At 63.7% G+C, this 54822-nt stretch carries 60 protein-coding genes and 3 pseudogenes (1 of these 63 cut by a window edge); 24 read left to right on the plus strand and 39 right to left on the minus strand.

Translation table 11 applies throughout. The features are described 5' to 3' along the window. Nucleotides 1-5 precede the first annotated feature (5 nt). Complete coding sequence (locus FJ978_RS23670) at nucleotides 6-467, minus strand: RT0821/Lpp0805 family surface protein (protein WP_140574383.1); 462 nt, start codon at nucleotides 465-467, stop codon at nucleotides 6-8. A gap of 41 nt (nucleotides 468-508) precedes the next feature. On the opposite strand from FJ978_RS23670, the gene pdxH reads away from it, so the two are divergent. Next, a complete protein-coding gene (gene pdxH, locus FJ978_RS23675) occupies nucleotides 509-1126 on the plus strand; it encodes a pyridoxamine 5'-phosphate oxidase (RefSeq protein WP_140574385.1) in 618 nt (205 codons plus the stop codon). Between the two features lie 136 nt (nucleotides 1127-1262). On the opposite strand, the gene FJ978_RS23680 is transcribed toward pdxH, so the two are convergent. Beyond that, on the minus strand, nucleotides 1263-2012 hold the full coding sequence (locus tag FJ978_RS23680; RefSeq protein ID WP_140574387.1) for a crotonase/enoyl-CoA hydratase family protein: 750 nt from the start codon (nucleotides 2010-2012) through the stop codon (nucleotides 1263-1265). Nucleotides 2013-2040: 28 nt separating this feature from the next. Then, nucleotides 2041-3810 carry an acyl-CoA dehydrogenase gene (locus tag FJ978_RS23685; protein ID WP_140574389.1) on the minus strand — a complete coding sequence of 590 codons (1770 nt, stop codon included), beginning with the start codon at nucleotides 3808-3810 and terminating at the stop codon, nucleotides 2041-2043. Between the two features lie 213 nt (nucleotides 3811-4023). On the opposite strand from FJ978_RS23685, the gene FJ978_RS23690 reads away from it, so the two are divergent. Then, on the plus strand, nucleotides 4024-4260 hold the full coding sequence (locus FJ978_RS23690; protein ID WP_013896689.1) for a hypothetical protein: 237 nt from the start codon (nucleotides 4024-4026) through the stop codon (nucleotides 4258-4260). Nucleotides 4261-4408: 148 nt separating this feature from the next. Next, a complete protein-coding gene (locus FJ978_RS23695; protein ID WP_140574495.1) occupies nucleotides 4409-5518 on the plus strand; it encodes a glycoside hydrolase family 25 protein in 1110 nt (369 codons plus the stop codon). A 21-nt stretch (nucleotides 5519-5539) separates the two neighbouring features. Here FJ978_RS23695 and purD read toward each other — a convergent pair whose 3' ends face one another. Together purD and FJ978_RS23705 are read right to left on the minus strand one after the other, a co-directional pair. Beyond that, on the minus strand, nucleotides 5540-6817 hold the full coding sequence (purD, locus tag FJ978_RS23700; protein ID WP_013896691.1) for a phosphoribosylamine--glycine ligase: 1278 nt from the start codon (nucleotides 6815-6817) through the stop codon (nucleotides 5540-5542). 278 nt (nucleotides 6818-7095) lie between these two features. Continuing rightward, on the minus strand, nucleotides 7096-7917 hold the full coding sequence (locus tag FJ978_RS23705; protein ID WP_013896692.1) for a phytanoyl-CoA dioxygenase family protein: 822 nt from the start codon (nucleotides 7915-7917) through the stop codon (nucleotides 7096-7098). A gap of 90 nt (nucleotides 7918-8007) precedes the next feature. Here FJ978_RS23705 and FJ978_RS23710 point away from each other — a divergent pair, with 90 nt between their 5' ends. Continuing rightward, nucleotides 8008-8919: a LysR family transcriptional regulator gene (locus FJ978_RS23710; protein WP_013896693.1), complete on the plus strand. Its 912-nt coding sequence runs from the start codon at nucleotides 8008-8010 to the stop codon at nucleotides 8917-8919. Between the two features lie 68 nt (nucleotides 8920-8987). After that, the gene (gene ubiA / locus FJ978_RS23715) at nucleotides 8988-9971 is read left to right on the plus strand and encodes a 4-hydroxybenzoate octaprenyltransferase (RefSeq protein WP_041164373.1); all 984 of its coding nucleotides are present in this window, start codon (nucleotides 8988-8990) and stop codon (nucleotides 9969-9971) included. Nucleotides 9972-10176: 205 nt separating this feature from the next. Here the strand turns inward: ubiA and FJ978_RS23720 are convergent, their stop codons facing one another. The 3 genes from FJ978_RS23720 to FJ978_RS23730 all read right to left on the minus strand — a co-directional run bounded on the left by FJ978_RS23720 (nucleotide 10177) and on the right by FJ978_RS23730 (nucleotide 13342). Then, on the minus strand, nucleotides 10177-10743 hold the full coding sequence (locus tag FJ978_RS23720; protein ID WP_013896695.1) for a DUF6101 family protein: 567 nt from the start codon (nucleotides 10741-10743) through the stop codon (nucleotides 10177-10179). A gap of 184 nt (nucleotides 10744-10927) precedes the next feature. Next, the gene (locus FJ978_RS23725) at nucleotides 10928-12358 is read right to left on the minus strand and encodes an FAD-binding oxidoreductase (protein WP_013896696.1); all 1431 of its coding nucleotides are present in this window, start codon (nucleotides 12356-12358) and stop codon (nucleotides 10928-10930) included. A gap of 9 nt (nucleotides 12359-12367) precedes the next feature. Next, on the minus strand, nucleotides 12368-13342 hold the full coding sequence (locus FJ978_RS23730) for an L-threonylcarbamoyladenylate synthase (RefSeq protein ID WP_013896697.1): 975 nt from the start codon (nucleotides 13340-13342) through the stop codon (nucleotides 12368-12370). Between the two features lie 171 nt (nucleotides 13343-13513). On the opposite strand from FJ978_RS23730, the gene FJ978_RS23735 reads away from it, so the two are divergent. After that, on the plus strand, nucleotides 13514-13951 hold the full coding sequence (locus FJ978_RS23735) for a hypothetical protein (RefSeq protein WP_013896698.1): 438 nt from the start codon (nucleotides 13514-13516) through the stop codon (nucleotides 13949-13951). Between the two features lie 151 nt (nucleotides 13952-14102). Next, a complete protein-coding gene (locus FJ978_RS23740) occupies nucleotides 14103-14492 on the plus strand; it encodes a hypothetical protein (protein ID WP_013896699.1) in 390 nt (129 codons plus the stop codon). A gap of 75 nt (nucleotides 14493-14567) precedes the next feature. Here the strand turns inward: FJ978_RS23740 and FJ978_RS23745 are convergent, their stop codons facing one another. From FJ978_RS23745 to FJ978_RS33520, 4 genes and pseudogenes are all read right to left on the minus strand, one after another. Next, nucleotides 14568-14837: a hypothetical protein gene (locus FJ978_RS23745; protein WP_013896700.1), complete on the minus strand. Its 270-nt coding sequence runs from the start codon at nucleotides 14835-14837 to the stop codon at nucleotides 14568-14570. Between the two features lie 109 nt (nucleotides 14838-14946). After that, nucleotides 14947-17325: a glycine--tRNA ligase subunit beta gene (gene glyS / locus FJ978_RS23750; protein ID WP_140574391.1), complete on the minus strand. Its 2379-nt coding sequence runs from the start codon at nucleotides 17323-17325 to the stop codon at nucleotides 14947-14949. Nucleotides 17326-17394: 69 nt separating this feature from the next. Beyond that, a pseudogene (locus FJ978_RS33275) lies at nucleotides 17395-17499 on the minus strand (hypothetical protein); the annotation flags it as partial. Nucleotides 17500-17597: 98 nt separating this feature from the next. Continuing rightward, nucleotides 17598-17837: pseudogene (locus tag FJ978_RS33520) on the minus strand (DUF559 domain-containing protein); the annotation flags it as partial. 176 nt (nucleotides 17838-18013) lie between these two features. Between FJ978_RS33520 and FJ978_RS32870 the strand changes: the two are divergent. Then, the gene (locus tag FJ978_RS32870) at nucleotides 18014-18178 is read left to right on the plus strand and encodes a hypothetical protein (protein WP_013896702.1); all 165 of its coding nucleotides are present in this window, start codon (nucleotides 18014-18016) and stop codon (nucleotides 18176-18178) included. 26 nt (nucleotides 18179-18204) lie between these two features. On the opposite strand, the gene FJ978_RS23760 is transcribed toward FJ978_RS32870, so the two are convergent. Then, entirely contained in the window at nucleotides 18205-19137 is a 933-nt protein-coding gene (locus FJ978_RS23760; RefSeq protein WP_049802480.1) for a glycine--tRNA ligase subunit alpha, read from the minus strand. 208 nt (nucleotides 19138-19345) lie between these two features. Between FJ978_RS23760 and FJ978_RS23765 the strand changes: the two genes are divergently transcribed. Further along, nucleotides 19346-19807 (plus strand): GNAT family N-acetyltransferase, encoded by a 462-nt coding sequence (locus tag FJ978_RS23765; protein WP_013896704.1) that lies wholly within the window; start codon nucleotides 19346-19348, stop codon nucleotides 19805-19807. A 66-nt stretch (nucleotides 19808-19873) separates the two neighbouring features. Here the strand turns inward: FJ978_RS23765 and FJ978_RS23770 are convergent, their stop codons facing one another. The 5 genes from FJ978_RS23770 to FJ978_RS23790 form a co-directional block, all read right to left on the minus strand. Next, entirely contained in the window at nucleotides 19874-21649 is a 1776-nt protein-coding gene (locus FJ978_RS23770; protein WP_013896705.1) for a tetratricopeptide repeat protein, read from the minus strand. A 143-nt stretch (nucleotides 21650-21792) separates the two neighbouring features. After that, entirely contained in the window at nucleotides 21793-22242 is a 450-nt protein-coding gene (locus tag FJ978_RS23775) for a DUF1284 domain-containing protein (protein ID WP_013896706.1), read from the minus strand. A 15-nt stretch (nucleotides 22243-22257) separates the two neighbouring features. After that, nucleotides 22258-22848 carry a biotin transporter BioY gene (locus FJ978_RS23780; protein WP_013896707.1) on the minus strand — a complete coding sequence of 197 codons (591 nt, stop codon included), beginning with the start codon at nucleotides 22846-22848 and terminating at the stop codon, nucleotides 22258-22260. A gap of 162 nt (nucleotides 22849-23010) precedes the next feature. After that, entirely contained in the window at nucleotides 23011-23679 is a 669-nt protein-coding gene (locus FJ978_RS23785) for a GntR family transcriptional regulator (RefSeq protein ID WP_013896708.1), read from the minus strand. Nucleotides 23680-23786: 107 nt separating this feature from the next. Beyond that, nucleotides 23787-24803 carry a polyprenyl synthetase family protein gene (locus tag FJ978_RS23790; protein WP_013896709.1) on the minus strand — a complete coding sequence of 339 codons (1017 nt, stop codon included), beginning with the start codon at nucleotides 24801-24803 and terminating at the stop codon, nucleotides 23787-23789. Nucleotides 24804-25033: 230 nt separating this feature from the next. Between FJ978_RS23790 and FJ978_RS23795 the strand changes: the two genes are divergently transcribed. The 7 genes from FJ978_RS23795 to FJ978_RS23825 all read left to right on the plus strand — a co-directional run bounded on the left by FJ978_RS23795 (nucleotide 25034) and on the right by FJ978_RS23825 (nucleotide 29387). Next, a complete protein-coding gene (locus FJ978_RS23795; protein ID WP_013896710.1) occupies nucleotides 25034-25258 on the plus strand; it encodes a DUF2007 domain-containing protein in 225 nt (74 codons plus the stop codon). Further along, nucleotides 25258-26073, plus strand: coding sequence for a methyltransferase (locus tag FJ978_RS23800; protein ID WP_013896711.1), 816 nt, complete (start codon nucleotides 25258-25260; stop codon nucleotides 26071-26073). The genes FJ978_RS23795 and FJ978_RS23800 overlap by 1 nt, the downstream gene beginning before the upstream one ends. Nucleotides 26074-26152: 79 nt before the next feature. Next, nucleotides 26153-27016 (plus strand): S49 family peptidase, encoded by an 864-nt coding sequence (locus FJ978_RS23805; RefSeq protein WP_013896712.1) that lies wholly within the window; start codon nucleotides 26153-26155, stop codon nucleotides 27014-27016. A gap of 141 nt (nucleotides 27017-27157) precedes the next feature. Beyond that, nucleotides 27158-27343, plus strand: coding sequence for a membrane protein (locus FJ978_RS23810; protein WP_013896713.1), 186 nt, complete (start codon nucleotides 27158-27160; stop codon nucleotides 27341-27343). A gap of 26 nt (nucleotides 27344-27369) precedes the next feature. Beyond that, on the plus strand, nucleotides 27370-28269 hold the full coding sequence (locus FJ978_RS23815) for a 4-(cytidine 5'-diphospho)-2-C-methyl-D-erythritol kinase (protein ID WP_140574393.1): 900 nt from the start codon (nucleotides 27370-27372) through the stop codon (nucleotides 28267-28269). Further along, entirely contained in the window at nucleotides 28256-28810 is a 555-nt protein-coding gene (gene moaB, locus FJ978_RS23820; protein ID WP_140574395.1) for a molybdenum cofactor biosynthesis protein B, read from the plus strand. Before FJ978_RS23815 ends, moaB begins: the two co-directional genes overlap by 14 nt. Nucleotides 28811-28952: 142 nt before the next feature. Further along, nucleotides 28953-29387, plus strand: a complete 435-nt coding sequence (locus FJ978_RS23825; RefSeq protein ID WP_140574397.1) for an aldehyde-activating protein — start codon at nucleotides 28953-28955, stop codon at nucleotides 29385-29387. On the opposite strand, the pseudogene FJ978_RS33285 reads toward FJ978_RS23825, so the two are convergent. Both FJ978_RS33285 and FJ978_RS23835 read right to left on the minus strand, forming a co-directional pair. Beyond that, nucleotides 29377-29623: pseudogene (locus tag FJ978_RS33285) on the minus strand (hypothetical protein); the annotation flags it as partial. The gene FJ978_RS23825 and the pseudogene FJ978_RS33285 sit on opposite strands and share 11 nt — an antisense overlap. A 16-nt stretch (nucleotides 29624-29639) precedes the next feature. Then, nucleotides 29640-30161, minus strand: coding sequence for a glycosyltransferase (locus FJ978_RS23835; protein WP_140574497.1), 522 nt, complete (start codon nucleotides 30159-30161; stop codon nucleotides 29640-29642). A 150-nt stretch (nucleotides 30162-30311) separates the two neighbouring features. Between FJ978_RS23835 and FJ978_RS23840 the strand changes: the two genes are divergently transcribed. Both FJ978_RS23840 and FJ978_RS23845 read left to right on the plus strand, forming a co-directional pair. After that, on the plus strand, nucleotides 30312-31466 hold the full coding sequence (locus FJ978_RS23840) for a PA0069 family radical SAM protein (protein WP_140574499.1): 1155 nt from the start codon (nucleotides 30312-30314) through the stop codon (nucleotides 31464-31466). Nucleotides 31467-31596: 130 nt separating this feature from the next. Then, entirely contained in the window at nucleotides 31597-32292 is a 696-nt protein-coding gene (locus tag FJ978_RS23845; protein WP_140574399.1) for a ribonuclease HII, read from the plus strand. A 257-nt stretch (nucleotides 32293-32549) separates the two neighbouring features. Here the strand turns inward: FJ978_RS23845 and FJ978_RS23850 are convergent, their stop codons facing one another. The 7 genes from FJ978_RS23850 to FJ978_RS23880 all read right to left on the minus strand — a co-directional run bounded on the left by FJ978_RS23850 (nucleotide 32550) and on the right by FJ978_RS23880 (nucleotide 38136). Next, complete coding sequence (locus tag FJ978_RS23850) at nucleotides 32550-33041, minus strand: F0F1 ATP synthase subunit B (protein ID WP_140574401.1); 492 nt, start codon at nucleotides 33039-33041, stop codon at nucleotides 32550-32552. 10 nt (nucleotides 33042-33051) lie between these two features. After that, a complete protein-coding gene (locus FJ978_RS23855; protein WP_013896721.1) occupies nucleotides 33052-33651 on the minus strand; it encodes a F0F1 ATP synthase subunit B in 600 nt (199 codons plus the stop codon). A gap of 64 nt (nucleotides 33652-33715) precedes the next feature. Continuing rightward, on the minus strand, nucleotides 33716-33940 hold the full coding sequence (locus FJ978_RS23860; protein ID WP_013896722.1) for a F0F1 ATP synthase subunit C: 225 nt from the start codon (nucleotides 33938-33940) through the stop codon (nucleotides 33716-33718). Between the two features lie 87 nt (nucleotides 33941-34027). Beyond that, nucleotides 34028-34786, minus strand: a complete 759-nt coding sequence (locus FJ978_RS23865) for a F0F1 ATP synthase subunit A (RefSeq protein WP_013896723.1) — start codon at nucleotides 34784-34786, stop codon at nucleotides 34028-34030. Nucleotides 34787-34842: 56 nt separating this feature from the next. Beyond that, on the minus strand, nucleotides 34843-35250 hold the full coding sequence (locus FJ978_RS23870) for an AtpZ/AtpI family protein (RefSeq protein ID WP_140574403.1): 408 nt from the start codon (nucleotides 35248-35250) through the stop codon (nucleotides 34843-34845). Between the two features lie 256 nt (nucleotides 35251-35506). Continuing rightward, complete coding sequence (locus FJ978_RS23875; RefSeq protein WP_140574405.1) at nucleotides 35507-36691, minus strand: cell wall hydrolase; 1185 nt, start codon at nucleotides 36689-36691, stop codon at nucleotides 35507-35509. Between the two features lie 146 nt (nucleotides 36692-36837). Then, nucleotides 36838-38136, minus strand: coding sequence for an MFS transporter (locus FJ978_RS23880; protein WP_140574407.1), 1299 nt, complete (start codon nucleotides 38134-38136; stop codon nucleotides 36838-36840). A 118-nt stretch (nucleotides 38137-38254) separates the two neighbouring features. On the opposite strand from FJ978_RS23880, the gene FJ978_RS23885 reads away from it, so the two are divergent. Then, nucleotides 38255-39175 carry a LysR substrate-binding domain-containing protein gene (locus FJ978_RS23885; protein ID WP_140574409.1) on the plus strand — a complete coding sequence of 307 codons (921 nt, stop codon included), beginning with the start codon at nucleotides 38255-38257 and terminating at the stop codon, nucleotides 39173-39175. 80 nt (nucleotides 39176-39255) lie between these two features. Here the strand turns inward: FJ978_RS23885 and der are convergent, their stop codons facing one another. Both der and FJ978_RS23895 read right to left on the minus strand, forming a co-directional pair. Continuing rightward, nucleotides 39256-40686: a ribosome biogenesis GTPase Der gene (der, locus tag FJ978_RS23890; protein WP_013896728.1), complete on the minus strand. Its 1431-nt coding sequence runs from the start codon at nucleotides 40684-40686 to the stop codon at nucleotides 39256-39258. 63 nt (nucleotides 40687-40749) lie between these two features. Next, the gene (locus FJ978_RS23895; protein ID WP_013896729.1) at nucleotides 40750-41415 is read right to left on the minus strand and encodes a tetratricopeptide repeat protein; all 666 of its coding nucleotides are present in this window, start codon (nucleotides 41413-41415) and stop codon (nucleotides 40750-40752) included. 255 nt (nucleotides 41416-41670) lie between these two features. Here FJ978_RS23895 and FJ978_RS23900 point away from each other — a divergent pair, with 255 nt between their 5' ends. Next, the gene (locus FJ978_RS23900) at nucleotides 41671-42678 is read left to right on the plus strand and encodes a polysaccharide deacetylase (RefSeq protein ID WP_140574411.1); all 1008 of its coding nucleotides are present in this window, start codon (nucleotides 41671-41673) and stop codon (nucleotides 42676-42678) included. A 36-nt stretch (nucleotides 42679-42714) separates the two neighbouring features. On the opposite strand, the gene sbmA is transcribed toward FJ978_RS23900, so the two are convergent. The 3 genes from sbmA to FJ978_RS23915 form a co-directional block, all read right to left on the minus strand. After that, a complete protein-coding gene (sbmA, locus tag FJ978_RS23905) occupies nucleotides 42715-43974 on the minus strand; it encodes a peptide antibiotic transporter SbmA (RefSeq protein WP_140574413.1) in 1260 nt (419 codons plus the stop codon). 114 nt (nucleotides 43975-44088) lie between these two features. Beyond that, entirely contained in the window at nucleotides 44089-45249 is a 1161-nt protein-coding gene (locus tag FJ978_RS23910) for a YbfB/YjiJ family MFS transporter (protein WP_140574415.1), read from the minus strand. A 120-nt stretch (nucleotides 45250-45369) separates the two neighbouring features. Further along, nucleotides 45370-45594 carry a hypothetical protein gene (locus tag FJ978_RS23915; protein ID WP_140574417.1) on the minus strand — a complete coding sequence of 75 codons (225 nt, stop codon included), beginning with the start codon at nucleotides 45592-45594 and terminating at the stop codon, nucleotides 45370-45372. 96 nt (nucleotides 45595-45690) lie between these two features. On the opposite strand from FJ978_RS23915, the gene FJ978_RS23920 reads away from it, so the two are divergent. From FJ978_RS23920 to FJ978_RS23930, 3 genes are read left to right on the plus strand one after another with little or no spacing between them, the layout of a single operon-like run. Next, the gene (locus FJ978_RS23920; protein ID WP_140574419.1) at nucleotides 45691-46653 is read left to right on the plus strand and encodes a LysR substrate-binding domain-containing protein; all 963 of its coding nucleotides are present in this window, start codon (nucleotides 45691-45693) and stop codon (nucleotides 46651-46653) included. Between the two features lie 29 nt (nucleotides 46654-46682). Then, nucleotides 46683-47939 (plus strand): aminopeptidase, encoded by a 1257-nt coding sequence (locus FJ978_RS23925; RefSeq protein ID WP_140574451.1) that lies wholly within the window; start codon nucleotides 46683-46685, stop codon nucleotides 47937-47939. 16 nt (nucleotides 47940-47955) lie between these two features. Then, nucleotides 47956-48309, plus strand: a complete 354-nt coding sequence (locus FJ978_RS23930) for a DUF488 domain-containing protein (protein WP_013896736.1) — start codon at nucleotides 47956-47958, stop codon at nucleotides 48307-48309. Between the two features lie 248 nt (nucleotides 48310-48557). Here the strand turns inward: FJ978_RS23930 and FJ978_RS23935 are convergent, their stop codons facing one another. Beyond that, nucleotides 48558-48905, minus strand: a complete 348-nt coding sequence (locus tag FJ978_RS23935) for an ArsC family reductase (protein ID WP_041164377.1) — start codon at nucleotides 48903-48905, stop codon at nucleotides 48558-48560. Nucleotides 48906-49109: 204 nt separating this feature from the next. After that, entirely contained in the window at nucleotides 49110-49463 is a 354-nt protein-coding gene (locus FJ978_RS23945) for a nuclear transport factor 2 family protein (protein ID WP_140574453.1), read from the minus strand. 159 nt (nucleotides 49464-49622) lie between these two features. Here FJ978_RS23945 and FJ978_RS23950 point away from each other — a divergent pair, with 159 nt between their 5' ends. Further along, nucleotides 49623-50327, plus strand: a complete 705-nt coding sequence (locus FJ978_RS23950; RefSeq protein WP_023764561.1) for an SOS response-associated peptidase — start codon at nucleotides 49623-49625, stop codon at nucleotides 50325-50327. Nucleotides 50328-50794: 467 nt separating this feature from the next. Here FJ978_RS23950 and FJ978_RS23960 read toward each other — a convergent pair whose 3' ends face one another. The 5 genes from FJ978_RS23960 to FJ978_RS23980 form a co-directional block, all read right to left on the minus strand. After that, the gene (locus tag FJ978_RS23960; RefSeq protein WP_246678189.1) at nucleotides 50795-51937 is read right to left on the minus strand and encodes an ABC transporter ATP-binding protein; all 1143 of its coding nucleotides are present in this window, start codon (nucleotides 51935-51937) and stop codon (nucleotides 50795-50797) included. Continuing rightward, complete coding sequence (locus FJ978_RS23965) at nucleotides 51927-52535, minus strand: cupin domain-containing protein (protein ID WP_140574503.1); 609 nt, start codon at nucleotides 52533-52535, stop codon at nucleotides 51927-51929. Before FJ978_RS23965 ends, FJ978_RS23960 begins: the two co-directional genes overlap by 11 nt. Nucleotides 52536-52711: 176 nt before the next feature. Continuing rightward, nucleotides 52712-53791, minus strand: a complete 1080-nt coding sequence (locus FJ978_RS23970) for an ABC transporter substrate-binding protein (protein WP_140574455.1) — start codon at nucleotides 53789-53791, stop codon at nucleotides 52712-52714. Further along, entirely contained in the window at nucleotides 53776-54642 is an 867-nt protein-coding gene (locus FJ978_RS23975) for an ABC transporter permease (protein ID WP_140574457.1), read from the minus strand. Before FJ978_RS23975 ends, FJ978_RS23970 begins: the two co-directional genes overlap by 16 nt. After that, nucleotides 54639-54822: the 3' portion of an ABC transporter permease gene (locus FJ978_RS23980; protein WP_140574459.1), read on the minus strand. The gene runs 701 nt beyond the window's last position; the window shows 184 of its 885 coding nt (coding positions 702-885); the start codon falls outside the window, past its right edge; it ends in the stop codon at nucleotides 54639-54641. Before FJ978_RS23980 ends, FJ978_RS23975 begins: the two co-directional genes overlap by 4 nt.

Below are 54822 nucleotides of genomic sequence, written 5' to 3' on the forward strand. Positions count from 1 at the left end.
GGAAGCTAGAGCGGCTTGAAGCCCTGCATGCGCCAGCCACCGGCGCTGGCGAGGCACAATTCACCCTCGAACATCGCAACGCCGTCAAAGCTTTCGCGCGACGCCTTGAAGCGGCGGCAGGTCTGGCCGCTGTCCTTCAATTCGGCGAGCTCGGTAATGGAGCCGCGCGATCCGGTCCCGGCATTCGCCCATGGCACCGCCTGCCCGCCGAGCTGCTCGATGTCGGCGGAAGATACCGCATTGCCGATCGTCGTCTGGTCGGAGTTTCGATCCGAATCGACCGGCGCCGTGGAAGCAGACGTGCTGCTGGTCAGGATCGAGCGGTCGACCTCCGCCTTTTCCAGGCTGAAGCCACCCGCTCCACAGGCGGCCAGTGGCAGGCTGACGACCACGATCGCGGCTTTCGCGCTGGCCGAAGCGATAACGCTCCATTGCCTGCTGTCAAAAGCTTGCGCGATACGCGACAATCGGCAACCTCCCCCTGATCCGTGACAATTTGAGAAAAACTATGAGTGACACTGAGTTAACAAGCGGTGACTTTACCGAGGCCGGCGAACCGTTTCGCCTCTTTGCCGCATGGCTGGACGACGCCACGAAGAGCGAAATCAATGACGCCAACGGCGTGGCGCTGGCGACGGTCGATGCCGAAGGCATGCCGGATGTGCGGATGGTGCTGCTGAAGGGGTTCGATGAGGGCGGCTTTGCGTTCTACACGAATTTCGAGAGCGCCAAGGGCCAGGAGATTCTGGGCAGCATGAAGGCGGCGATGTGCTTCCACTGGAAATCGCTGCGCCGCCAGGTGCGCATTCGCGGTCCGGTGGAGATCGTCAGCGATGCCGAAGCCGACGCCTATTATGCGACGCGGCCGCGCGGCAGCCGTATCGGCGCCTGGGCCTCGAAACAATCGCGGCCGCTGGAAAGCCGGTTCGCGCTGGAGAAAGCCGTCGCCGAATACACGGCCCGTTACGCGATCGGCGAGATTCCACGCCCGAAACACTGGTCCGGCTTCCGCATCGTGCCGCAGACGATCGAGTTTTGGCACGACAGGCCGTTCCGGCTGCATGACCGGGTGGCTTTCTCGCGCAACGCCAAGGGCGGTTGGGACAAGACCCGGCTTTATCCCTGAGTTTGGGAATGGCGACGTCTTCACTGTTCTGGTGCAGGCTGCGTGGTGGCAACGAAGCTGAACGAGTTAGGTCCGCGCTTCACCCCACCCGGCCCTGCGGGCCGACCTCCCCATCGAGGGGAGGTAGAAGACCGAGCTATTTCTTCCTGGTCATGAACGCCGTGAGCGCGGCGCGCGCTTCATCCGATTTCAGCCGCTCGCGAAAATGTTCGCTCTCCTCGCCGATGCGGGCGACGAGGTCGTCGCGCGGGCCGCGCATCAGGTCGCGCGCGATCTTCAGCGCCTGCGGCGGCTTGGCGGCGATCTGGCCGGCGGCCGCAAGGACGGAGGCTTCCAGTGCCCCTTCCTCGACCACCTCATAGATCAAGCCGGCGGCCTTCGCGCGCTCGGCCGAAAAGCCCTCGCCAAGGCCAAGCAACGCGAAAGCGGCCTGCTGCCCCAGCACGCGCGGCGCCAAGAGGCTCGATCCCGCCTCCGGCACCAGGCCGAGGTCGACGAAAGGCGTCCTGAACACGGTGCGCGGCGTGGCGAAGGTCAGGTCGCAGTGCAGGTTGATCGTCGTGCCGATACCGACCGCGATGCCGTCGACGCCGGAGACGATCGGTTTTTCGACCCTGGCCAGCGCTATCAGGAAATCCCAGACTTCGGTGCCGCCATCGCCGCCGGTGGCCACCACCATGAAATCGGCAAGGTCGTTGCCGGAGGAGAAGGCGCCGGGCACCCCAAGGAACACATGGACGCGGATGGCCGGATCGGCATCGCCTTCGGCCAATGTTTGCGACATCTTGGCATACATGGCGCGCGTCAGTGCGTTCTTCTTGTCCGGGCGGTTCATGCGGATGATCTGGATAGCGCCCTGGCGCTCGACGAGGATGTGGTCTGTCACGGTTTTTCCTTGCTAGGCCTTGTGAACGTCAGGCGGAAATCAGCGCCTTGCCGGCAATGGCGAGACTTTCGGCACCGTCGATAACGCGCTCTTTCAGCGCGCGCGCCTCGCCAAGGAGATTTTCGGCGAAGAAGCGGCAAAGCGATATACGGCCCTGATCGGCCAGAGCGCCCCGCGCCAGGAAGGCGCCGCCGGCGGCCAACGAGATCAGCCTGAGATACGGCGTGGCACCCGCCAGCGCCTGCTCCGACCGGCCGTCCGTCGACAGTTCTTGCAGGAAGCGGGTCGCTTGCGTCAGGTCGTCGAGTGCCGCGTCGAGAGCATCGGCGGTGCGGCCGAACCCCTGTAGGTTGGAGGTGCGCACGGCACTGGCGACCACGGCCAGTTCGCCGATGAAGCCATGGACATGCTCGCCGCCGCCGAGCGGCAGCTTGCGGGCAACCAGATCGATCGCCTGGATGCCGTTGGTGCCCTCGTAGATCGGCGCTATGCGCGCGTCGCGATAAAGGGCAGCCGCGCCAGTCTCCTCGATGAAACCCATGCCGCCATGCACCTGGAGGCCGAGCGAGGCCACTTCGACGCCGACATCGGTCGAAAACGCCTTGGCCAGCGGCGTCAAAAGATTGGCGCGGTCGCGCCAATGCGCCGCCTCGTCGCCGGACGATACACGCGCCATGTCGATGGCGTGCGCGCAGGAATAGCTGATGGCGCGAGCGATCTGCGTCAGCGCCTTCATGGTCAGGAGATTGCGCTGCACGTCGGGGTGATGGACGATCGGCGCCATGCCGGCGCCGGCATAATCCGCCGCCTTGCCCTGGCGGCGCTCATTGGCATAGGCGATCGCCTTCTGGGTCGCGGCTTCGGCGACCGCCACGCCCTGCATGCCGACGCAAAGCCGCGCATTGTTCATCATGGTGAACATGCAGGCGAGGCCCTTGTTCTCCTCGCCGATCAGCCAGCCGATGGCACCCGGCTTGGCGCCCTGGAAGCCGTCGCCATAGATCATGGTGCAGGTCGGCGAGGCATGGATGCCGAGCTTGTGTTCGAGGCCGGAACAGAAGACGTCGTTGCGCGCGCCAAGCGAGCCGTCGTCGCCGACCAGGAATTTCGGCACCAGGAACAGCGAGATGCCGCGCGTTCCGGCAGGCGCGTCCGGCAGTCGCGCCAGCACCAGATGAATGATGTTGTCGGTGAAATCGTGCTCACCATAGGTGATGAAGATCTTCTGGCCGAAGATGCGGTATGTGCCGTCACCGGCCGGCTCCGCGCGGGCGCGCAAGGCGGCGAGGTCCGAACCGGCCTGGGGCTCGGTCAGGTTCATCGTGCCCATCCATTCGCCGGAGACGAGCTTTTCCAGATATTTCGCCTTGAGGTCTTCGGAGGCGTGCTTGTCGAGCGCTTCGACCGCGCCCATGGTCAGCGTCGGGCCGATGCCGAAAGCCATGGCGGCGGAGTTCCACATTTCGAGCGCTGCGACGCCAAGCATGGTCGGCAGCGCCTGGCCGCCATACGCTTCCGGCCCGGACAGCGCGTTCCAACCACTGTCGATCCAGCGGCGATAGAGTTCCTTCCAGCCGGGCGGGGTGATGACGGAAGCGTCCTTCAACACCGCACCGTGTTCGTCGCCGATCTTGTAAAGGGGAGCGACCTCCTCGGTGGCGAAACGGCCTGCCTCGCCGAGAACGGCGTCTACCAGATCCTCGCCGAGATCGCCGAACGTGCCGGCATCGAGCGCCGCCTTCATGCCGGCCACGTGCTTCAGCGTGAACGCGATATCCTCGACGGGTGCCCGATACATGCCGCGTTCCTCCTCACCTTCCGCCAACGGAACCCTATGGCTCGCGGAGCCGCAAAACCATCCGCCTTTGGACGGTCTTCCGCTTTCCTTTTTACGTAAACGTCAAATTTTGTCACGCGGATTTTGCAATCGTCCCGGCACGTATTAAATTCGATCGAAGCCGGATCAATTCGACCGGCGACAGACCAGAACCAGCCGACTGGAACCAATCCCATGCTCGCCAGACCCGACGCCTACCGTTGTATCGAATGCGGCCTGCCCTACCGGGCGGCGGGGTTTTCTTACTATCACGGCGACTTGGAAAACGGCGCCGCCTATTGGTCGGATCGCGGCATATTGTGCTCGCCGAAATGCTCGCTCGCCCACCACCGCAAACGCGCCGCCGAAGGTACGCTGCAGCAGGCGCCGGCGCCGGATCCTTTTGAATTCCAGCCATTCAGCCGGCGCTGACTTCCCGGCATTGGCCGGCATCTTCATAGAGAAGCATTTCCTTAACCATAGCGGTCCAGCATCTGTCTTTGATCCACGGGGATTCCCTGTTTTGAAAAGGACGGTGCGCCTCCTTCGCCGCACAGCGCTTCTCGCTCTTGCGGCGACGATGACGCTGTCGGCGGCGGCAAGGGCCTCGGATTTTTCCGAGCCGTGGAAGAATGCCGACCGCGCTTTGGTGGTCGATGCCTACGAATACAATTCCATCGACTGGGCGCAGCTTGCCACCGACAAACGCGTCGTCGCCTTCATCAACAAGGCGTCGGACGGCATGCCGCCGCCCTATTTCTGCTTTGGCAGCGACACCGAGGTGAAGCTCTGCAAGGCGTTGTGGAAGCGCCATGCGGTGACGCGCGAGCTGTTCCAGACGCGCCGGGTCGTGGCCAAGGCGCTCGGCTTGAAATGGGGCGCCTATCATCTTGCCCGCCCCGGCAATCCGGTCGAGCAGGCCAATAATTTCCTCGATTTCGCCGAACCCGCGCCCGACGATCTCATGGCTCTCGACATCGAGGGCAACGATCCCTCGCAATGGATGTCGCTCGACGATGCCGAGGAGTTCGTGCGCCAGGTGCACAGGCGCATCGGCCGTTTCCCGGTGCTCTACACCAACGGCAGGACCGCACAGTTCATCGCCGACAACCGTTACAAGTACCGGCTCTTGTCGCGGCTGCCGCTCTGGTACGCGCGCTACAAGCCTGACATCGACGTGCATTTTCCGATGGGCAACTGGCAGGGCTATGCACTCTGGCAATTTTCAGCGCAGGCCAATTGCGGCCATTTCCGCTGCCCCTACAGGGTCGCCGGCACGCCTGACAATATCGACGTCAACGTGGCGCCGACTGATGCCGCCACGCTGCGCCAGCAATGGCCTTTTGGCGGGCTGATCGACGTGCCGTCAGACTATCTCGCCAGCGTACCGGTGCCGCTGTCGCGCGAAGCAGCGTTGGCCGGCAAGACCACCCTCATCTATGCCGATGTCGCGACGCCGCCGACGTTCGAGGAACTGGTCGCAGTGCTCGGTACGCGCTGGTCAAGATTCCGCGGTGGTTTTCGCATGCCTGTCGTGAAGACCGTACCGCGACGGCCGAGCTTCGGCATCGTCCAATATGTTGCCTGGAAGCGGACCGAGCAGCGTTCACCCGCGCAACTCGATGCCGCCTTCGCCGCGGCCGACCCGGTCAGCACCGCTTCGACCAAAAGCGATCGCGGCCAGCGGTAGCGGCCGTCCACAATCCGAGCTTCAGTGCGCCTGTTCGCGCGCCACGGCCTGCCAGCCGATGTCGCGGCGGCAGAATCCGTCGGGCCAGTCGATGCGGTCGAGCGCGGCATAGGCCCGCGCCTGCGCCTCGCCGACGGTCGCGCCGGTCGCCGTGACATTGAGCACGCGGCCGCCATTGGCAACCAGTGCGCCGCCGTTGATGGCGGTGCCGGCATGGAAGATCTGGACGCCGTCAGCCGCCGCGTCCTCGACGCCGCGGATGACCGAGCCTTTTTCCGGCGTGCCGGGATAGCCCCGCGCCGCCATCACCACGGTGAGCGCCGCCTGGTCGCGCCAGCGCACGGAGGTGTGTGCCAGCTGGCCGTCGGTTGCCGCGTTGAGCAGCACCAGCAGGTCGTCCTTCAGCCGCATCATCAGCACCTGGCATTCCGGGTCGCCGAAGCGGGTGTTGTATTCGATCAGCTTCGGCCCCTTGTCCGTGATCATCAACCCGGCGAAAAGGATGCCGGCGAAGGGCGCGCCGAGATTGGCCATGCCGCGCATGGTCGGCTGGATGATCTCGCGCATGGTGCGCTCGACCGTTTCCGGCGTCATCACCGGGGCCGGCGAATAGGCCCCCATGCCGCCCGTATTGGGGCCGACGTCGCCGTCACCGACGCGCTTGTGGTCCTGCGCGGTGCCGAAGGGCAGCGCCGTGGTGCCGTCGCAGAGGCAGAAGAAGCTCGCCTCCTCGCCGGTCATGAATTCCTCGATCACCACTTCGGCGCCTGCGGCGCCGAAGGAACCGTCGAAGCAGGAATCGAGTGCCGCCCGTGCCTCGTCCAGCGTCATGGCGACGGTGACACCCTTGCCGGCGGCAAGCCCATCGGCCTTGATGACGATCGGCGCGCCCGTTTTCTCGACATAGGCTTTCGCGGAGGCCAGATCGCCGAAGCGGCCGTAGGCCGCGGTCGGGATGTTGTACCTGGCGCAGAGATCCTTGGTGAAACCCTTGGAGCCTTCCAGCCGCGCGGCAGCCTTGGAAGGCCCGAAGACGCGGATGTTTTCGGCGCGCAGATCGTCCGCGATACCGGCGACGAGCGGCCCTTCCGGACCGACCACGACGAGGTCGATTTTTTTCTCCCGACAGAAGACGGCGATGGCGGCATGATCGGTGATGTCAAGCTTAGCCAGCTCGGCCTCGCTGCCGATGCCCGGATTGCCGGGGGCCGCGTAGAGCTTGGTCAGCAGCGGCGACGCCGCGATCTTCCAGGCCAGCGCATGTTCGCGGCCGCCGGAGCCCAGAAGAAGAACGTTCATGGCCACCTCTTGATGCCGAAATTCTGCTCTGGCGGCCACCTGGCGGCGTTTTCTGCGCTTCCGTTGCTCACGGACCAAATGTCCGCTCCGCTACGGTTCTCGAAACCACCACCATATGACTCGCCAGAGCGAATTTCGAAACAGTCTCTTGGAGCACCCGCTATTGCTCTCTGGGCTACGGGTCAAGGCATCAGGGTATTTTGATCCGATTTGCGCACGGGAACGTTATCCCCTGCCGAATATGGGCGCCGAATTCCGACGCCCATATTCTGGCCCGCTCAGCCAGGGAAAACGACCGGAAACCAGTCTTCGCGCAATTTCTGGCCTGGCTGCATGCCATGGCCATGATAGGGAGGCGAGGTGCGGCCCGGCCGCTCGACATAATGGGCATCGTCACCGACCCAGCGCAGCGAGAGTGCCCGGCGCCGTGCCGCGGTCAGGTTGCCGCGCGCGCCATGCGCGGTCCGGAAGTCGAACAGGATGGCATCGCCCGGCTCCATCTCCCATTCGAGCACCTTCATCGACGGATCCTTGTCGGGATCGGGAACCGGCAGGTAGTCGCCCTCGCTGGCGTAGAAATTGCTGTCGTCGAGCCAGCGCACCGGCAGGATCATCTTGTCCCATTTGTGCGAGCCGGCGATCAGACGCAGCGTCGCCTCCTTCACCGGGTCGATGGGGATCCAGAAGCTGACCGTCTGCTGGCCATCGACGAAGTAGTAGGGGATGTCCTGATGCCAGGGCGTCGGCTTCTGCGTGCCGGGTTCCTTGACCAGAACATGGTCATGGAAGAATTGCGCGGTGCGCGACTGCATCACCGCCGCCGCCAGTTGGGCGGCGGGCGATTGCCGCACCAGCTCGACGAATTCGGGGATGCGTTCCCAGTTGCAATAATCGTCGAAGAAACTGCCGCGGCCATTGGCGATATCAGACGCGGTGGCGCTGCGGTTCCCCATGTTGCGCTCGATGCCGGCGGCGATCGTATCGACCCAGCCCTTGAAGGCGCCGCGGATGCAAACCGCGCCGTCGCGCTGATAGTCGGCAATCATCTCCGCATCGATCAGGCCGGTGTCGATTGAGCGGGCGGCAGTCTGGGAAGCCATGGTGTCCTCCTTTCAGGATCGAGACGACTATCGCAGCCCTCCTTCATTCGGTAAAATAATAACTTCTCATCTGACACATAGGTCTGAACTATGAGTCCTACTCTGACGCAATTGCGCTATCTGGTCGCCGTCGCCCGCCACGGCAGTGTCACAGGCGCGGCCAAAGCGCTGAACATTTCGCAACCGTCGATTTCGGTCGCGATCGACGCCGTGGAAAAGGATTTCGGGCAGAAACTGTTCGTGCGCCAGCGCGGAAGCGGCGTTTCGCTGACCTCCTTCGGCCGCACCGTGGCGGTCAAGGCAAAACAGGTCCTTGCCGAGACCGACGAGCTGATGAGCCTGGGTGCGGACAACTCGGCCGTCGGCGGAGAGCTGGTGCTTGGATGTTTCGAGGATCTGGCGCCGTTCTTCGCACCTGCGCTGATCCGTGCTTTTTCCGAACGCCATCCGGCGGTGAAAATCGTCGTTCGCGACGAGACCTTCGAGACGCTGGGGCGGAGACTCGGCGACGCCGCCATCGATCTCGGTCTCACCTATGATCTGAGCCTGCCGACCCACTTCGCCCGCGTCCTGCTGCACGAACTTCGCCCGCACGCGCTGTTGCCGGCGGGCCATGCCCTGGCGGACCAACCATCGGTCAGCCTGGCGGATCTCGCCGTCTACCCGCTGATCACGACGGATCAGCCGCACAGCTGGCAGCACATGCTCGATCTGTTCCGCGGCCGGGGTCTCTCGCCGGTCGCCGACAAGGCGACGAGTTCGTTCGAACTCCAGCGCAGCATGGTGGCGAACGGCTTCGGGGTCGCGGTCAGCTACACCCGCCCGCATGGCGACCGCAGCTATGACGGGCTGCCGCTGATCTGCAGGCCGTTGTCGGATCCGCTGCCCATGCAACGGATCATTCTCACCTATGACACGCATCAGCGGGTTTCGAACGCAGCGCTGGCATTCGTCGACGTGGCGAAAGCCTGGTTCTCCACACGCGACATCTTCACCGCCTGACGGGCGGACCGTCGTCGACCGACTGCTTGCCGCTTGACGGTTTCCACGGCTGCTGCCACTCCATGCGCATGGAACCTATCCAATCGAAAGTGGCCCAGGGCCGTGTCGCCGATGCGCCGAACGGCCATTGGGTCTACCGCGTGCTGCCGCGCTCGGTTTGGCCCTATGCGCAGCTTGCGAGATGGGACAGGCCGATCGGCTGGCAATTGCTTTTGTGGCCATGCTGGTGGTCGGCAGCGCTTGCGGCGAGCGCCTATCCGCGCCCCGGCGACCCGCTGCTCTCGCTTCTGCCGGCCCCCCTGTATCTCGTGTTGTTCCTCATCGGCGCCATCGCCATGCGTGGCGCCGGCTGCACCTACAACGACCTTGTCGACGAGGGCATCGACAACCAGGTCGAACGCACCCGCTCGCGTCCGCTGCCCTCGGGCCAGACGACGCGCCGGCGGGCCTGGCTGTTTCTTGTCCTGCAAGCCCTGGCCGGCCTTGCGGTGCTCATGCAGTTCAACAGCTTCGCCATTCTGCTCGGCGTCTGTTCGCTGGCGATCGTTGCCGTCTATCCATTCATGAAGCGGATAACCAACTGGCCGCAACTGTTTCTCGGCCTTGCCTTTTCCTGGGGCGCGCTGATGGGATGGGCGGTCGAGTTCGGCGATCTCGATGGCCCCGCCATCATGCTTTATATCGGCTCGATCCTGTGGGTGATCGGCTACGACACGATCTATGCGCATCAGGACAAGGAAGACGACGCCATTGTCGGCGTGCGCTCGACGGCACGGCTGTTCGGCGACAACACCAAGGCGTGGCTGGCAGGACTTTATGGCGGCACGCTGATCTGCTTCGCCATCGCCTTCGCGTCGGCGCAAGCCCCGGTGGTGGCGCTGGCCGGGTTGATCGCCGCCGGCGCGCACATGGCCCGTCAGATCACGGTTCTAGACATCGACAATCCGGACCAATGCCTGCGGCTGTTCCGCTCGAACAACCAGGTCGGCTGGCTGATCTTCCTCGGCTTGATCGGCGGCGCGCTATGGGTGGCGCTGAAGCCGCTGGTGTAGTCTTCCTTCTCCCCGTCACTATACGGGGAGAAGGTGGCGGCAGCCGGATGAGGGGCAGCGCCAACCTTGAAGGCGAGGCGAGAGGTTCAGCGCGACACAACGCACACTCAACCAAGTCTTGAGGTGGTAGCCAAACACTTAGGTCAGCGCTGCCCCTCATCGCCCTGCCGGGCACTTCTCCCCGTATAGTGACGGGGAGAAGAAGCTAATCCCTTGAAATGATCTCCTGGCCGTCGATGACCAGCCTGAGACCGAGGTCGCCGGCCCGGCGGCGGGCGAGGAAGCGCGGACGGCGCATGGTCGAAACGCGGCCCTTGCGGCGATCCTGCGGCGGCAGCGTCTTGATGGCGGCGCCGAGAGATTCTTCCAAAGTGCGGGCGATGCCGTCCGATTCGATCAACAGCATCGGCAGGCGGTAGGCGTCGGCCCAGGCGCGCCAGTCGGCGGCGACATCTTCAAGATCGTCGGCCACCAGCAGCGGGACCGACAGCATGGGGTCGTTGTGCAGGAGTTCCAGGGTCACCGTGACATTGCCGTCCGGATCCTCCATTGCGCGGGCGGCAACGCCGCGGAACGCATTGGCGGGCAGAGCGATGATCGCCGGCACGCCGCTCATCTCGAGCAGGCGGCGGATCACGGCGCCGCGATGGTCGATGGTGAAAGTCACGTCGCCATAATCGTCGCGCGTGGCGTAGCTGACCATCTGGGGCAGTCGGAATGGGTCGAGGCGCATGTTGCGTCCCGCCCAGACTGGCTTAAGTCCGGTGTTCATAGAGTGCCTTCCTGTCTGTCTCCTGAGAGCCGGTGTCCGGTTCTCTCCGGGCCAGTTTTCCCGGCCTCGTTATGGGGAAACATTAGCGCTGGCTCCTTACCGCCGCGCTTAAGAAAGTCGGTTAAATTTTGCTGATCTCAGGGATGGTTATCGGAATGCCACCAGCCAGAAGATGTAGAAAGGATCAGATAACCTTACCCGGATTCATGATGCCGGCCGGATCGAAGGCAGCCTTCACCCGGCGCATCAGATCGATCGCCATCGGCGGCGCGGTGGCGATCAGTTCGTCGCGCTTCAACTGGCCGATGCCGTGCTCGGCGGAGATGGAGCCATGGAAGGAGCGGACGACATCGTGCACGGCCTTGTTCATGGCGTGGTAGAGGCCGAGGAAAGCCTCGTCCTCGGCGTCCTCCGGCCGCGAGATGTTGTAGTGCAAATTGCCGTCGCCCATGTGGCCGAAACAGACGACCCGCGCGGCGGGGCTGACTGAAGCGACAGCACCGGCGGCTTTGCCGATGAATTCGGGGATCGACGATATCGGCACGGAAATGTCGTGCTTGATCGAGGCTCCTTCGGGCTTCTGGCTCTCGGGCAGTACCTCGCGGAAATTCCAGAAGGCATCGGCCTGGGCGAGGCTTGCCGCGATCACCGCGTCGCCGACGATGCCCTGCTCCAGAGCGGCCGACAGCACCTCCTCGACAAGCGCCTTGCCGTCTTCTTCCGAACGGCCCGAGGACACCTGCATCAGCACATACCAGGGCCAGTCCTCGGCCAGCGGCCGGGTCACGCCTTGCGCATGCTTCAAAGTGAAGTCGTACGGCCGTTTGCCGATCAGTTCGAAGGCGGTGAGCGAAGCGCCGGCGCGGTCCATGGCCAAGCCGAACAGGGAGAGCGCGGCCTCTGGCGACGACAGGCCGGCAAAGGCCACTTCGCGCCCCTTCGGCTTCGGGAACAACTTGAGCACGGCGGCGGTGATGACACCGAGCGTGCCTTCGGCGCCGACGAACAGGTCCTTCAAATCGTAGCCGGTGTTGTCCTTCTTCAGCTTGCGCAGATCGTCGAACACCTCGCCGGTAGGCAGCACCACTTCGACGCCGAGACAGAGTTCGCGCGCATTGCCGTAAGCTAGCACCCCGGTGCCGCCGGCATTGGACGAGAGGTTGCCGCCGAGCTGGCAGGAGCCTTGCGCGGCCAGCGACAACGGAAACAGCCGGCCGGCGGCATCGGCCGCTTCCTGCAGCGTCTGCAGGATGACGCCGGCTTCGACCGTCACCGTGTTGGACAGGAGGTCGATCTCGCGAATGCGGTTCAGCCGTGACAGCGACAGGATGATCTCGCGGCCGGACCTGTCCGGCACCTGGGCGCCGACAAGCCCGGTGTTGCCGCTCTGCGGCACGACCGGCGTTCCCGTCTCTGTCGCCAGCCGCATGATCCGGCTGACTTCGTCGACGCTGCCCGGCCGCAGCACCAGTGACGTCGCGCCGTGCCAAAGCCCACGCCGTTCGACGAGGAAAGGCGCAATGTCCCGCACGTCGCGCAGCGCATATTTATCGCCGACGATCGCCGCGAAGCGATCGATGAGAGCGGGATCGAGTGTCTGTGAAATTTCGGTCATGTGGGAAAACTATGTCGTGGGCTGTGTGTTGTCACGAGGGGCGGCGGCGCGTGAAAGCCGATCGTTGATGGCTTCGCCCAGCCCATCGAAGGGTATCGGCTCGACGGCGATGGTCCGCGCGCCGCTGCGGTCGAGATCCTGCATATAGGCGAAGAGATTGGTCGCCGCTTCGCGCAGGTCGCCCGTGTCGGACAAATTGCGGAAGGCGGCGGCGCGTTGCCAGCCGGCGGCCCGCCGGTTGCCGAAAGCCAGCAAGGCTTCGCCGTCGCCGACCGTGCCGGCATTGAGCCGCACTGCGGCCCCTGGCGCATAGTGCGAGGCAAGCATGCCGGGCGCTTCGACGCCGGCGCCGCCACCGCGCAACAGCTCCATGCCGACGGCCGCCTCGATGTCCTCGGCGGCAATGCCGCCGGGCCGGAGCAGCCGCAATCGTCCCGCCTCGGCCTTGACTATGGTCGATTCCAGCCCGACCGGCGTCGCGCCGCCGTCGACCACCAGCCTGATGCGTGCGCCGAGATCGGCCGCCACCGCTTGCGCCGTCGTCGCGCTGATCTTGCCGGATGAATTGGCGCTGGGTGCGGCAAGCGGCCGGCCGAGACGGGCGATGAGGTCGCCGCCAAAGCCCCTAGGCATGCGCAGGGCGATCGTATCGAGCCCGGCGGTGACCAGCGGATGAATGCCGTTGCCGGGCCGCTGCGGCAACACCAGGGTCAGCGGGCCCGGCCAGAACGCAATCGCCAGTTTCTTCGACAGCGGATCGAACAGGGCGATGCGTTCGGCCATCGCCATGTCGGCGACATGGGCGATCAGCGGATTGAAACGCGGCCGTCCCTTGGCCTCGAAGATGCGCGCCACGCCGATGCCGTTCGTGGCGTCGCCAGCAAGCCCGTAGACCGTTTCCGTGGGGATGGCGACGACATCGCCGCCCTGGAGCAGTGCCAGCGCCCGCTCCAACGCCTCGCCGGCGCCAACTATCTCAGCCACTCTCGTCACCTCGCAGATGCCGGCTGCGTAGTACGATGGCGGCTGTTGAGCAAGCCGGGCCGAGAACGGCCTTGGCGATTTATCAATCCCTAAAATGCTATGTTTCCGCGAAAGCCGGTATCAATTCCAGTCCGCTATCATCGCGGCCAGGGCAAAAGGGAAGCGATATCAGTGTCTGTGCGTATCGTACTGGGGATCACCCTGGCGGCTTTGACATGCGGGGCTCAGGCCTCTTCGCTGGTTTTTCCCGGCGCGCCGGCCTCGACGCCCTCCGTCATCATGATGGCAGCCGACGCCAAGGCGAGCGACGTGGTGTCCGTGGTTGCGCTCGGCGAGCCCGATGTCACCTATGAAAAGGTGGCCGCGATCCCGAACGCGCCTGAAGCCCGGCATGGTTTCATGCGGAACCCGATGATCATTCGTGGCGGCGTCGTCGGCGACGCCTTCTCGGCACCGATGCAAGCAACGGCGCCGGCCGCGGCGACCGCACCTGCTGCTGCGCCTGCAAGCGCGACCGCGTCGGCCGCGCCCGCGCCGGACACGCAAAAGAAACCCGCCGCGCCTGCAGCCGCATCGATGCCCGCCCCCGGGGTAGGCAAGGTCAAGTAGCGGCCGCCCGCCAGTCAACCGGCAGCTTGACGGCGCGCCGGCGCCCTGCGCACCATCGCCGCGCGAATTCGTCCTGGCATATTTCGCCGGTCGACGTTGCCGCATGAATTTAGTCAAGCGGCGCGGGATTCATCTTCAAAGGGGGTTGATCATGAGAAAATCCAAAACCGTCACCATGGCCGGGCTTCTGCTGGCGTCGCTGCTCGGCGCCAATGCAGCGCAAGCCGATGACATGCTGGGGTCCTATGTCGCGCGTATTTCCGACCGCGACCACCAGGCGAGCGATGGCTATGCGCTGGACGGCGCGGCACAGATGGTGCGGCAGGATCGCGCCAACTGGCACAAGTTCCATCGCCGCGACCGCGACGACGAGGCTGACGGCTGGTTCAGGACCAACGACCAGCGCGCTGATCTGCAGCGCATGCTGGAGCGCCCGGGCGCGATGAGTTCCTCGACCAGGCGGGCTATCGTCAATGGCGAGCCGCTGATCCAGGTCGACGTCTACGAAAACAGCGTACGCGTCAGCATCCTGGAAGACTGATAAGTCAGTTGCCGGGAACAGAAAGGGCGACGCTGATGCGCCGCCCTTTCTTGTCGACAGAACCGGACTGAAATCTCAGGCCGCTTCTTCCTTGTCGTCGTCTTCTTCGGATTCGCCATCTTCGGATTCTTCTTCGTCCTCGTCGTCGTCGCCCGAGAGCGTGGCGGCGTCTTCGTCGGACTCTTTGCCGTCTTCGTCATCGCCTTCTTCGTCGTCATCCGACAGATCGGCGGCCTCGACCGTGGCGGCGGCGGCATGATCGAGGGCGGTTTCGGAAGCGGATTCGATCGCCTCGGCGGCGGCCGGGGTTTCTTCTGTCACTTCGATTTCGTGATCGGAATTCATGGAAGCCTCCGTGGGGTTGGGGAACATGTCCCTTTTGCCACGGAGAGATCATCGCCGTATGACTGTAAGCCGGCTCGAACGGCCGGCGGCAAAGAAAATTTTCTTCGCCTCAGCCGGCGATCTTCGAGAAATCCGCGACCTGACCGGTGGCCGAACGGATGCGGGCGAGTAGCGCCAGGCGGTTGGCGCGCACGGCCAGATTCTCATCATTCACGAGAACATGCTCGAAGAATGAATCAACCGGTTCACGCAACGCGCTAAGCGCCAGCATGGCGGCGGAAAAGTCTTCGTTTTGAATCGCTTCGCCGGCTTGCTTCTCGGCCTGATTCACCGCCGCAAACAGCGAGTTCTCGGCATCCTGCCGGAACAACGCCGGCTCAACGGTTTGCGCGATCGCGGTTTTCTTCTTCTCCTCGGCAGCCAGAATGTTGGCCGCACGCTTGGTGCCGGCGAGCAGATTTTTGCCGTCCTCGGTATCGAGGAAGGAGCCCAGCGCTTCGACCCTGCGTACGATCTGCAGGAGGTCGTCGGACCGCGGGGTAATGACGGCGTCGATCAGATCGTGGCGTGCGCCCTGGTCGCGGAGGTAGACCTTGAGGCGGTCGTGGAAGAAGGACAAAAGATCGGCGATCAATGGCGACAGCGACGCTTCAAGCTCCATCAGACGCTGGCCGTCAAAGAACTCCCGCTCCTGATCGGCGGAGCCAAAAGTTTCCGAACTTGGCTTGGCCAGTCCACCTTTCAACAGGTTGGAAATCAAGCCTGCTTCCGACAACAGCTGGCTTGCGCCCTTGTAGTCGCGAATGCTGGAATCGAGCATCGCGACGACGCCACGGCTCTCCGTTCCCTCGCCTTTTTGTTCATATACGGCGAGGGCCGAAGAGACCGCGGCCGCGATGGCGATGCCCAGCGAAAGCTTGAGCTTGTTTTCCAATATGACCCTGACCATGCCCAGCGCCGCTCGACGCAGCGCATACGGATCCTTCGATCCTGTCGGCTTTTCGTCGATGGCCCAGAAGCCGACGAGCGTATCCAGCTTGTCGGCAAGTGCCACGGTGACCGACACCGGATCGCTCGGCACGTAATCGGACGGGCCCTGCGGCTTGTAATGTTCCTCGATGGCCGCTGCCACGGACGGATGTTCGCCCTGGAGCAGCGCATATTTGCGGCCCATGGCGCCCTGGAGTTCGGGGAACTCGCCGACGACTTCGGTGGTCAGATCTGCCTTTGCGAGAATGGCGGCGCGGCTCGCCAGCGCGGGGTCAGCGCCGACGATCGGCGCCAATTGCTCCGCCAATCGCTTGATCCGCTCCGCGCGCTCGCCCTGCGTGCCGAGCTTGGCGTGGAACGTCACATCGAGATGATCGAGGCGGGCCATGCGCTGGTCGAGCGGCTTCTTGAGATCGAGCCCGAACTTTTCGGCCGATGCCTCGAGCTGACCAAGGTCAGGCAGATCGCCCTGGTCGGTCGTCCAGAAATAGAGCGCGTCGGAGAGGCGCGCGCGCACCACCTTGCCGTTGCCGTGGGCGATCTCCTTGCCGCCGTCCGTGGCCTCGATGTTGGCGGTAAGGATGAAGCGGTTGGAAAGTGTCTCGCCTTCGCCTTGCGGCCGCGTGACAAAGCACTTCTGGTTGGCGCGGATGGTCAGCCGGATGACTTCGGCGGGGATGGCGAGGAACGCCTCTTCGAACTCGCCCATCAGCACGACCGGCCATTCGACCAGCCCCGACACCTCCTCCAGCAAGCCCTCGTCTTCGACCAGGTCGAGCCCGTTGGCGAAAGCGAGGTTGCGGGCATCGGCGAGAATGATCTCCTTGCGGCGATCGGCGTCGAGCACGACCTTCGCCGCCTCCAGCTTGCTCACATAGTCGTCGAAGCGACGCACAGTGATTTCGCCGGGCGCAAGAAAACGGTGCCCGTAAGTGACGTTGCAGGAGCGGATGCCGTCGATCTCGAAATCGACCACCACCGGCTCCTCGGTTTCCGGTCCGAAGGTGCACAGGATCGATTGCAGCGGCCGCACCCAGCGCAATGAGCCCGGTTTCGCGGAGGCCGGCCCCCAGCGCATCGATTTCGGCCAGGGGAAATTGCGGATGATACCGGGCACCAGTTCGGCGATGATCTGTTCGGCAGCCCTGCCTGGCTTTGAGATGTGGGCGACATAGAAGTCGCCCTTCTTCGGGTCGGAATGGACATGCGCCTCGGCGATCGAAGACAGCCCGGCCTTACGCAGGAAACCCTGGACCGCCTGCTCCGGCGCCGTCGTGGACGGACCCTTGATCTCTTCGCTTATATCCTTCGAGCGCGCGGTCAGCCCCCTGACATCGAGCGTCAGCCGCCGCGGCGTCCAGTACTCGCGCGCCGCCTCGTAGGTCAGACCCGCTTCGACCAGACCGTCGGTCAGCATTTTCTTCAGATCACCCGCCGCCTTGCGCTGCATGCGCGCGGGAATTTCCTCGGAGCGAAGTTCTAGAAGCAGGTCGGGCATCGGTAGCTCCTCACCCTCCCCTCGATGGGGAGGGTCGGCGCGTCAGCGCCGGGGTGGGGTGGCGGCATCTCAGGATCGAGCGCCTTCGGCGTCTCGCGGGCCAAGGTGTGATTTTCGTTCTTCCACCGCCGCATAGATCGTATCGAGCACGGAATCCAGTTCGTTTTCATGGTTCCAGAATCGGACGACGCGATAACCCTGGCTCCCGAACCATTTGTTCGACGTTCGTCGTGGCGTTGTTGGCCGTCGAAACTATGGTGGGCGCCGTCCACCTCGATGATCAGTTTCAGCCGGTGTGAGATGAAGTCGGGGAAGTAAATCCCGACTGACGCCTGCCTGCGGAAATGAGTGCCTTCAACTGGAATGCGCCAGAGATGTCGCCACAAGATGCGCTCCTCGTCGGTCATTGCCGCACGAAGCCGTTGGGCGGACTGCAGCTTGAACCGATCGAGCTTCGGCATGAGAAATCGCGCTATTACCCCCACCCGCCGCTTCGCGGCGACCTCCCCCATCAAGGGGGAGGTAAAAGGGCATAGCAACTCGGCTGGCCGCTGTCACCCCTGCGGAAATTTTGGCAGTCCTGTCGGGACGAGGCGGCCCCACTCGTCCTTGAGTCAAAGATCTCCATGAACCGAACGCAGCGCTGAAGCGACCTACGCTCAGGCAGGAAACTATTGGCTGAACGACCATGAAAACGGTATCCAGACTTCTGCAGATCCTCGCGCTCAGCGCCTGCTTCACCGCGCAGGCCCACGGCGCCTTCTCGATGCCAGGTGTGCGGCAGGCGCTGCGGACCATGGCTGGCGCCAGCAGCCAGATCCTGTTGCCGATCGAAATGATGACAGGCGTCTGAAACCAGAGCGGTTCCAGGAATTTTCTTTAGGCCGCCAATCCACCCGCCCGCGTCTTCAAAAACGCCTCGCCGCAGGCCTTCGCCAGATTGCGCACGCGCAGGATGTAGCTCTGCCGCTCGGTGACGGAGATCACGCCACGTGCGTCGAGCAGGTTGAAGACATGGCTGGCCTTGATGCACTGGTCGTAGGCGGGGAAGACCATCCTGTGCATCGGCAAATTGTCGTTCGATGCCGGCGCACCGGCGTCGAGCAACGCCTTGCACTCAGCCTCGGCGTCCTCGAAATGCCTGAGCAGCATCGCCGTGTTGGCGTATTCGAAATTGTAACGCGAATATTCCTGCTCGGCCTGCAGGAAGACGTCGCCATAGGTAACCTTTTCAGCGCCCTCACGGCCGTTGAAATTGAGGTCGTAGATGTTGTCCACGCCCTGCACATACATGGCCAGCCGTTCCAGCCCGTAGGTCAGTTCGCCCGCCACCGGCGCGCATTCGATGCCGCAGACCTGCTGGAAATAGGTGAACTGCGAGACCTCCATGCCATCGCACCAGCATTCCCAGCCAAGCCCCCAGGCACCCAGGGTCGGGCTTTCCCAGTCGTCCTCGACGAAGCGGATGTCATGTAGCAACGGGTCGACGCCGATCGCGGCGAGCGAGCCGAGGTAGAGCTCCTGCAGGTTCGGCGGGTTCGGCTTCAGGATAACCTGATACTGGTAATAATGCTGCAGCCGGTTCGGGTTCTCGCCATAGCGGCCATCCTTGGGACGGCGCGAGGGCTGGACGTAGGCGGCATTCCAGCCCCGGGGGCCGAGCGCGCGCAGCGTCGTTGCCGGGTGAAACGTACCGGCGCCGACCTCCATGTCATAGGGCTGGAGGATGACGCAACCATAGGCCGCCCAGTAATTGTGCAAGGTCAGGATCAGCCCCTGGAAAGAGCGGCTGGGATGCATATGGGCAGGCATTTCGATCGTCACGGGTGGCCTCGACAGCAAAGGCTAGCTTAGCGCCACGTCCTAGAGACACGGCGGCGAAGCGTCAAGCAAGGCGCATCGAGGCTGGGTTGTCTTGGACGTACCGCGCGATGTTGAAAACTTTGCCGGGGCTGGCCCATTGTCGGCGTCGAGAACCTGCGATCTGTTCGACCCCTTACATGAACGACAGGTGCCAGCCATGCCCAGTTCCATCATAGTCCGCCCGGTCACGCGACAGGACTACGACCAATGGCTGCCGCTTTGGGACGGCTACAACGCATTCTACGGCCGCGCGGGTGAGACGGCGCTGTCGGGCGAGATCACAGCGATGACATGGTCGCGCTTCTTCGATGCCTATGAGCCCGTCCATGCGCTGGTTGCCGAAAGCGACGGGCAGCTTCTTGGCCTCGTGCATTATCTTTTTCACCGCAGCACCACGGCGATCGCACCGAACTGCTATCTGCAGGACCTTTTCACCACGGAGGCCTCGCGGGGAAAAGGCATCGGCCGGGCCCTGATCGAAGGCGTTTATGAGCGCGCCCAGGCCGCCGGCTCGGGTCGGGTATACTGGCTGACGCATGAGACCAACCACACGGCGATTAAGCTCTACGACAAGGTTGGCGAGCGCTCCGGGTTCGTCGTCTACAGGAAGCTGTTTTAAAGCGCGTCACTGCAAACGAAAAAGGGCTCCAAAATCGGAGCCCTTTCGCAATCAAGATAGCCGATATCACCCTTTCGGGGCGGGAACCGGCTCGGGCTTCACCTTCGGGGTTTCCTGCGCCGTGTTGGATTCGATCGGCGGCAGGCCCTTCATCAGCTTCTGCTGCAAGGTGGCCAGCACATCCGGGTCCGGCTTCAGGTCGCGAGCCTGGTTCCACTGGAAGGTGGCTTCCAGCTTGCGGCCGACGCGCCAGTAGGCGTCGCCCAAATGGTCGTTGAGAACCGGATCTTCCGGCTTCAGCGACACGGCGCGTTCCATCTCGCGCACCGCGTCATCGAACCTGCCGAGGCGGAAATAGGCCCAGCCTAGCGAATCGACGATGTAACCGTCACTCGGCCTCAGATCGACGGCCTTCTGGATCATCGCCAGGCCTTCCTTGAGGTTGGTGTTCATGTCGACCCAGGAATAGCCGAGATAGTTCAGAACCTGCGGCTGGTCCGGTTGCAATTCCAGCGCCTTGCGGAAATTCGGCTCGGCTTTCGGCCATTCCTTCAGGCGCTCATAGGCGATGCCGCGCTGGTAGAAGATGTTCCAGTTGGCCGCGGTCGGCGTCTTCAGCGCGTCGACGGCCTTGTCGTAGATGTTGGCGGCCGAGCGGAAATCCTCCTTCGAGGAATAGACCCCACCGAGTGCCAGATAGGCGCGCATGTCGTTGGGATGGGCATCGACGAAAGCCTTGAGGTGCGTGATCGCCTCGTCATGACGATCGAGATCGGCAAGGTTGAGGCCAAGCTGCAGGTCCGAAAGCTGCTTCAGCGGCGAAGAATCGGGGATGCGCCGATAGAGCGCGATGGCGCCCTCGCCGTCCTTCAACTGTTCGGCGACGGCGGCGAGCTGCACCAGAGCCGCGTCGCTGTCAGGTCTCAGAGCCAGGGCATATTGCAAATAGAGGCGCACGAACGGCTCACCGCCGCCACGGTTGAGTGCGGTGGCGAGATCGAGCAGGATTTCGGAAGCACCGTCGGACGGGCCGGAAACGAAGGGGTCAATCTTGTCACCCTTGGCGATCCTGTCGCGCAAGGTGACGATTTCCAGCTTGCCGGGCGAGAACGCCTCGGCCTGATCGAGCACCGATATCGCCTTGTCCTTCTCGCCCTTGCGGGCCAGGAATGAGGCATAGGCCTGTGCGTTGCGCATCCAGGTTTCGGGAGCTGCGCCGCCGGCGGCCGTATCCTGCATCGTCGCGGCGTAGATCGCCTCGGCCTTCTCGGGCATGTTGGAGGCATCGGCGATCAGCGCGCGGTGGAAGGACTTGAACAGGCCGAACCAGTCCGGCCCCTGCAATTTGTCGATCGCGGCCATTGCGTCGGCGGGCTGGCCGGCACCTTGTTCGGCCCAGCCGGACATGACGCCCGAGATCAGCCGATCAAGATCGGATTCCAGCGACAGCTTGAGCCAGTACTGCGCCTTGGTGAAATCCTTCTTGTGGAAGGAATCGACCGCCAGCGCCAGGCGCGAGAAACGCTCGACGTCGGGCACTTCCTTGAGCTTGTCGGCATAGACCAGCGATTCGTCGAAGCGGCCTTGCGCGATCAGCGACAGCATCAGGCTCTGCTGCAGCGCTGTGTCGCTTGGATTGAAGGCTAGGGCCTGCTTGTAGTAGGCGATGGCGCTGTCGAGGTCGTTGTCGCCTTCGGCGATCCGGGCCGCCAGATAGGCGCCAGAGAATGACGAGATCTTGACCGGCTCGGTGGATTGCTTGGCATAGGCCGGCAAAGCCGAGAGCGCCATGCCCGTCACAATTGCCAGCCTTGTCAGCCAGCGCGCACGTCCTTGCTGCATCGTATCCCTTTCAGCCACGCGCCGTCACCGCGTCAGCGGAATCGGCGTAGACTCGATCTTTCCAGGCAAAGCATGTCCTTTTTGGGGTCGCGCTTCAATCCGCCTGAAATTCACAATCGGGTCACCCGATTAACAAACCATGGCTAGAAAGGACAGTTTTCCGTCTCGGCGGACCGCTGCAGCCGGGTATCGCGATAATTGCCGGCCGCAACGGTGCTGCACAGCGCACTCCATTCGCAGCCTTCGCACGCCTTGCGCACGAGGCCGGTCGAAAACGCCTGCCGCATCCGTACCAGCGTGGCGGCGTCGAGATCGAGACGGGCGCCGGCGTGGATCGGCCGGGCCAGCAGATCCTCAACGTCCCGCGCGGCCAGTTGGTCGCGTGCGGACGCGCTGTCGCGCAGGCAGTGCGGCTCGGGCTCGTCGAGCAGCGGGGCGCAGATGTCGTCCGGTTCGGAGACGAGGAGGATGTCCTCGCCCCGGCTCAGACGCTCCGCGATCCCGTCATAGTTGGCGGTGAAGGCAGAGCTGTATCCTTTGCCCACATAGGTGAGCAGGCAAAGGAGATGGTGGGCGCGCAGTCTGATCGTCACGGATTGGGCTGATCGTCACGGATTGGCGGGCTTGGCCTTGCCGCGAAGCGCCATGAGCGTCGCGGCACCGAGCGCCGATTTGAGCAAGCCACCGACGATGAACGGCAGGAAGCCGAAGGTGATGGCCTGTTCGGCGCCGATCATGACAGCGAGCCATGCCGTTCCGAGCACCAGACATGCAAGGTTGCCGAGCAGCATGGCGGCGAAGGCGAGCACCACCCTGTTGCCGTTCCAGCCACGTTGCGCCAGCCAGCCGACAAGCGCGCCCACAACCGGGAAGGCAAAGAGATAACCACCCGTTGGCCCGACGAAATACGACGCGCCTGCTGCCCCTCCAGACAGAACCGGGAAGCCGACAGCGCCTTCGACCAGCCAGGCGGCAATGGTGACCGCACCGAGCCGCCAGCCGTAAAGCGCGCCGATAAGCGTCACGGCGAAGGTCTGCATAGTCACCGGCACGGGCACCATGGGCACTTCGATGTAGGAGGACATCGCCAGGAACAGCGTGCCGAGCACGACGGCCCCGACCTGCCAGGCGAGCGAGCGATCCTGGAGCCGGAGCGGGCTGAAGGACGGCTTGCGGGACGCGAATGCGATGTCTGTCATGAGAGTTCCTTCGACCAATTGAAATTATAGATAATTTCTGTTTTCGATCTATTATCGAATCCACATTTCTTCGGAGATAGCAAGCCTTGACTGCGCAAAGACCGTTCAGTGCTTTTGGTTTTGCGTGATTTCCGGACGGAAAACCGTTTGACAGGACTGGCTCTAACCGACGATGGCAAAGGCTTCGCGCGTCGCGCCGGAGGCCGTCCTGACCGGCTTGCGGCCAATCCATTGGACATGCCGTCCCAGCGTCGCGGCGGCGGATTCGGTGTTTCCCTGCCGCAAGGCGGCCAATATCGCCCTGTGGTCCTGATCGGTCCGCGTCTCCCACTCCGAGCGCCATGCCGCGAACAGGAAGCGGGCGCTGGCGGCGTGCAGGTCGTCGATGGTGGCGAGCAGGCGCGGCATGCCACATGGCGCCAGGATCAGCCGGTGAAAGGCGCGGTTGGCTTCTTCCCACGACCTGACGTCGCGGGATTTGTCGCCGGCCTTTGTGGCTTCCTCGGCGAGATCGAGAATGGCTGATGTCAAATGCGGCGCGGCATGGCGCAGCGCCAGCACTTCGAGGGCGGCCCGCATTTCGGCGACTTCCTTGACTTCGCCGAGATCGAAAGCCGCGACACGCACGCCGCGGCGCGGCTCGCTGACGGCCAGCCCTTGCGCCTCCAGGCGGCGGAAAGCCTCGCGCACCGGAACATGGCTGGTGTTGAATTCCTCGGCGATATGATCCTGCCGAAGCCTTGCCCCCGGCTCGATGGCGCCGGAGATGATGCGGTCCGCCAACGCCTTGCCGATGCGCACCGCGATGGTGTCGTCCGTGCCCTTTGCCATGTTTTATAGATAATTTGCAGTCGGGCAGTTTGTCGAGACGGCGGGAACGGATTCACAGATTTTCCCCTCCAGCATGAACCAGAGAGAATTCCCTGAAAGACAGCCGCTCAATTCACCCGGCTGATGCAGAAATCGATGACGTCGATCAGCGCCGACTTCTGCGGCGTCTCTTCCAGCGGCGCCAGGGCATCGCGGGCGATCTCGCCGAAATGGCGGGCGCGTCCGATCGTGTCGGCAATGGCGCCGTGGCGGGTCATCAGGCCGATCGCCTTTTCCAGGCCGGCGTCATCGACGACATTGTCCTCGATGGCGCGCTTCCAGAAGGTGCGTTCGGCCTTGCTGCCGCGCCGGTAGGCGAGGATGACCGGCAGGGTCACCTTGCCCTCGCGAAAATCGTCGCCGACATTCTTGCCGAGATCCTTGCTGGTGCCGCCATAATCGAGCGCATCGTCGATCAGCTGGAAGGCAAGACCGAGATTCATGCCATAGGAGCGCAGGGCCGCACGGTCGTTGCGGGTCGCCTGGGCGATGACGGGACCGACCTCGGCAGCGGCCGAAAACAGGGCCGCGGTCTTGGCCTTGATGACGGCGAAATGCTCATCCTCGGTGGTTTCGAGGTTCTTGGCGGCGGCAAGCTGCATGACCTCGCCCTCGGCGATGATCGAGGCCGCGCTGGACAGGATATCCAATGCCTCGAGCGAGCCGACATCGACCATCATGCGGAAGGCCTGGCCGAGCAGGAAATCGCCGACCAGCACGCTCGCCTGGTTGCCCCAGATCATGCGGGCCGTCTTCTTGCCGCGGCGCATGCCGCTCTCGTCGACAACGTCGTCGTGCAGAAGCGTCGCCGTATGCATGAACTCGACCGCGGTGGCGAGCTTGACGTGGCCCTCGCCGGAATAGCCGAACATCTGGGCGGCGGCGAGCGTCAGCATCGGCCTCAGCCGCTTGCCGCCGGACGAGATCAGATGGTTGGCGACCTCCGGGATCATCTCGACGTCGGAGCCGGCCTTGGACAGGATCAATTCGTTGACGCGGCCCATGTCGGCTGCCGTCAGGTCGATGAGATCCTTGATGGACGCGGGTTCCCGCTTCCCATTTTCGATGTTGAGAACGACACCCACGACAATCACTCCCGTCTTGGTATAACGCGTGCGACGGCACCCTTAGTCCCGAATGGACTCTAGGGCGGCGGATACGGCCACGGCAAGTGGCGAATTGGCGCGGCGTCCGTGACAGGCTGTCAACCGATGCCGATCGGGCCGACACCGGGGCGGGCCGAGACCGCGCCGGAGTGTGCCATGGAATCCGCGTGGCCGTTTACATCGGCGCCGCAAACTGAGAGTTTCGCCTGATGATAGAGCTGATCCGCACCAACGACGCCGTCATCATCTCCTTTGTCGAATCGCTGATGCGCGATGCCGGCATCGGCTGTTTCGTCGCCGACCAGAACATGAGCGTGCTCGATGGCTCGCTCGGCATCCTGCCGCGGCGCGTCATGGTCGACGCCGAAAAGGCCGACGCGGCACGGCGCATCCTGACCGATGCCGGCATCGCCAACGAGATACGCGGAAAATAATGTCGGCAGCCCCAGCCGCCCCTGCCCTTGACACCCTTGGCCCGGACACACCGGCCCATACGGTCGACGCCTTCCATCGCGGCCGGTTCTGGCTCGTGCAGCCCAAGCATGGCGGCCATCGCGCCGGCATGGATGCGATGATACTGGCGGCATCCGTACCATCCTCCTTTAGCGGTCGCCTCGCCGATTTCGGCGCTGGAGCGGGAGCTGCGGGCCTCGCCGTGCTGTCGCGCTGTCCGGGTGCAGCGGCCGTGCTTGTCGAGCGCGCGCCGGAAATGGCGGCCTTCGCGGCGGCCACCCTTGCCCATCCCGGCAATGCGCATCTCAGCGATCGTGCGTCGGTGCTTGTCGCCGATGTCACGATGTCGGGCCGGGCACGGGCGGCGTCCGGCCTCGCCGACAATGATTTCGACTTCGTCATCATGAACCCGCCTTTCAACGCCCCCCGGGACCGGGCGACGCCCGCCCCCCTGAGGAAGGAAGCCCATGTCATGGAGGACGGGCTATTCGAGAGCTGGATCAGAAGTGCGGCGGCCGTGGTCAGGCCGCGCGGCAGGCTTGCGGTCATTGCGCGGCCCGAGCAGCTCGGTGCCCTCCTCGATGCGATATCAGGCCGTTTCGGCGATGCCGAGATGCTGGCCGTCCATCCTCGCCCCGACGCGGCGGCGATCCGCATCGTCGTGCGGGCGACGCTCGGGGCGCGGGGAAAGCTTGCCATCCGCCCGCCGCTGATGCTTCACGCGCTATCGGGCAATGGTCCTGACGAGCGCAGCGAAATGATCACCAACGGTCTCGCCTCGCTGTTCGGAGATTGAGCTATTCCTGGCCACCACATTGCCGTTGGCCGGGGAATCCCTACATGCCTGCAACCCCTCGACCGGAGAGCCCACCCACGTGAAACGTCTTTTCAACCGCCTGCTGCCGAAATCCTGGCGCTCCACCGTCGTCACCATTCCGGTCATCCGGCTGCACGGCACCATCATGGCCGGCGGCGGTCCGTTCCGGCCGAGCCTGTCGCTTGCCTCCACTGCCGGCCTGATCGAGAAGGCGTTCTCCTTCGAAGCGCCCGCTGTCGCCATCTCGATCAATTCGCCTGGCGGCTCACCGGTGCAGTCGCGGCTGATCTTCAAGCGCATCCGCGACCTGGCGACCGAAAAGAACAAAAAGGTGCTGGTCTTCGTCGAGGATGTGGCGGCTTCGGGCGGCTACATGATCGCGGTCGCCGGCGACGAAATCTTCGCCGATCCGTCCTCGATCGTCGGTTCCATCGGCGTGGTCTCGGCCTCGTTCGGCTTTCCGGAGCTGATGAAGAAGATCGGCGTCGAGCGCCGTGTCCACACCGCCGGCCAGAACAAGGCGGTGCTCGATCCGTTCAAGCCGGAGAAGAAGGAGGACGTCGAACGGCTGAAGGCACTGCAGCTCGAGGTGCACGAGACCTTCATTGATCTGGTCAAGGAGCGGCGAGGCACCAAGCTGAAGGACGATCCGGACCTGTTCACCGGCCTGTTCTGGACCGGCAAGAAGGGCCTGGAGCTTGGCCTTGTCGACGCGCTCAGCGACATGCGCACGGTGCTCAAGACCCGGTTCGGGGCGAAGACCCAGCTCAGGCTGATCACCGCGCCGCGCGGCTTCCTCGGCCGCTTCGGCCTGTTCGGCTCGAGCCAGGGCTTTTCCGCGCCCGATATCGCCGCCGCCGCTGCCAGCGGGGTGATCGATGCGGCGGAAGAGCGCGCGTTGTGGGCTCGGTTCGGGCTTTGAAAACCGCGTAAAACCGTCTAGCATAGGTGCCTTGAAGTCTCGTGCCTGTCGTTTTGCCAAAGCCGAACACATTTTTGGGCGACATGCATTAACCGACCCGACCGGCCGCCTTCGCCGGCCCAGCGTGGGAGGAGTTTTGACATGCCGCAGATCATTTTCTTCACCGTCGTTGGCGTCGCCGCCTATTTCGGCTACCGCACATTCGTGCGCGAAGCCGAGCGCGTGACGGCCAAGGTGCGGCGCACCGAAAAGCAGGCGGCCAACGGCGCGATGGGAACGCTGGTCAAGGATCCCAAGACCGGCGAATACCGGCTGGCCAAGGACTGAGCATCATCCCCCAAACGACTGACGCCGTGGACACCGACATCGGTTCGCGTACCTGGCATGCGCCCGCCAAGATCAACCTGGCGCTGCATGTCACGGGAAGGCGCGCAGACGGCTATCACCTGATCGAAAGCCTGGCGGTGTTCACGCGTTTTGGCGACCGGGTCGAGGTCGCGCTCGCCGACAGCGACGATTTCACCGTGTCCGGGCGCTATGCGCCGGAGGCCCCCCTCGACGCCGGCAATCTGGTGCTGAAGGCACGCGACGCGCTGCGAAGAGCGGCCGGACCGCACAAGACACCGCCTGTCGCCATCAAGCTTGAAAAGAACCTGCCTGTCGCCTCTGGTGTCGGCGGCGGATCCAGCGACGCGGCGGCGGTATTGCGCGGCCTGGTGCAGGCATGGGGTCTGGACATCGATGGCGCCGGGCTGGCGCGGATCGGGCTTTCGCTTGGCGCCGATGTGCCGATGTGCCTGGCGGCCAGGCCGCTGGTCGCGCGCGGCATTGGTGACGAGCTGTCGATGGTGCCGGACGTCTCGGCGCTGGGGCTGGTGCTGGTCAACCCGGGCATGCCGGTCTCGACGGCCGAGGTGTTTTCGGCACTTTCCCGCCGCGACAACGAGCCGTTGCCGCCGCTGCCGCGCGGCATCGATTTTCACAGCCTGCGCAACTGGCTGGAACTCACCCGCAACGATCTCCAACCGGCGGCGCAGGCGATACAGCCCGCCATAGGCCGGGCGCTCTCATGGCTCGATAAGGCTGGATCGGGTTTTTCGCGCATGTCCGGTTCGGGCGCGACGTGCTTCGGCCTGTTCGAGACCGGCAATGTCGCCAAGCGCGCGGCGGCCGAGATCCGCGGCCGCCAGCCCGACTGGTTCGTCGCGGCGACGCGCAGCATCGCATCGGAGGGCGCAGATGGCCAGAACTGACGAAAGCCGGTCCTTCATTCCGGTGCGTGTCGCGGTGCTGACCGTTTCCGACACACGCAGCCTCGCCGACGACAAATCCGGACAGACGCTGGCCGACCGCATCACCGACGCCGGCCACATCCTGGCCGCCCGCGACATCGTCACCGACGACCGCGACAATATCCGCGACAAGGTGCTTGGCTGGTCGAAGGACGCGGCAATCGACGTCGTCATCACCACCGGCGGCACCGGTTTCACCGGCCGCGACGTCACCCCGGAGGCGCTGGAACCGATCTTCGAAAAGCGCATGGACGGCTTTTCGGAAGTGTTCCACCGCATCTCCTACGACAAGATCGGCACCTCGACGATCCAGAGCCGGGCGACCGGCGGCGTCGTCAATGCCACTTTCGTCTTCGTGCTGCCAGGTTCGCCCGGCGCCTGCAAGGACGCATGGGACGGCATCTTGAAGGCGCAGCTCGACTACCGGCATATGCCCTGCAACTTCGTCGAGATCATGCCGCGCCTGGACGAGCACCTGCGGCGCGGCAAATCGGCTCTGTAAAAGCCGAGGCAAGGCGCCGGTTTCACGTCGCGTTTGCCGGGCAAAACGCTGCCCTCGCCTTCGAAAGACCATTCCAAACGCGATGCCGGAGGAAGTACCTTTCGTAGCGGCGGCCCTTGCCGTTGACGATGAGGCGGAAGCGATGACTGTGCATGCCGGCGGATGCCATTGCGGCAACATACGCCTTCGATTTTCAACCGACCTCGACCCCTCGCAAATCGAAGTCCGCGCCTGCCAATGCGCGTTCTGCATCAAACATGGCTCGCGCGCCGTTGCCGATCCGCTCGGACAATTGATCGTCTCGGTCGAGGACCACGCCCGTTTGCATAGATACCGGTTCGGATTGCGCACCGCCGACTACTTGATCTGCCGGGACTGCGGCGTCTATGTCGCGGCGATCACCACCGATGGCGGGGATGCAAGGGCGATCGTCATCGTCAATGCCCTGGACGACCGGCTGCGGTTCAGCCGCGAGCCAGCCGCCATGGACTATGATGCCGAGAGCAGGCAAGAACGCATTGCCCGGCGACAGGCACGCTGGATGCCTGTGGATATCCTGTCCGCTTTCAGCGGATGACCGGTTCGCCGTGAAACCGCCGGCGCGAAGGCGCAGATACGCCGAAGCCGACTTCCATCATCAGCCGCGGCGTGCGCGCCGGCACGGCGCCCATGTGGAAGCCGAGGCCAGCTTCGCCGGTCAGTGTACCGGGCTCTGCTCGCCATAGGCGTCCAGTACCTCCTTGGCGGGATGGCCGACAGTAGGGCTAGCTGATGCTTGAGGGCGCGGCGATCATGGCTGCCCCTGACGTAGACAGCAGCTGCAAAAGAATCATTTGCGCGATTCCCGCTTCGCCGGCGCTACCCAGATCTCGGCGTCGAGCTTCCTTGTCGCCAGGCCGCGTGCAAGCGCCTCGGCACTGCCGGCGTGCTTCGACAAGGACGCTGCCTGCCGCTTGCTGATCACCAATCCGTCGGCCAGGGCACGGTTTCCCGAAAACACCCGCGCCAGGAACGGCACGCGGCTGCCACGTGCACGCGAGAACCGCGCCGCCATGGTTTGCCGAGCCGTGTGGGCGACGACCGCTTCGGTCCAGCCCTCCACCAGCCTGGCGCCCGGTTCCAGTAGCAACAGCCAGTCGCCCTTGGCCTGCCGGATGCCGGCGGCGATACCGCCGCTCGTCACATAATGGCAGCCGGCATGTTCGGCGACATGATGCGTCTGGTCGGTGGAACCGGTGTCGCAGACGACGACCTCGCGCACCACGCCCTCGACGGCGCCGCCAATCAGCGAGCCGAGCGTGCGGGCGAGAGCCTCCTCGTCATTGCGGGTTTCGATGAGAACACTGAGCATCATCAGCCGAATAGCGGAAAGGTGGACACGATGCCAGTTCTTGCAGCGCACCATAGAAGGTTCTTGCTTTGTTCTCATCAAGGGAATAGGAATAATTTCATGAGCAGAGCGATTCGACACAACATGGACAGTCCCTGGGAGCGGGCGAAGATGGAGCCGATAATGCGCGCCGACATTGCAGCCTTCGGGGCAGGACGAGCCGAGATGGCCAATGCGATGATCGAGCAGAGCGGCATGCGCATCCGTCCGGACCGCAACCGTGGCCGGTCAGCGGGCATCAATCCGTCCGGCCGGTTCGAGCCGGTCACCCGGCATGTCTTCGATGATGGCTGGAGTTCGCTGGAGGAACTGCCGCCGTTCAAGACCGAGGTGCAGGTGGAAAGGCCGCGCACCATCATCACCCGCAACGAATCGCCAGACATCTCCTTCGACCGCTCGATCAACCCCTATCGCGGCTGCGAACACGGCTGCGTCTATTGCTTCGCGCGGCCGACGCATTCGTTCATGGGCCTGTCGCCGGGCCTGGATTTCGAATCCAAGCTATTCGCCAAGCCGGATGCGGCGCGGCTGCTCGACAAGGAACTGTCGAAGGACGGCTACCAGCCACGCACCATCGCCATCGGCACCAACACCGATCCCTACCAGCCGATCGAGAAGCAGTACCGGATCATGCGCGAGATCCTCGAAGTGCTGGAGGCGCGCGGCCATCCGGTCGGCATCGTCACCAAATCCGCTTTGGTGACGCGCGACATCGACATCCTGTCGCGCATGGCCGAGCGCGGGCTCGCCAAGGTGGCGCTGTCGGTGACGACGCTCGACCGCATGCTGGCGCGCACGATGGAGCCGCGCGCATCGACGCCGACCAAGCGGCTGGAGGCGATCAGGCAGCTTTCCGATGCCGGCATTCCGGCCTCGGTCATGGTGGCACCGATCATCCCCGGCCTGACCGACCAGGAGATGGAACGGATCCTCGATTCGGCGAGCGCTGCCGGCGCGCGCGAGGCGGGTTATGTCGTGCTGCGACTGCCGCTGGAGGTCAGCCCGATCTTCAAGGACTGGCTGCTGCGCCACTATCCCGACCGCTATCGCCACGTAATGTCGCTGATCCGCTCGATGCGCGACGGCAAGGACTACGATTCGGAATGGGGCAAGCGCATGAAGGGCGCCGGACCCTATGCCTGGCAGATCGGCCGGCGCTTCGAGATCACCGCCAAGCGGCTCGGCCTCAATGCCGAACGGCGCACGCTGCGAACCGACCAGTTCGTCGCCGCGGGAAAGGACCAGGAGCAGCTGATGCTGCTTTGATCTTTCTTTTTCGCTTGTGAAATCCCGTCCGGCCTGCCCCGGCCAGCAGACGGTGCCCTCCCGGTCCGGCGCCCCACCCGACCCGGAGGGACTTGCGGAGAATCGGAACCGATGCGAACCTCGCCGCAACATGGCTCGCGCGCGTTCTGATTCTCCGCTTCTCTTCGAAATTGTCGAGAAACCCGATTTCTCCTTCGAGACGAAGGCGATGGCCGACGGCCTGTGGCCTGTGGCGGGGATGGACGAGGCTGGCCGTGGCCCGCTGGCCGGGCCGGTGGTCGCTGCTGCAGTGGTGCTCGACCCAGCCAACATTCCCGAAGGCCTCGATGATTCCAAACGGCTCAGCCATTTGCAGCGCGAGGCATTGTTCCTGCGCATTCTGGGCTCCGCGCAGGCGATCTCGATGGCCTCGATCAGCGCCGAGGGCATCGACGGCAGCAATATCCTCAAGGCGAGCCTTGAGGCGATGCGACGCGCGCTGGTCGGGCTGTCGGTTCGGCCTAAGCTCGCGCTTGCCGACGGACGCGACGTGCCGCCGGGGTTGCCGTGCGAGGGCCGCGCGTTGATCAAGGGTGACCAGCGCTCGCAGTCGATCGCCGCTGCCTCCATCGTCGCCAAGGTCATGCGCGACCGCATGATGTGCGGTTGCGGCAGCCATAACGGCCGCTACGGATTCGAGGTGCACATGGGTTACGCCACGGCCCGGCACCGCACGGCCATCGAGGCGCACGGCCCGGTCGCGCGGCTGCACCGCGTGTCGTTCTCGCCGTTCAGGCTGGGCGGTGCCGAGGTGGTTGAAGAAGAGAGTTTGGCAGGGCTGGATTGAGCTGAGCGCCTAATCTCCCCACTCGAGGGGGAGATGTCGCCGAAGGCGACAGACGGGGTAGGTTCGACGGGGCGCGGCGCCCCTTCATATGAAAGATCAGGCCGGCGCATTACGTGAGGCGACCCCCTCTGGCCTGCCGGCCATCTCCCCCTCAAGGAGGGAGATTAGCGCTTCGCCGCCTTCGCCATCTGATGTCCGCACAACAAAAAAAGCCGCCAGGTTGCCCCGGCGGCTTTTTGATTTCCAACGCTGTCAGCTCAGTTGAGCTTTGCCTTCACGTCCGCGAGCGAAGCCTTGAACAGATCGGCCCCGGCCTTGGCGTCGACCTTGGCGGCGAGCAGCGCGCGGGCGGCTTCGACGGCAATGTCGACGGCACTGGCGCGAACTTCGCTGATGGCGTCACGCTCGGCCTGGCCGATCTTCTGCTCGGCCAGCGCGGTGCGCCTGGTAACATAGTCTTCGGTCTTCTTGTGCGCTTCGGCGGCGAGCAGATCGGCCTCGCGCTTGGCGGCCGCGACGATGTCGGCTGCCTCCTGCTCGGCTTCCTTGCGCTTGCGCTGATACTGGCCAAGCAGTTGCTGGGCCTCCTCGCGGAGCTTGCGTGCCTCGTCGAGCTCGCTGCTGATGCGCATGGCGCGGGCATCGAGCGCCTTGGCGATCAGGCCTGGCACCTTGATATAGACGGCGATGGCCAGGAAGATGACGAGGGCTATCGTTGCCCAGAGCGTCGCGAGAGATGTGGCGTCCATGATGCGCTCCTCACCGGGCCACGGATTTGACCGCGGCCGCGATCTCGGCCTTGCTGGCCTTGCCGCCGACCAGTGCCTCGACGATCGCCGAAGCGGTATCCTCGGCGATGCTGCCGACTTCCTTCATGGCGTTGGCCTTGATGGAAGAAATGCGCGCCTCGGCCTCGCCGAGCTTTTCATCGAGCGCGGCCTCGATCTTCTTGCGCGCGGTATCGGCTTCCGCCTTGGCCGCATCGGCGGCCTGCTGGCCGATCGAGTTGGCGTTCTTCTTGGCTTCCGCCAGTTCCTGCTCGTAAGCGGCAACGGCGGCGTCGGCCTCGCCCTTCAACTTGGCTGCCTGGTCGAGATCCTGGCTGATGCGGTCGTTGCGGACATCGATGATGCCGCCGACGCGCGGCACCACGACCCGCTTCAGGAAGAGGTAGAACAGCCCAAAAGTGATCGCCAGCCACAGAAGCTGCGACGGGAAGGTCGCAGGATCGAACGGCGGAAATGTGCCGTGCGCCTCCGCAGGCACGCTGGTGCCGGAATGCGTGTCGCCTTCCGTCGCAGCGTGGCTGGTATCGGCTGATGGCGCGGACTCTTGCGCGAAGGCAGATGTCACGAACATGGACTATCCCCAGATATCAGGCCCGCCGCTTGCGCGGCCGGCCTGTCCAATCTTCCCAGTGCTCTCAGCCGAACAGGGCCAGAAGCGCGATGAGAAGCGAGAAAATGCCCAGAGCTTCGGTGACGGCGAAGCCGAAGATCAGGCGGCCGAACTGGCCGTCGGCAGCCGACGGGTTGCGCAGCGCGCCCGAGAGGTAGCTGCCGAAGATGTTGCCCAGGCCAATGCCCGCGCCGCCCATGCCCAGGCAAGCGATGCCGGCGCCGATGTACTTTGCTGCTTCTGCGTCCATTTGTTCAACTCCTTTGGATCTGAAATTCCGTTGCGATTTCCATCCGGCGCCAATGTTGGAAACGTTGGGCCGGAAACTCTTGGGGCCTTAGTGCCCGGGATGCAGGGCGTCGTTGAGATACATACAGGTCAACACCGCGAAGACGTAGGCCTGCAGGAAGGCGACCAGCAATTCAAGCGCCGTCAGCGCCACCGCCATGGCCAGCGGCAGGACCGAGCCCGCGACACCGACCGCGCCGAGCGCGGAGAGGCTGACGACGAAGCCGGAGAACACCTTGAGCGTGATGTGGCCCGCCAACATGTTGGCGAACAGACGAACCGAGAGGCTGACCGGGCGCGATACGAAGGAAATGACTTCGATCAACACCACCAGCGGCAACAGGAACACCGGCACACCATGCGGCACGAACAGTTTCAGGAAACCGAGGCCATGCTTCATGAAGCCGTAGACCACCACGGTTCCGATCACCAATGCGGCGAGGCCGAAGGTGACGATGATGTGGCTGGTGACGGTGAAGAAATAGGGGAACAGGCCGAGCAGGTTGGCGACCAGAACGAACATGAACAGCGAGAACACGAAGGGGAAGAACTTCATGCCTTGCGTGCCGGCGGCGTCGCGCAACATATTGCCGACGAACTCATAGGCCATTTCGGAGATCGACTGCAGCCGGCCGGGAACCAGGCTGCGGCTCGACGTCGTCAGCAGCAGGAAGGCTGCGGCAACGACCACGGTCGCGACCATGAACAGTGCCGAATTCGTGAAAGACAGGTCGTAGCCGCCGATGTTAATCGGAACCAGCTTGATGATATGGAACTGGTGGATCGGATCGACCTTGTCAGCTGCCACGTTCTAACCCCGTCAATGCCGCGTACGGCCAAATTATCATTGCCGCGCGAGCGCGGCTATTTGCTGTCGTCGTGGTCAGGACGCGATTTGTTGCCCTGTCCGAATTCTGCCACAACGCCCGCTGAACGCATGACATTGAGCACGCCGGCGCCAAACCCAAGCAGCAGGAAAACGATCAGACCCCACGGCGATGTCCCCGCCATACGGTCGATGATCCAGCCGATGCCTGCGCCCACCACCACGCCAGCGATGAATTCACTGGAGAGTTTGACCGCCTGGCCGTATCCGGCCGCACTGCCCGCCTTCGCGTCGTCTTTCCTCTCGAGCCGGTTCGGCAGCCTTGTCGCAAGCGATGCTTCAAGTTCACGCCGACGTCGCTCAAGATCGTCGTCACGGATGTCGGGTTCATGCTGGTTGCCGCGGCCGGTTTCTCCGGTTCCGTCTGGCCTGCTTTTCTCGGCCATCGCAACCCCCCTGCCCGGTCAGACCGTCACCGTCCGTCCGCTTGTAAAGTCGCCGGCAACATAGTTAGAGGGTTTGCGCCCGTCAAGCCACGGGCGGAAGTTCATTGCCATGTATTTTAGGAAATAAAATCAAGCAATTAGCGAGGTGCGACATCGTGCCCGCCGCAAGGATGGGGATGCATTGCGCGAATCCCCCCGGCAATGGCTCCCTGGTCGATCGCACGGCCGCCCGAAAAAGACCGGCGACCGACGCCACTCAGCTCCAGCCGCCACTATAGGTGCGGTAGAAGATATGCAGGCCGATCTTGGTCATCTTCTGCATCGTGCGGGCCCAGCCGGGATGGACGTACTGGGCGTAGTAATGGGTCGACGATCCGACCTCCGGGATGAATATCTTGCCGGCGGTGACGGCCATGGCGATATCCTGGGCAGTCTTGTAGGCGACAGGATCGTCGATGCGCTTCTTGCGGCCATCGCACGCGAAGGAGAACTGGCAACGGTTGAACCAGCTGTCATTCTGGTAGACGACGCCGCAGATCGAATTGGGGTAGGCCGGGTTGCGGACGCGGTTGAGGATGACCTGGGCGACGGCAGCCTGGCCGCGCACGGATTCGCTCCTCGCCTCGAAGTAGATGCCGTTGGCCAGGCATTTCTGCTCCGGCTTGGAAAAGACGCTCTCAGGCAGCGGGTTCTGGATCCACGAGTGGTCACCCTTGACCATCGGTGGAATGAAGCGGCCGCTGTTGGGCTGCTCGTCCTGCAGCAGGGCTTCGAAGGGTGAGGCCTTGGCATAGTCGGGCTCGGATTGTGCATAGGCCGTCGCCAGCACATCCGGATGATCGTTGTTGACCAGGGCGGCAAGCATGGCCGGCACGCCGGGATCAGGCTTCTTGTCCTCACGCGCATGGAACGCCGCGGCGATCTGGATCTCCTTGCCTTTGATCTGCGGCTTGGCGAAGGCCATCTTCAGGTCGCTGTCCATGCTGGGCCGCATCAAGGACGAGGTCCGCTGGAAGATCGATCCGGCGTTGAAGTTCTTCGGCGGGGCAACGGGAGAGACCTGGACGATACGGCCCTTCTTGTCGGCGCGCACGACGCGATCCTCGTCGGGCGTGGCGCTGACCTTGCCGCCCTTGCCGCGAAACGACACGTTGCCGACGCCGGCCAGATGAATACCGGATCCGGAGATCGAACCGGTGACGTCGGAATCGATGAATGGCATCTCGGCAGCGTGAACCGAGCCGGCGACGGATTTTTCGACGTAGGAATTCCAGCGCGCGGTGGGCGCTTCCAGGCCAGACACAAGGCTTGTCATGTCCTGGTAGGCGGCGACGGTCGGGAAGCCGATCCAGATGCCGAGACCGATGATGAACGGAGACACGAGGCTGCGTTTTTTCTCACCGGCGACGGCTGCCAGCCGCTTCAACAGACGTCGATGCACGGAACTCTCTCCAGGAACGCTACTGACCCCACTGGAGAGCAAAATGATGCATTAACCTTGATGGGACGTTAACGGGATCGATCGGGTTGTCCCAGTCTCCTCAGGGTCGTGGCGCCGAAGTCGGGCGGTTTTGCGGCAGGTGTTCCTCAGGCTTGCCGCAGGAAGATCGGCCAGGCGATCAGCGCGCAGATGGCGGCCGACAGCCAGACGCCGGACCAGGACCAGAGATGCAGCAGCCCGGGAATGGCCACCGGCACCAGGAAGAAGCCGACGAAAACAAATGTGTTGGCAAGGCTGAGCGCGGTTCCGACATGGCCGGCGCCGGCCAGCGTGGCGAGCTCGGTGTAGGCGACGCCATGCCAGGCCGAAACCGAGATGCCCGCGACAATCAGCACCAGGGGAAGGACAGCGATCAGGAAGGATTGGCCGCCAGGCATGGCGGGGCTGGCTAGGACCAGCACCCAGAGCACCAGGAAGGCAAGCGCGCTGAGCGCACTGCATGAGCGCAGAAACTGGCGGCGGTTGTCATGGCGGTCGGTGAAGCGGCCGCTCCAGACGCGCATGACCATGGCACCGGTCTGCACCGCGGCGAGGCTGGCGCTGATCGCTGCCGTTCCCAGCCTGGCGAAATCGTGCAGGAACACCGAGGCGAATGTGAGCACCGCCACCTGCGGGAAGCAGAGCAGGCCAATGGCGGTGGCGATCCGCCAGACCTCGATGTTGCGCAATGGCGCCGGTCCGGCCCCAGCCGATGAAGAGATGTGGCCCGCATCCATTGTCGGCGGCTCGTGCAGCCAGCGCCAGGCGAACAGGGCGGAGAGAGCGGACGCCGCCGCGAGCAGCCCGAACACCGCGGCAAAGCCGAACGCCAGGGCAAGCGAGGGCAGCACCAGTGCGCCGAGGCCGCCGCCAAGCGGCACGGCCGTCTGCCTTATGCTCATGGCAAAGCCGCGTTCGCTTTCCCGGAACCAGGCCATGATGGCGCGGCCGCTCGAACCGTTGACGCTGCCGCCGAGCAGTCCCGCGAAGAGCAGGCTCGCCGACAGGAGCGTGACATCGGGGATGCCAGCCCTGGTTGGCACGACGAGCATCGCCATGGCGAACAACCATGCCGCCGTCGCGCCGAGCCCGATCAGAAGCACGCGGCGATCGCCCCAGCGGTCGGTGAGCAGGCCCCATGGCAGCTCGCTGAGTGCAACGCCCAGCCCGAGAAGGCCGAGCGCCACGCCGAGTTGCGCATTGCTCAAGTGATAGCCCTGGCGAAGCACGACGGCTGTTGCAGGTATGCCGGAGAAGGTCGCCGAGAAACTGGCATTCGCGGCGACGCCGATGCCGAGAACCTTCCAGCGATGGCCAGGACCGAATACCCTCCCCGCGGGACCGGCGGCCCTGTCTTTAAGGATTTGTGCTGGCTGTCGATCGGCGCAGTCGACGATGGCGGACATGGTTCCATTCCCGTGGCGGCCAGCGCTGCCGGCCTTGACGGGTTCTATCTATCGCCATAAATCAGCCCTTAAAATCAGGAAGTTTTTGACACACGGTTCGAAAATTCGGGACAATCGCATGCGACGCGTGACATTCGACCTCGACGTTCTCCGCAGTTTCGTCACCGGCATGGAGCTGGGCAGTTTCGCCAAGGCGGCCGACCGGCTTGGCCGCTCGACCTCGGCGGTCAGCGCCCAGTTGAAGAAACTGGAAGAGCAGGCGGCGACGCCGATCTTCCGCAAGTCGGGACGCGGCCTCGCCTTGACGGAGGCCGGCGAGACCATGCTCGGCTATGCGCGCCGGCTGCTCGAATTGAATGACGAAGCGGCTGCGGCTATCCACGACGTCGAACTGGAAGGCTGGGTGCGGCTCGGCCTGCAGGAGGATTTCGGCGAGGCGGTGCTGCCCGAAGTGCTCGGCCGCTTCGCCCGCGCCCACCCCAAAGTGAAGATCGAAGCCAGGATCGCACGCAGCCACGAGCTCGCCGAGAGGATCATGTCCGGCAATCTCGACATCGCGCTGGCCTGGCACAGCGGTGAGACGCTGCCTTACAGCCAGCACGTCGCCGATGTTCAAATGCGCTGGATCGGTCCGGCAAAGCGCATCGAGACCAGCCTGCGCGACGGCGAGCCGCTGCCGCTGGTGGCGCTCGAAGCACCCTGCCTGTTGCGCACGGTGGCGACCGAAACGCTCGACCGTGCCGGCCTGCCTTGGCGCATGGCCTTTTCCAGCCCGAGCCTTGGCGGCATCTGGGCGGCGGTCGCCGCGGGGCTGGGGCTGACGATCCGCACCGATATCGGCCTGCCGGCCAGCGTCAGCGCGATGACGCCGGAGATCGCCGGGCTGCCGTCGCTGCCCAAGATGGCGCTGTTGCTGCATCGCAGCGATGCCGAGCCCGAGCCGGTGGCGGCCCGTCTCGGCGATATCCTGCTGGAGGCGGCGCGACAGGCGCTGCCTAAGGGCGTGCGGGGGACTGAGGGGCTAAGGGCCGTTGCTTAGACGCGATGGCCATCCGGCATCGAGTTCCCGCACACCCCCAGCGCTAAAATGAGCAAACGCGCAGCATACCTGAACGAGGCTCAGCCGCGTTTCTTGGCCCGGCCGGCGAATGGATTGTCCGAGGTGCGCAGCGCGATGCGGATCGGCACGCCCGGCATGTCGAAGGCTTCGCGCAGGCTGTTGGAGAGATAGCGGACGTAGGATTGCGGCATCGCGTCCGGCCGCGAACACTGGACCACGAAGCCCGGCGGACGTGTCTTGGCCTGGGTGACATATTTGACCTTCAGCCGGCGTCCGGCGACGGCAGGCGGCGGATGATGCGCCAGAATGGCTTCGAGCCAACGGTTGAGCTTGCCGGTCGAAACACGGCTGTTCCACACCTTGTGCGTCTTCAGCACCGCATCCATCAGCTTGTCGAGGCCGCGCCCGGTCTCGGCCGAGACCGGCACGGCCTGGATGCCGCGCGCCTGCGGCAACAGCCGTTCGGTTTTCTCGCGCAGTTCCGCCAGGAGCTCCTGGGGATGATCGATCAGGTCCCATTTGTTGAAGGCGATCACCGGCGCTCTGCCCTCGCGGATGATCAGGTCGGCGATCTGCAGATCCTGCTTCTCGAAGGGAATGGTGGCGTCGAGCACGATGATGACGATCTCGGCGAAACGGATGGCGCGCAAGCCGTCCTGCACCGACATCACTTCCAGCTTCTCGTGAATCCTGGCCTTGCGGCGCATGCCGGCCGTGTCGAACAGCTTTATCCGGCGACCGCGCCAGTCCCAGTCGACCGAGATCGAATCACGGGTGATGCCGGCTTCCGGTCCGGTCAAAAGCCGCTCCTCGCCGATCAGTGCGTTGATCAGCGTCGACTTGCCGGCGTTCGGGCGGCCGACAACAGCGATGCGCATCGGCTTGGTGTCGTCATAGGCAGGCTCGGCGTCCGGATCGGCGATGTCCTCGCCGATCAGCACCTCGCCGGTAGCGATCTCCTGGTCGTCTTCCTCGTCCTCGCCGAAAGCGCGCGCCTCGCCAAGTGCCGCGATCACCGCATCGCGCAGATCGGGCATGCCCTGGCCGTGTTCGGCCGAAACCGGGATCGGCTCGCCGAGACCCAGTTCCCAGGCCTCCAGCATGCCGCCCTGCGCACCCTTGGCCTCGGCCTTGTTGGCCACCAGCACGACCGGCTTGCCGGATTTTCGCACGATCTCGGCAAAAGTCCTGTCGTCGGGCAACAGGCCGGATTTGGCATCGATGGTGAAGAAGATCAGGTCGGCTTCGTGGATGGCGATCTCGGTCTGAGCGCGCATGCGGCCCGGCAATGTCGAGGCAGCCGCGTCCTCGAAGCCGGCGGTATCGATGACGTCGAAATGCAGGTCGTAGAGCTTGGCGGCATGGACGCGACGGTCACGGGTGACGCCCGGCGTGTCGTCGACAAGCGCCAGCTTCCTTCCCACCAGCCGATTGAAAAGGGTCGATTTGCCGACGTTAGGTCTGCCGATGATGGCGACTTTGAAGGTCATACGGTCCTACAATGATGCATGTCGTTGTCCCAAAACCGCTGCACACTTTTGGGCGACATGCATTTACGACGCATTGCCCGAACCACGGATCAGCTCGGACATCAGCGTTGCCCGCTCGCGGGTGTTGCGCGGAGCGCCGTCATCGGAGGCGATCTGGTCGAACAGCTTCAGAGCGTCCTGTGTCTTGCCTTCCTTCCAGGCTGCAAGGCCGAGCGCCTCGCGCGCCGTGTGGCGCAGCGTGTTGGTGTCCGAGGTCAGCGCCTCGACGCGGCTGGACACGTCGGCGAAGGAGCCGTGGTCGACGAGCAGGAGCGCCGCCCTGAGCCGCGCCATGTCGCGAATGCCCTGGGGAATGGCGGTGTCGGCGGCGACCTCGTCGAAGTCCTTGACGGCGGCATCGACGTCGCCCTTGCTTGCCTTGACTGTCGCGGCGCGCATGCGGGCGAGCAGCGGATAGGCGCCGTAGCCGTCCTTCTCCAATTGATCGAGCGCGGCCAGCGCCTCGTCATTCTTGCCGTCATTGGCAAGCTTGAGCGCCTGCGAGAAGGCGTCGCCGGAGCGGTTGGCGCGCGTCTCGTCCCAGTAGCGATAGCCGACGAATGCGGCGGTGCCGAGCACCACGAGGATCGCAGCGACGAGCAACGCCGGGCCGAAACGGTCCCACAGCTTCTGCGCCTGGTCGCGGCGCATCTCGTCGTTGACTTCACGGATAAAACTGTCGTCGGACATCAATCAAACCATTCCTGCCCCGGGGTCGGGGCGGTTCACGAGCCCCGCGTTTTAGCGAAATTTTGTCGGCATGGAAGGGGTTCAGCCGGAAAATCGCCTATTCCCCCCGGAGCAAACCGATGTTTGCCTGGGGCAAACGGATGTTTACCCCGGCAAAGCGACGTTTGCCCTGGGGGCAAACCGGCGAAAAGCCCAATCGCATCCGCGCCACATTTAGGCGATAGCCGGCTTGCTGACCCGCCCGGATCCCTGCCCATGTATCGCTCGTCCCGTATTATTGCGTTCTCGCTTGCCTTGCTCGCCCCTGCCGGCGTCGCTTTGGCCGATCCGCCCGCGCCGCCGACGCCGGCAAAGCCGAAGCAGGTCGTCATCGTCTCCTTCGACAGCGCCCGCGACATCTCGCAGTGGAAGCGCAGCCGAGCACTGGCACAGCGCACCGGCGCGCATTTCACCTATTTTCTCTCCTGCGTCTTCCTGCTGTCGCCGGAGACACGCAAGGAATACACCGCGCCGGGCAAGACACCGGGCAAATCCAACATCGGCTTTGCCGCTTCGAAACAGGAAGTGGCCGAGCGGCTGGAACAGATTGGCCTCGCCGCGCATGAGGGCCACGACATCGCCAGCCACGCCTGCGGCCATTTCGACGGCAAGGATTGGAGCAAGGCCGACTGGCTGAAGGAGTTCGGCTCGTTCGAGCACATTCTCGAGAACGCCTATGCGATCAACGGCATCACGCCCGAGCCCACGGGCTGGCGCGAGCTCGCGCGGCATGCGGTTGCCGGTTTCCGCGCGCCCTATCTGTCGACGAGCAAGGCGCTCTACGAGGCACTTCCCGCCGCCGGCTACCAGTTCGACGCCAGCGGCGTCTCGCAAGGCCCTGCCCTGCCGACGGCCAGCAACGGCATCATGCATTTTTCACTGCCGCAGATTCCGGAGGGACCGAAATCACGGCCGGTGATCGCCATGGATTACAATCTCTATGTCAGGCATTCTGGCGGCTTCGAGCGGCCAAGCAAGGCGGACGAGTTCGCCAACCGGACCTACGAAGCCTTTCGCGCCGCCTTCGATGCGCAATACCAGGGCAAGCGCATTCCGCTCGAACTCGGCTTCCACTTTACGCTGATGAATGAGGGCGCCTACTGGAACGCGCTGGAGCGCTTTGCCGGCGAGGTCTGCGTCAAAGCGGATGTCGAGTGCATCAGCTTTCGCGACTATGTTTCGCGGCAACCCGACGGCGAGAGGCAGGCGTCGGTTGGCGGCTGAGCCGCCAACCCGTTTCCACATCAAACCGAAATCGTCTTAAGCCGGATCCTCGGCACCCTGCCTTGCCAGATAGCGCTGGTCGATATCGGGCAGCGGCTCGCCGAGGAGCGTCGCCTCGAAGGCGCGCAGGCGTTTGTGGACCGACTGAAGCTCGACGATGGTCGACCACGAAGTGAGCAGAAACTGCAGCGAACCCGTCACCTTGCCGAATGCGTTCGAGATCTGGTTCAGCGCGCCGAACGTTATCTTGTGCGCGACCAGCGACGGACCCAGGATCAAGAGCGAGAAGATATTGTCGGCCTGCAGGTAGGTGTAGCGGACGACGTTGAAATAGATGTAGTGGAAATAGAGCCTGAAATAGTTGTGGCGGACATTCGCGAACAGCTCGGACGTGGTCGCGGGTTGCGCCCTGTCCGCATGATCCTCGCCATAGACCAGTTCCTTGCGGTAAGCGGCTTCGACGCGCTGGTTGCGGAATTGCAGCCCCGGAAGCTTCATGCCGGCAATCATCACCGAGATCGTACCGAACAGACACCAGGCAAGTGCTGCAACCACCAATGGCTGGGGGATCGCGCCGATGATCGGCAACTCGCTGATATGGGCCTGCAGCTGGATCATGACCGGCAGGAAGGCGATCAAGGTCATGATCGACTGGACGAAGCTGGAGCCAAGATCCTCCATGATCTGCGAGAAGCGCATCGTGTCTTCCTGGATACGCTGCGAGGCGCCCTCGATGTGGCGCAGCCTGGCCCAGTTCTCGATGAAGTAGTTGTTCATCGCCGTGCGCCAGCGGAAGATCCAGTGGCTGACGATGAAGGCGTTGACCACCTGCACGTTCATGCCGACCAGAGCGAGCCAGGAGAAGTCGGCCAGTCCGGTGTAGAATTCTCCGTTGGTCGATTTTCCGGTCCCCGACATCAGCCCTTGCACATAGTCGAAGAAAGGGCCGTACCAGGCGTTGACGGCGACGCTGACCTGCACGTTGAAATAGATGAAGAACAGGATGACCGCCGTCATCAGGATAGACCAGCGCTGCCATGGATGCGGCGAATACCAGCTCCAGAAGGCATAGAAGATGGCCACGCAAAACGTGAAGTAGATATAGAACCAGAGGAACGGTTTGGACACCAGTACGGCGATGCCGATGATCGGCGGCGCGTCGGCGGCGGCCGGCGGCAGGCCAATGACGGCTCCCAGCTGCTCACCTCCGAAAAACCAGAACAGGATCGCCGCAAGGCTCCAGACGGCGGCCGAAGTGAAGAACAGCTTCGGCTGCGGGAAGAAAGATACGAACACTGTGGCGAATTCCTCGATCTATGCGCAAATCAGCGGGTTTGAGCGGGCATAAGGTCACACATTAGGGGGAAAGAAAATGCCTGCCCGATGCCCGGCGCAGAGCAAGACCACAAATCATGGCGATTTTGGCGCAGCCGACCATGTGACGGCGCCGGAGACCAGCAGCATGGCCGCGGCGGCGATCGAAGCGAGGAAGAAATTACCCGATGCCTGGGCCAGCAACCCGGCGGCGATCGGGCCAATGATCTGGCCGAGACCGAAGGATGCCGTCATCAAGGCAAAGACACGCCGGGGTGCCCTCGGCGCCTGCTGGCGCGCGGCCTGCAGACCAAACGCCGTGATGGCGATGAAGGTGCCACCGAGCAGCAGACCGCCAAGCAGCGGTCCGGAATATCCGCCAAGTGCCACGCTGGCGATGACGCCGATCACTTCGATGAAGCATGCCAGCGCATAGGCGGCGTGAAGCCCGGTCCAGGCCGCGATCTTCTGCCAGAACCAGATCGAGGGAAAGCCGGCAAGGCCAGCGACCATCCACACCATGGCCTCGAAAACACGGCTGCCGCCGCCTTGCCGGACGATGGCGACCAGGAATGTCGCGGTCACCACATAGCCAAACCCGAACAGGCCGTAGGCGACGATGATCTTCATCAGCGATCGGTCTTTCGGCAGCGCCGGCTCGCGTGCGGCCTCGCCATCGGCGAGCGGGCCTTCGTCCGCCAACAGCGCGACGACCACGAAACCGCAGGCCGAAATTGCCGCCGACCACAACCAGCCAGCCGCCCAGCCGGCATGTTCGGCGACCAGCACCGCCATCATCGCCGCCGAGATCGCGATACCCAAGCCAACGCCGCCAAAATGCCACGCCTGCAGGTCGCTGCGTCCGGCCGCCGCGATATGGCTGAAAACGATGCTGGCCATGAACACCATGACGAAGGCGCTGGCCAGGCCGGCCAGAAAGCGGACGGCGAGAAAGGCGGCCATGGCGTCGGTCAACCCCATTACCGCAGCAAGGATGGTGCTGGCGCCAAGGCCGACCAACATCAGCTGACGCTCGCGTCCATGTGCCCAACCGCCCGCCGCGGCAAGCGCGCCGAGGAGATAACCAAGATAGTTGGCCGAGGCGATCCAGCCGGCATTGGCCGGCGACAGATGCAGTTCTTCCATCATGCCGGGCAGGATCGGCGTGTAGACGAAACGGCCGATGCCCATGGCGACGGCCATGGCGATCATGCCGGCGAAGGCGTAGCGTAGCGCTGTCGAGTTGGCTGATGTCATTGCAGCGCACAATAAATGCAGGGATTGCTGAAACAATCCGCCATCCGTTGGGCCAGTGCGGCCGCGGAATGCCACGTCGTGGTCGACCTGTCCTGAAACCGGAACGTGCGGCGCTTCCGCTCAGCAGCGCCCGCCGAAACTGGCGCGCAGTGAAGCGGTCTCATGCGCGGTCCGCCGTGCCGTCAGCCTGAACGGCACATCGCCGAGTTCGCGCTCCGACATGGTGTTCAGCACGGGATGCGAAAGCGGATCGGTCAGCCACCTCTGCGTGTCGCTCTCGCGGAGTGATTCGTACGGCGTGGTCGCGGCGAACAAGACCTTCAGCGATGACAATATCCTTGGCATTTTCGGCTCCGCCGGTCTGTCTCCCGTCGATAAAATCCGCCGTTTCGATGTGCCTTTCAATTGAGATTTCGGCCAGATCGGTTTAGAAAATCTCAAATGAGCGTGCTCAACCGCATCCACCTCAACGGCCTTCGCGCCGTCGAAACCGTCGCCCGTCTCGGATCGCTCGCAGCGGCGGCGAGCGAACTCAATGTTTCCGTCAGCGCCGTCAGCCAGCAGATAAGCCGCACCGAAAAGCAGCTCGGCCAGGCTCTATTCGAGCGCACGACGAGCGGCCTGGTGCTGACCGAATTCGGCACCGTGTTCGCGACCCGGCTCGGCGCGGGGTTTCGCGAGCTGGCCCAGGCGGTGGCGCTGGCCGATGAAGCGACACAATGCACATTGGTGGTTTCGGTGGCGCCGGCCTTCGCGTCGAAATGGCTGCTGCCCAGGCTATCGCGTCACTTCGACCGGCATCCCAACGTGCTGCTGCGCATCGACGCCTCGGTGCGGCCGGCCAATCTCGACCACTCCGACATCCATATCGCCATTCGGCTCGGCGACGGCAAATGGCCGGGCGGGCGAGCAGAACTGCTTTTGGCGCAGGAGGTCTTCCCGGTCTGCGCACCTGACATCGCCCGGAAATTGAGAGCGATCGAAGACCTTGCCCAGACCTGCGCCATCACCGACGAGCGGGCGATGATCAACTGGGAAAGCTGGTTCACCGCGGCCGGCGTCCAGCCCGTCACCTTCCAGAAGGGCGCGCGCTTCACCGATCCGATGCTGTGCCTGGAATCGGCCATTGCCGGCCATGGCGTGATGCTCGGCTGGCAGTTGCTGGCTGCCGATGCGCTGGCCGACGGGCGGCTGGTGGCGCCATTCGGAATCCGCGCCCAGAGCGGGCTCGGCTACTGGCTGGTGACTTCGGCGGAGAAGACCGAGAGCCGCAAGGTCCGCGACTTCAAGGCCTGGATCAAGGAGGAGATCGCGGCGACGATGGCGCAGTTCGGATCCGTGAAGATGGGCCACTCCGGCGCGATCGCGGTGGAAAGCACGGTGGCGCCGGTCTATGTAGATTGAGAAATCCAACAACGACGGCAGGCAGGATCATGACCACACATTCGCGCGGCGTTTCCGCATCGATCGACCCGGTGAAGCTCGACAGGCTGGCGGAAGTCGCCATCAAGGTCGGACTGCAACTGCAGCCCGGTCAGGATCTGGTGCTGACCTCATCGATCGCGGCCCTGCCGCTGACCAGGCGCATCGTCGAGCACGCCTACAAGGCCGGCGCCGGACTGGTGACGCCGATCTTCAACGACGACGAGATGACGCTGGCGCGCTACCGCTTCGGCGCCGATGCGGGTTTCGACCGCGCCGCCGGCTGGCTCTATGAAGGCATGGCGAAAGCCTTTTCGAACAATGCGGCGCGGCTGGCCGTGCGCGGCGAGGATCCCTCGCTGTTGTCGGCGCAAGACCCGACAAAAGTGGCGCGCGCCAACAAAGCAAACTCGATGGCCTACCAGCCGGCGCTGGAAAAGATCACCGGCTTCGACATCAACTGGAACATCGTCGCCTATCCGGACCTCGCCTGGGCCAAGCAGGTCTTCCCGGACGACGCTGACGATGTCGCGGTGGCCAAGCTCGCCGATGCCATCTTCGCCGCCTCGCGGGTCGACGTGGAGGACCCGATCGGCAACTGGAAGGCGCACAATGCGGCGCTGCGCGGCCGCACCGAATGGCTCAACGGCCACAATTTCCAGGCGCTGCATTTCACGGGACCGGGCACCGATCTGACTGTCGGGCTGGCGGACGGCCACGAATGGATGGGCGGCGCCTCGACCGCCAAGAATGGCATCACCTGCAATCCCAACATCCCGACCGAGGAGGTCTTCACCACGCCGCATGCGCGGCGCGTCGAGGGTCATGTCTCGTCGACCAAGCCGCTGTCCTACCAGGGCACGCTGATCGACGATATCTCGGTGCGGTTCGAAGAGGGCCGGATCGTCGAGGCAAAGGCATCGAAGGGCGAGGACGTGCTGAAGAAGGTGCTCGACACCGACGAAGGTGCGCGGCGCCTCGGCGAAGTGGCGCTTGTGCCGCATTCATCGCCGATCTCGGCCAGCGGCCTGTTGTTCTTCAACACGCTGTTCGACGAGAACGCCGCCTGCCACATCGCGCTCGGCCAGTGCTATTCGAAGTGCTTCGTCGACGGCGCATCGCTCAGCCAGGACGAGATTGCAGCGCGCGGCGGCAACAAGAGCTTCATCCACATCGACTGGATGATCGGTTCGGACAAGATCGACATCGACGGCGTCCATAAGGACGGCGCCCGCGTGCCGGTGATGCGCAAGGGCGAGTGGGCCTGACGGCACGGAGGGTCGGATGGCTTTCGACCTGGAGGTCAAGCGGATCTATGAACCACCCGCTTCCGATGACGGGCAGCGGGTTCTCGTCGACCGGGTATGGCCGCGCGGCGTCAGCAAGAAGGACGCAGCGCTGACGCAGTGGCTGAAGGACATCGCGCCGAGCGACGAGTTGCGCAAATGGTTCGGCCATGAGCCGGCTCGCTGGGCCGAGTTTCAGAAGCGATATCGCGCCGAGCTGGACGGCAATGACGAGGCGGTGACGCAACTGCGCGGACTGCTCCGCCAAGGTAAGGTAACGCTGCTCTACGGCGCGCATGATGAAGCGCACAACAATGCCGTGGCGCTGGCGGGATATTTGCGCGCGGGTTGAGGCTTCGTTTCGCAGCGTTGGCGATTGGCGAAAGCCGAGGCGACATCTGATCTCCCTCCTTGCGGGGAAGATGCCCGGCAGGGCAGAGGGGGTGCTGTCCCTCCAGCCTATCAATCAATCGCAGCGACCTGGATAGGTTTTCGCAAGAACGAAATTCGTTGGGGTTGGCGATCCTTCACACCCCCCCTCTGTCCTGCCGGCCATCTCCCCCGCAAGGGGGGAGATTGGCAGCGTTGCCGTCTCGCTGCTTACTTCACCGCCTGCTCATAAACATCAGCCTTGAACCCGACCAGAATCCGATCGCCCACCTCAAGCACCGGCCGCTTGATCATCGTTGGCTTGGCCAGCATCAGCGCCTTGGCCTTCTTCTCGTCAAGATCCTGCTTGTCCTTGTCCGGCAGTTCGCGAAACGTCGTGCTGCCCTTGTTGAGCAGCTTTTCCCAGCCGACCTTGCCGACCCAGCCGTTCAGCTTGCCGGCCTCGATCCCTTCGGCCCGGTAGTCGTGGAACCGGTACGGCACGTCATGGCCCTCCAGCCAGACGCGCGCCTTCTTGATCGTGTCGCAGTTTGTGATGCCGTACATGGTGATCGTCAAAGCGTGCTTCCCTCGGGCTGACCGTCGAATCCGTCCCGCGGCGCATGCAGTCACCCAACGGCAAAGAAGTCAACGACCGCCATTGCTGCTATCTCGACGAACGCCTGGTGTGGACGGATGCGCATGGCGGCCAGGGCATCGTCCCGGCCGCCATATTTGTCTTAACCCCTCACCGAGAGCGGGCTCCCGGAAGCCGTTTCGGCCTCAGTAGTAAAAGCGCTCTTCGGTGATCTTGCCGTTCTTGACCGTGTACAGGCCAACCTCATCCATGGTGACGCGCTCGCCAGTAGCCTTGGGCGTTATGTCGAACTTGAAGCGCACCGCGAACTGGTCGCCATTGACATAGGGGCCCTCGACCAAACCGCCATGCACTTCGTTGTTCTCCTGCCACCACTGGCCCTTCTGCTTGAGGGCAGCCTTGCCGCGGCTGACGGCCATCGGCCCGTCCATGGCTTCATAGCTGACGATATCGTCGGCATTGTACTTTTCGGCAGCACCCTCGTTATCACCCTGCTTGAGGCGTTCGGTGAAGTCCTTGGCAATTTCCGCGATAGTCATTTGGGTTCCTCCTGTTCCGACGCATAGCAAATAGGGGACAGCTTGGTGACCTGCCACTGCCGGGCCAGTCGTAGCTGACAATCCGTGTCAGGACGGTGATGCCGGGCAGAGTGGCTCTCGCAGGTTGCGGACAGAAGCCAATTCCGTAATTCTAGTTGGATGTGCAACCTCTACAACATCACCACAACGCAAGAGGCGGTCCGCCAATGGACACGCACATTGCGCGACGTCATCGGCAACCTTGAACCTTCGGTCGACATCTATCCAAATCAGGCCGGCCCGGTCGTTCGCAACACGCCAGATGGGAAGCGTGAGTTAGCTAAGCTGCTTTGGGGTTTGCCAACGCCGCCTGAGCGCATGAAAGGCAAGGCAGACTATGGCACCACGAACGTTCGCAATCCGCAATACTCGCACTGGCAACAGTTTGTGAGCGTCGAGAATCGATGCGTCGTGCCGGTGACCAGCTTTGCCGAACCCAGCCCTACCCCGAGCGACAAGGACCCGGAAACAGGGATCCAGCGCAATTTTTGGTTTGCCCGTGACGAAAGCCGACCCTTATTCTTCTTCGCTGGTTTCTGGACCCCTTGGCAGGGCGTTCGGAAGGTCAAGGATGGTCCTGGTGACTTCGAGTTGTACGCATTCATGACCACCAAGCCCAATGCAATCGTCGCGCCAATTCACGAGAAGGCTATGCCCGTGATCCTTACGACGTCGGAAGAGACGGAGGCTTGGCTGACAGCGCCGTGGTCAGAAGCACGGTATTTGCAGCGGACCGCGCCAGACGATGCGTTGATGATCGTCGAGAAGCCAGCCACACAAATCAAGTTTCCGCAACAGGCTCCGGTCCAAGGGTCTCTGTTCTAGGCTACAGGATCGGGCTCGGCAGCAGCCTCTTCAATCGTCGTCTCGCCAGATCACTCGGCGAACCATGCGAATTTCGACAAGACGTCTAACACGAATTTTCAGGCGCTCAGCAGCGCTCGGCAAGACTATGTCGGCATCAAGCTCGCGGAGCTTGCAGCGCTCGCACCGCATATGCCGTTCGACGTCCCAAAAGGGAATGTCACCGACAAGCTTTGCAAGGTCGCCGGGTAGATAGTGCCGGGTGATGTTGCAGTGCCGGCATCGGACACGAATGAGTTGCCCCACTTCGTGCGCGAGGCATAGCGTTTGCACATTTCGGCGCGGTCGGCTACTCAATTCCGGCATCAACCAAATTAGGAGTATTTTCCTATTTTAGTCAATTGCCGCTTAGTTCCATGGCCATTTATTCACATGTCGTTCGACCGCCCCGCGCGCACCGTGCAGCGACCTTGCGAAGGTGGAAGAGGCTAGCTCGAGAGCATGGGACAGCTGGCGCCACGGCGCAGGCTGACATGCGCCACGTCGCCTACGTTGAATTGAAAGCCATCGGCCCGGCGCGGTGCGTCGATCACCACGGGCATTCCCTCCCCAAGTTCGGCGTGCAAGCGCAGCGTGCGGCCGTGAAAGACGATGCTGTTGACGCGCGCCGGCGCCGTGCCCGGCGAGACTTCGGTCGTCGCCAGCAAATCCTCAGGACGCACGCCGATGGTACGCACGTCGCCTTTACCGGGTGACTGGCCGGTTTCAGAAATGGCTTCCAGCGCCAGTGTTCCGGCGGTGAAACGCAGGCGATCGCCGTCGCGGCCGATAAACCGCGACTGCAGGAGATTCATGGTGCCGATGAAGCTCGCCACGAACTTCGTGGCGGGCCGATCATAGAGTGTCGCCGGCGGCGCGATCTGCTCGATGCGGCCCTTGTTCATGACGACGATGCGATCGGAGATCGACAGCGCCTCGGTCTGGTCGTGGGTGACCATGACGAAGGTGGTGCCGAGCCGCGACTGCAGCCGCTTCAGTTCCACCTGCATCTGTTCGCGCAGATGCGCATCGAGCGCCGACAGCGGCTCGTCGAGCAGCAGCACGCGCGGCTCGCAGACGATGGCTCGGGCAAGTGCCACGCGCTGGCGCTGGCCGCCCGACAATTCCAAGACCCGGGCGCGAAGCTTGTCGGCGAGACCGACCATGTCCAAGGCTTCGCCGACGCGTTTTGCCTGCTCGCTGCCGGAGAGCTTGCGCAGCGACAGGCCGAAGCCGACATTCTCGGCGACGTTCATATGCGGAAACAGCGCATAATCCTGGAACACGGTGTTGACCGGCCGGTCGAAAGGCCGAAGCGCCGTGATGTCGCGCCCGTCAAGCAGCACCTTGCCGCTTGACGGGCTTTCGAAGCCGGCGATGACGCGCAGGCTGGTGGTCTTGCCGCATCCCGATGGCCCGAGCAGCGTAATGAACTCGCCGCTGACAATGTCGAGATCGACGGCGTCGAGCCCGACGATGCCGCCGGGAAAGATCTTCGAGATCGCCTGCAGCCGGACCAATGCGTTCGGCAATTCCGGACGGAAAACCGCTTCGCACTTTTCCTGGAATTGCCCTGTTGGATCAGGCGCCATCGCGAACCTCGGACGGTTTCGTGGTGTTGACCCAGAGGATCTGGCACTGCTCGGCGCCCGGATTGCGGAAGGCATGCAAGAGCGTGCTCTTGAAGGCAAAGCTGTCGCCCTCCTTCAGCACGTATTTTGTCGAATCCACCACCAGTTCGACTTCGCCCGCCAGCACATAGCCGAATTCATGGCCGGCATGCGCATAGGCTTCCGCCGTGCCGCCATTGGCCTCCACGGTCACCAGCATGCCGGTCAGCGTCGCGCCTGGCGGCGACAGCAGCGCCTTGGCGATGCCTTCGGATTTGACGGGAATCGCGCGGCGGCTGTTGGCGCGCACGCAATAGAGATCATTGACTGCGTCGTTGCCGTCGGCGATCAGCGCCGACGGCTCGATGTCGAGTGCTGCCGCAAGCGGCCAGATCACCTTGACACGCAGCGATGACATGCCTCGCTCGATCTGGCTCAGCGCACCGATCGACACTCCGGCTTTTGCCGCCAGTTCGGCCAGCGAAAGGCCGCGCTCCAGCCGCAGCGCCCGCACCCGCCGGCCAACGCGGACGTCTGCATCGTCCTTGGGCTTCTCGGTTGCATCGTCCAGCAAATCCATGCGTCGGTCCTCGTTTTCTTCCCCTTCTCCCCTTGTGGGAGAAGGTGGATCGGCGCGCTAGCGCCGAGACGGATGAGGGGTGGGTGACGGATCGCCGTCATTGCCAAGCTGGAGCACCCCTCATCCGTCGCCTTCGGCGACACCTTCTCCCACAAGGGGAGAAGGGAAGACCAGCCTCACCCGCCAGCCTTCACCTTTTCGAACATCTTGGCCATATCGTCATTCTGTTTCATCGGACCGGTGAAGATCGTGCTCTTCAGCATCACTTCCGGATCGGACGGCAGTTGCAGCTTGTCCAGGTCTTCCTTCGGCACGCCGGCGAAGGCGGTGCTGAGCGAGCTGCCATAGCCGTAGGCCTGGATCAGATACTTACCCGAGTCGGCATCCAGCCGGCTGTTCATGAAATCGTAGGCGAGGTCGACATTCTTGGCGTCCTTGAGCATGACGAAGCCGCAGGCCCAGGTCAGCATGCCTTCCTTCGGTTTCATGAACTCGACCGGCACGCCCTGCTTCTTCAGCGAGGTGGCCGATGCATTCCAGGTCATGGCGGCGACCAGCTGGCCGCTGGCCAAGGCCTGTTCGACCGAGGTCATGTCGGTTGTGTAATTGGAGAGCAGCGGACGCTGCTCGCGCAGTTTCGCCGCCACCTTGTCCATTTGCTCCGGCGTCATGTCGAACGGATTGACGCCGGCCAGAAGCGCGGCAACGATCGGCGTGTCATGCACGGCGTCGATGGTCGCCATGCGGCCGGCATACTGCTTGTCCCACAGCAGGTTCCAGCTCGCTTCCGGGTTCTTCACCAGATCGGTGCGGTAGAGGATCGAGGTGTTGCCCCAGTCCCACGGCACCATCCAGACCTTGCCGTCGCCGGCCTGCAGATCGGGCAGGTTCTTGAACACCGGGAAGATCGAATCCCAGTTCTTGATGCGCTTGGTGTCGATCGGCTGCAGCAGGCCTTCCTTGTTCCAGCGCGCCACCTTGTCGTAGCAGGGATGCGCGATATCGGGACGGAAGCCGGCCTTGACCTTGGTGAAGGCGTCATCGTCGTCACCGAATATGGAAGCCTCGACGCCATCGGGGTGCGCGGCGAGGAAACTCTTGTTGAAGTCGGGCAGTTCATAGCCCGACCAGGTGAAATATTGCAGCTTGTCGCCGGCGAAAGCGACGGTCGACGACAGCGCCAACGCCAAAGCGGCGAGGCCGGCCCGGGCCGTCTTTCCGGATATCAGGTCGCCGGATATCAGGTCGAATGCCATTGCAGTTCTCCTCTCTTGGTTTGTTTTGGTTGTGATGGATTCGCGGGTCGCGGCGCGGTCGCTGACAGGCCGCGATGGCGAAGGATCTCGGCAAGGCCGGCGATGACGAAGGACACCGCCAGGATCGACGTGCCCAGCGCCATGACCGTCGGCAGCGACTTCGGAAACCGCAGCTGGCTCCAGATGTAGAGCGGCAGCGTCGGCTCGGTGCCGGCAAGGAAGAAGACGACGATGAATTCGTCGAACGATATCAGGAAGGCCAGCATGAAGGCCGAAACGATGGCCGGCAGGCTGAGCGGCAGCATCACCCGCCGGAAGGTTGTCCCGTCGGACGCGCCGAGGTCGAGGGCGGCCTCGCGAATGGTCTTCGGGATGGCGGCGAAGCGGCTGCGCATGATCACCACGGTTGTCGGCAGCGCCACCAGTATGTGGCCGAGCACGATGGCGATGCGCGACGGTCCGAGGCCGATGAGGTTGATCAGGATCAGCAGCGATATGCCGACGATGACGCCCGGGATCAGGATCGGCAGCCGGGCGATGGCGCTGATGGTGGCGGCCAGCGGCGAGCGGCCATAGAGGTCCATGTAGGACACGGTGATGCCGCAAAGCGTGGCGCCCGTGGCGGCAATGATGCCGATGACGAGGCTGTTGACGAGCGCGCCGGACAGCGCCGAATTGCCGTACAAAGTCGCGTACCATTGCAAGGTGAAACCTTGCAGCGGAAACGCCGCCTGGATCGAGTCGTTGAAGGAAAACAGCGGGATCAGCAGCACCGGCAGATAGAGGAAAAACAGATAGGCGACGACGTAGACGCCAAGCCAGCGGCCGCCACCTTGCGTGCGCGCGCTCATGTGCGGCTGCCAAATCTGCGGTCGGTGAAGCGCGCGACCAGCACCACCGCCAGGATCACCAGCATGACGGCTACGGAGAGTGCTGCTCCAAACGGCCAGTCATTGGCCTTGCCGAACTCAGCCTGGATCAGCGTGCCGATCATCGTGGAGGCCGGGCCGCCGACGAGCGCCGGCGTGACA

The sequence above is a fragment of the Mesorhizobium sp. B1-1-7 genome (genome assembly GCF_006442705.1).
Classification (GTDB): domain Bacteria; phylum Pseudomonadota; class Alphaproteobacteria; order Rhizobiales; family Rhizobiaceae; genus Mesorhizobium; species Mesorhizobium opportunistum.

Coding starts and splice junctions, on each gene's coding strand:
- pdxH (WP_140574385.1), top strand. CDS start 509: ATGAGTGACACTGAGTTAACAAGCGGTGACTTTACCGAGGCCGGCGAA.
- FJ978_RS23685 (WP_140574389.1), bottom strand. CDS start 3,810: ATGTATCGGGCACCCGTCGAGGATATCGCGTTCACGCTGAAGCACGTG.
- FJ978_RS23690 (WP_013896689.1), top strand. CDS start 4,024: ATGCTCGCCAGACCCGACGCCTACCGTTGTATCGAATGCGGCCTGCCC.
- FJ978_RS23695 (WP_140574495.1), top strand. CDS start 4,409: ATGACGCTGTCGGCGGCGGCAAGGGCCTCGGATTTTTCCGAGCCGTGG.
- purD (WP_013896691.1), bottom strand. CDS start 6,817: ATGAACGTTCTTCTTCTGGGCTCCGGCGGCCGCGAACATGCGCTGGCC.
- FJ978_RS23705 (WP_013896692.1), bottom strand. CDS start 7,917: ATGGCTTCCCAGACTGCCGCCCGCTCAATCGACACCGGCCTGATCGAT.
- FJ978_RS23710 (WP_013896693.1), top strand. CDS start 8,008: ATGAGTCCTACTCTGACGCAATTGCGCTATCTGGTCGCCGTCGCCCGC.
- ubiA (WP_041164373.1), top strand. CDS start 8,988: ATGGAACCTATCCAATCGAAAGTGGCCCAGGGCCGTGTCGCCGATGCG.
- FJ978_RS23720 (WP_013896695.1), bottom strand. CDS start 10,743: ATGAACACCGGACTTAAGCCAGTCTGGGCGGGACGCAACATGCGCCTC.
- FJ978_RS23725 (WP_013896696.1), bottom strand. CDS start 12,358: ATGACCGAAATTTCACAGACACTCGATCCCGCTCTCATCGATCGCTTC.
- FJ978_RS23740 (WP_013896699.1), top strand. CDS start 14,103: ATGAGAAAATCCAAAACCGTCACCATGGCCGGGCTTCTGCTGGCGTCG.
- FJ978_RS23745 (WP_013896700.1), bottom strand. CDS start 14,837: ATGAATTCCGATCACGAAATCGAAGTGACAGAAGAAACCCCGGCCGCC.
- glyS (WP_140574391.1), bottom strand. CDS start 17,325: ATGCCCGACCTGCTTCTAGAACTTCGCTCCGAGGAAATTCCCGCGCGC.
- FJ978_RS32870 (WP_013896702.1), top strand. CDS start 18,014: ATGAAAACGGTATCCAGACTTCTGCAGATCCTCGCGCTCAGCGCCTGC.
- FJ978_RS23760 (WP_049802480.1), bottom strand. CDS start 19,137: ATGCCTGCCCATATGCATCCCAGCCGCTCTTTCCAGGGGCTGATCCTG.
- FJ978_RS23765 (WP_013896704.1), top strand. CDS start 19,346: ATGCCCAGTTCCATCATAGTCCGCCCGGTCACGCGACAGGACTACGAC.
- FJ978_RS23770 (WP_013896705.1), bottom strand. CDS start 21,649: ATGCAGCAAGGACGTGCGCGCTGGCTGACAAGGCTGGCAATTGTGACG.
- FJ978_RS23780 (WP_013896707.1), bottom strand. CDS start 22,848: ATGACAGACATCGCATTCGCGTCCCGCAAGCCGTCCTTCAGCCCGCTC.
- FJ978_RS23785 (WP_013896708.1), bottom strand. CDS start 23,679: ATGGCAAAGGGCACGGACGACACCATCGCGGTGCGCATCGGCAAGGCG.
- FJ978_RS23795 (WP_013896710.1), top strand. CDS start 25,034: ATGATAGAGCTGATCCGCACCAACGACGCCGTCATCATCTCCTTTGTC.
- FJ978_RS23800 (WP_013896711.1), top strand. CDS start 25,258: ATGTCGGCAGCCCCAGCCGCCCCTGCCCTTGACACCCTTGGCCCGGAC.
- FJ978_RS23810 (WP_013896713.1), top strand. CDS start 27,158: ATGCCGCAGATCATTTTCTTCACCGTCGTTGGCGTCGCCGCCTATTTC.
- moaB (WP_140574395.1), top strand. CDS start 28,256: ATGGCCAGAACTGACGAAAGCCGGTCCTTCATTCCGGTGCGTGTCGCG.
- FJ978_RS23825 (WP_140574397.1), top strand. CDS start 28,953: ATGACTGTGCATGCCGGCGGATGCCATTGCGGCAACATACGCCTTCGA.
- FJ978_RS23835 (WP_140574497.1), bottom strand. CDS start 30,161: ATGCTCAGTGTTCTCATCGAAACCCGCAATGACGAGGAGGCTCTCGCC.
- FJ978_RS23840 (WP_140574499.1), top strand. CDS start 30,312: ATGGAGCCGATAATGCGCGCCGACATTGCAGCCTTCGGGGCAGGACGA.
- FJ978_RS23845 (WP_140574399.1), top strand. CDS start 31,597: ATGGCTCGCGCGCGTTCTGATTCTCCGCTTCTCTTCGAAATTGTCGAG.
- FJ978_RS23850 (WP_140574401.1), bottom strand. CDS start 33,041: ATGGACGCCACATCTCTCGCGACGCTCTGGGCAACGATAGCCCTCGTC.
- FJ978_RS23855 (WP_013896721.1), bottom strand. CDS start 33,651: ATGTTCGTGACATCTGCCTTCGCGCAAGAGTCCGCGCCATCAGCCGAT.
- FJ978_RS23860 (WP_013896722.1), bottom strand. CDS start 33,940: ATGGACGCAGAAGCAGCAAAGTACATCGGCGCCGGCATCGCTTGCCTG.
- FJ978_RS23870 (WP_140574403.1), bottom strand. CDS start 35,250: ATGGCCGAGAAAAGCAGGCCAGACGGAACCGGAGAAACCGGCCGCGGC.
- FJ978_RS23880 (WP_140574407.1), bottom strand. CDS start 38,136: ATGTCCGCCATCGTCGACTGCGCCGATCGACAGCCAGCACAAATCCTT.
- FJ978_RS23885 (WP_140574409.1), top strand. CDS start 38,255: ATGCGACGCGTGACATTCGACCTCGACGTTCTCCGCAGTTTCGTCACC.
- der (WP_013896728.1), bottom strand. CDS start 40,686: ATGACCTTCAAAGTCGCCATCATCGGCAGACCTAACGTCGGCAAATCG.
- FJ978_RS23895 (WP_013896729.1), bottom strand. CDS start 41,415: ATGTCCGACGACAGTTTTATCCGTGAAGTCAACGACGAGATGCGCCGC.
- FJ978_RS23900 (WP_140574411.1), top strand. CDS start 41,671: ATGTATCGCTCGTCCCGTATTATTGCGTTCTCGCTTGCCTTGCTCGCC.
- FJ978_RS23910 (WP_140574415.1), bottom strand. CDS start 45,249: ATGACATCAGCCAACTCGACAGCGCTACGCTACGCCTTCGCCGGCATG.
- FJ978_RS23915 (WP_140574417.1), bottom strand. CDS start 45,594: ATGCCAAGGATATTGTCATCGCTGAAGGTCTTGTTCGCCGCGACCACG.
- FJ978_RS23920 (WP_140574419.1), top strand. CDS start 45,691: ATGAGCGTGCTCAACCGCATCCACCTCAACGGCCTTCGCGCCGTCGAA.
- FJ978_RS23925 (WP_140574451.1), top strand. CDS start 46,683: ATGACCACACATTCGCGCGGCGTTTCCGCATCGATCGACCCGGTGAAG.
- FJ978_RS23930 (WP_013896736.1), top strand. CDS start 47,956: ATGGCTTTCGACCTGGAGGTCAAGCGGATCTATGAACCACCCGCTTCC.
- FJ978_RS23945 (WP_140574453.1), bottom strand. CDS start 49,463: ATGACTATCGCGGAAATTGCCAAGGACTTCACCGAACGCCTCAAGCAG.
- FJ978_RS23950 (WP_023764561.1), top strand. CDS start 49,623: ATGTGCAACCTCTACAACATCACCACAACGCAAGAGGCGGTCCGCCAA.
- FJ978_RS23960 (WP_246678189.1), bottom strand. CDS start 51,937: ATGGCGCCTGATCCAACAGGGCAATTCCAGGAAAAGTGCGAAGCGGTT.
- FJ978_RS23965 (WP_140574503.1), bottom strand. CDS start 52,535: ATGGATTTGCTGGACGATGCAACCGAGAAGCCCAAGGACGATGCAGAC.
- FJ978_RS23970 (WP_140574455.1), bottom strand. CDS start 53,791: ATGGCATTCGACCTGATATCCGGCGACCTGATATCCGGAAAGACGGCC.
- FJ978_RS23975 (WP_140574457.1), bottom strand. CDS start 54,642: ATGAGCGCGCGCACGCAAGGTGGCGGCCGCTGGCTTGGCGTCTACGTC.